Annotated in this window: 46 protein-coding genes (1 of these 46 running past the window's edge); 22 read left to right on the top strand and 24 right to left on the bottom strand. The window is 73.0% G+C overall.

Features of this window, described 5'->3' with window-relative positions; genetic code table 11:
• Positions 1–221 precede the first annotated feature (221 nt).
• Positions 222–1,520 carry a PadR family transcriptional regulator gene (locus ACZ592_RS33060; protein ID WP_471585375.1) on the bottom strand — a complete coding sequence of 433 codons (1,299 nt, stop codon included), beginning with the start codon at positions 1,518–1,520 and terminating at the stop codon, positions 222–224.
• A 1-nt stretch (position 1,521) separates the two neighbouring features.
• Positions 1,522–2,610 (bottom strand): DUF4097 family beta strand repeat-containing protein, encoded by a 1,089-nt coding sequence (locus ACZ592_RS33065; RefSeq protein WP_471585376.1) that lies wholly within the window; start codon positions 2,608–2,610, stop codon positions 1,522–1,524.
• 429 nt (positions 2,611–3,039) lie between these two features.
• On the opposite strand from ACZ592_RS33065, the gene ACZ592_RS33070 reads away from it, so the two are divergent.
• Positions 3,040–3,897, top strand: a complete 858-nt coding sequence (locus ACZ592_RS33070; protein ID WP_471585523.1) for a hypothetical protein — start codon at positions 3,040–3,042, stop codon at positions 3,895–3,897.
• Positions 3,898–4,547: 650 nt separating this feature from the next.
• Here ACZ592_RS33070 and ACZ592_RS33075 read toward each other — a convergent pair.
• Positions 4,548–4,730, bottom strand: coding sequence for a DUF6104 family protein (locus ACZ592_RS33075; RefSeq protein ID WP_003961784.1), 183 nt, complete (start codon positions 4,728–4,730; stop codon positions 4,548–4,550).
• 194 nt (positions 4,731–4,924) lie between these two features.
• On the opposite strand from ACZ592_RS33075, the gene ACZ592_RS33080 reads away from it, so the two are divergent.
• The 7 genes from ACZ592_RS33080 (at position 4,925) to fxsT (ending at position 16,857) form a co-directional block, all read left to right on the top strand.
• Positions 4,925–5,404: a CU044_2847 family protein gene (locus ACZ592_RS33080; protein ID WP_471585377.1), complete on the top strand. Its 480-nt coding sequence runs from the start codon at positions 4,925–4,927 to the stop codon at positions 5,402–5,404.
• Entirely contained in the window at positions 5,397–7,535 is a 2,139-nt protein-coding gene (locus ACZ592_RS33085) for a VMAP-C domain-containing protein (protein WP_471585378.1), read from the top strand. Before ACZ592_RS33080 ends, ACZ592_RS33085 begins: the two co-directional genes overlap by 8 nt.
• Before the next feature lie 181 nt (positions 7,536–7,716).
• Positions 7,717–8,718, top strand: coding sequence for an AAA family ATPase (locus ACZ592_RS33090; RefSeq protein ID WP_471585379.1), 1,002 nt, complete (start codon positions 7,717–7,719; stop codon positions 8,716–8,718).
• A 4-nt stretch (positions 8,719–8,722) separates the two neighbouring features.
• Positions 8,723–12,481 (top strand): SAV_2336 N-terminal domain-related protein, encoded by a 3,759-nt coding sequence (locus ACZ592_RS33095; protein ID WP_471585380.1) that lies wholly within the window; start codon positions 8,723–8,725, stop codon positions 12,479–12,481.
• Positions 12,478–12,672 carry a hypothetical protein gene (locus tag ACZ592_RS33100; protein ID WP_471585381.1) on the top strand — a complete coding sequence of 65 codons (195 nt, stop codon included), beginning with the start codon at positions 12,478–12,480 and terminating at the stop codon, positions 12,670–12,672. Before ACZ592_RS33095 ends, ACZ592_RS33100 begins: the two co-directional genes overlap by 4 nt.
• On the top strand, positions 12,669–13,901 hold the full coding sequence (locus ACZ592_RS33105) for an FxsB family cyclophane-forming radical SAM/SPASM peptide maturase (RefSeq protein ID WP_471585382.1): 1,233 nt from the start codon (positions 12,669–12,671) through the stop codon (positions 13,899–13,901). Before ACZ592_RS33100 ends, ACZ592_RS33105 begins: the two co-directional genes overlap by 4 nt.
• Before the next feature lie 82 nt (positions 13,902–13,983).
• Positions 13,984–16,857, top strand: coding sequence for an FxSxx-COOH system tetratricopeptide repeat protein (fxsT, locus tag ACZ592_RS33110; RefSeq protein ID WP_471585383.1), 2,874 nt, complete (start codon positions 13,984–13,986; stop codon positions 16,855–16,857).
• Between the two features lie 79 nt (positions 16,858–16,936).
• On the opposite strand, the gene ACZ592_RS33115 is transcribed toward fxsT, so the two are convergent.
• The 4 genes from ACZ592_RS33115 to ACZ592_RS33130 form a co-directional block, all read right to left on the bottom strand.
• The gene (locus tag ACZ592_RS33115) at positions 16,937–20,740 is read right to left on the bottom strand and encodes a multifunctional oxoglutarate decarboxylase/oxoglutarate dehydrogenase thiamine pyrophosphate-binding subunit/dihydrolipoyllysine-residue succinyltransferase subunit (protein WP_471585384.1); all 3,804 of its coding nucleotides are present in this window, start codon (positions 20,738–20,740) and stop codon (positions 16,937–16,939) included.
• Between the two features lie 276 nt (positions 20,741–21,016).
• Positions 21,017–22,096: a sensor histidine kinase gene (locus tag ACZ592_RS33120; RefSeq protein ID WP_471585385.1), complete on the bottom strand. Its 1,080-nt coding sequence runs from the start codon at positions 22,094–22,096 to the stop codon at positions 21,017–21,019.
• Positions 22,097–22,121: 25 nt separating this feature from the next.
• Positions 22,122–22,862 (bottom strand): response regulator transcription factor, encoded by a 741-nt coding sequence (locus ACZ592_RS33125; protein WP_471585386.1) that lies wholly within the window; start codon positions 22,860–22,862, stop codon positions 22,122–22,124.
• Positions 22,863–22,927: 65 nt separating this feature from the next.
• The gene (locus tag ACZ592_RS33130; RefSeq protein WP_471585387.1) at positions 22,928–23,605 is read right to left on the bottom strand and encodes a spermidine synthase family protein; all 678 of its coding nucleotides are present in this window, start codon (positions 23,603–23,605) and stop codon (positions 22,928–22,930) included.
• Between the two features lie 173 nt (positions 23,606–23,778).
• Here ACZ592_RS33130 and ACZ592_RS33135 point away from each other — a divergent pair, with 173 nt between their 5' ends.
• Positions 23,779–24,741, top strand: coding sequence for a rhomboid-like protein (locus ACZ592_RS33135; protein ID WP_471585388.1), 963 nt, complete (start codon positions 23,779–23,781; stop codon positions 24,739–24,741).
• On the opposite strand, the gene ACZ592_RS33140 is transcribed toward ACZ592_RS33135, so the two are convergent.
• On the bottom strand, positions 24,738–25,430 hold the full coding sequence (locus ACZ592_RS33140) for a GNAT family N-acetyltransferase (RefSeq protein WP_471585389.1): 693 nt from the start codon (positions 25,428–25,430) through the stop codon (positions 24,738–24,740). The genes ACZ592_RS33135 and ACZ592_RS33140 overlap by 4 nt on opposite strands.
• 96 nt (positions 25,431–25,526) lie before the next feature.
• Positions 25,527–26,579: a methyltransferase gene (locus ACZ592_RS33145; RefSeq protein WP_471585390.1), complete on the bottom strand. Its 1,053-nt coding sequence runs from the start codon at positions 26,577–26,579 to the stop codon at positions 25,527–25,529.
• Positions 26,580–26,807: 228 nt separating this feature from the next.
• On the opposite strand from ACZ592_RS33145, the gene lon reads away from it, so the two are divergent.
• Entirely contained in the window at positions 26,808–29,240 is a 2,433-nt protein-coding gene (gene lon / locus ACZ592_RS33150) for an endopeptidase La (protein WP_471585391.1), read from the top strand.
• Between the two features lie 71 nt (positions 29,241–29,311).
• On the opposite strand, the gene ACZ592_RS33155 is transcribed toward lon, so the two are convergent.
• Entirely contained in the window at positions 29,312–30,145 is an 834-nt protein-coding gene (locus tag ACZ592_RS33155) for a lysozyme (RefSeq protein WP_471585392.1), read from the bottom strand.
• A gap of 258 nt (positions 30,146–30,403) precedes the next feature.
• On the opposite strand from ACZ592_RS33155, the gene ACZ592_RS33160 reads away from it, so the two are divergent.
• Positions 30,404–30,892 (top strand): MarR family winged helix-turn-helix transcriptional regulator, encoded by a 489-nt coding sequence (locus ACZ592_RS33160; RefSeq protein ID WP_471585393.1) that lies wholly within the window; start codon positions 30,404–30,406, stop codon positions 30,890–30,892.
• Between the two features lie 27 nt (positions 30,893–30,919).
• On the opposite strand, the gene ACZ592_RS33165 is transcribed toward ACZ592_RS33160, so the two are convergent.
• Entirely contained in the window at positions 30,920–31,765 is an 846-nt protein-coding gene (locus tag ACZ592_RS33165) for a hypothetical protein (protein ID WP_471585394.1), read from the bottom strand.
• Positions 31,766–32,121: 356 nt separating this feature from the next.
• On the opposite strand from ACZ592_RS33165, the gene ACZ592_RS33170 reads away from it, so the two are divergent.
• The 5 genes from ACZ592_RS33170 (at position 32,122) to ACZ592_RS33190 (ending at position 37,952) form a co-directional block, all read left to right on the top strand.
• Positions 32,122–35,124 (top strand): sensor histidine kinase, encoded by a 3,003-nt coding sequence (locus ACZ592_RS33170; protein ID WP_471585395.1) that lies wholly within the window; start codon positions 32,122–32,124, stop codon positions 35,122–35,124.
• A gap of 8 nt (positions 35,125–35,132) precedes the next feature.
• Positions 35,133–35,630: a roadblock/LC7 domain-containing protein gene (locus ACZ592_RS33175; protein ID WP_471585396.1), complete on the top strand. Its 498-nt coding sequence runs from the start codon at positions 35,133–35,135 to the stop codon at positions 35,628–35,630.
• Positions 35,627–36,034, top strand: coding sequence for a DUF742 domain-containing protein (locus ACZ592_RS33180; protein ID WP_471585397.1), 408 nt, complete (start codon positions 35,627–35,629; stop codon positions 36,032–36,034). The genes ACZ592_RS33175 and ACZ592_RS33180 overlap by 4 nt, the downstream gene beginning before the upstream one ends.
• Positions 36,015–36,632, top strand: coding sequence for a GTP-binding protein (locus ACZ592_RS33185; RefSeq protein WP_471585398.1), 618 nt, complete (start codon positions 36,015–36,017; stop codon positions 36,630–36,632). The genes ACZ592_RS33180 and ACZ592_RS33185 overlap by 20 nt, the downstream gene beginning before the upstream one ends.
• Positions 36,633–36,713: 81 nt before the next feature.
• Positions 36,714–37,952 (top strand): styrene monooxygenase/indole monooxygenase family protein, encoded by a 1,239-nt coding sequence (locus tag ACZ592_RS33190; protein ID WP_471585399.1) that lies wholly within the window; start codon positions 36,714–36,716, stop codon positions 37,950–37,952.
• Here the strand turns inward: ACZ592_RS33190 and ACZ592_RS33195 are convergent.
• The 4 genes from ACZ592_RS33195 to ACZ592_RS33210 all read right to left on the bottom strand — a co-directional run bounded on the left by ACZ592_RS33195 (position 37,922) and on the right by ACZ592_RS33210 (position 41,300).
• Complete coding sequence (locus ACZ592_RS33195; protein ID WP_471585400.1) at positions 37,922–39,085, bottom strand: C40 family peptidase; 1,164 nt, start codon at positions 39,083–39,085, stop codon at positions 37,922–37,924. The genes ACZ592_RS33190 and ACZ592_RS33195 overlap by 31 nt on opposite strands.
• Positions 39,086–39,229: 144 nt before the next feature.
• Complete coding sequence (locus tag ACZ592_RS33200) at positions 39,230–39,514, bottom strand: hypothetical protein (RefSeq protein ID WP_471585401.1); 285 nt, start codon at positions 39,512–39,514, stop codon at positions 39,230–39,232.
• A gap of 37 nt (positions 39,515–39,551) precedes the next feature.
• Entirely contained in the window at positions 39,552–40,277 is a 726-nt protein-coding gene (locus ACZ592_RS33205) for a TetR/AcrR family transcriptional regulator (RefSeq protein ID WP_471585402.1), read from the bottom strand.
• Positions 40,278–40,361: 84 nt separating this feature from the next.
• Complete coding sequence (locus ACZ592_RS33210; protein ID WP_471585403.1) at positions 40,362–41,300, bottom strand: AurF N-oxygenase family protein; 939 nt, start codon at positions 41,298–41,300, stop codon at positions 40,362–40,364.
• A gap of 125 nt (positions 41,301–41,425) precedes the next feature.
• Here ACZ592_RS33210 and ACZ592_RS33215 point away from each other — a divergent pair, with 125 nt between their 5' ends.
• Positions 41,426–42,532, top strand: a complete 1,107-nt coding sequence (locus ACZ592_RS33215; protein WP_471585404.1) for a ferritin-like domain-containing protein — start codon at positions 41,426–41,428, stop codon at positions 42,530–42,532.
• Between the two features lie 60 nt (positions 42,533–42,592).
• Here the strand turns inward: ACZ592_RS33215 and ACZ592_RS33220 are convergent, their stop codons facing one another.
• The 7 genes from ACZ592_RS33220 to ACZ592_RS33250 form a co-directional block, all read right to left on the bottom strand.
• Positions 42,593–44,050, bottom strand: a complete 1,458-nt coding sequence (locus tag ACZ592_RS33220) for a peptidoglycan D,D-transpeptidase FtsI family protein (RefSeq protein ID WP_471585405.1) — start codon at positions 44,048–44,050, stop codon at positions 42,593–42,595.
• Entirely contained in the window at positions 44,047–45,411 is a 1,365-nt protein-coding gene (locus ACZ592_RS33225) for an FtsW/RodA/SpoVE family cell cycle protein (protein WP_471585406.1), read from the bottom strand. The genes ACZ592_RS33220 and ACZ592_RS33225 overlap by 4 nt, the downstream gene beginning before the upstream one ends.
• Before the next feature lie 74 nt (positions 45,412–45,485).
• Positions 45,486–45,836, bottom strand: a complete 351-nt coding sequence (locus tag ACZ592_RS33230; protein WP_471585407.1) for an SH3 domain-containing protein — start codon at positions 45,834–45,836, stop codon at positions 45,486–45,488.
• Positions 45,837–45,927: 91 nt separating this feature from the next.
• The gene (locus tag ACZ592_RS33235) at positions 45,928–47,253 is read right to left on the bottom strand and encodes an ATP-binding protein (RefSeq protein ID WP_471585408.1); all 1,326 of its coding nucleotides are present in this window, start codon (positions 47,251–47,253) and stop codon (positions 45,928–45,930) included.
• A complete protein-coding gene (locus ACZ592_RS33240) occupies positions 47,250–48,041 on the bottom strand; it encodes a hypothetical protein (RefSeq protein WP_471585409.1) in 792 nt (263 codons plus the stop codon). The genes ACZ592_RS33235 and ACZ592_RS33240 overlap by 4 nt, the downstream gene beginning before the upstream one ends.
• A gap of 51 nt (positions 48,042–48,092) precedes the next feature.
• Positions 48,093–48,722: a class F sortase gene (locus ACZ592_RS33245; RefSeq protein ID WP_471585524.1), complete on the bottom strand. Its 630-nt coding sequence runs from the start codon at positions 48,720–48,722 to the stop codon at positions 48,093–48,095.
• 154 nt (positions 48,723–48,876) lie between these two features.
• A complete protein-coding gene (locus tag ACZ592_RS33250; protein WP_471585410.1) occupies positions 48,877–49,521 on the bottom strand; it encodes a hypothetical protein in 645 nt (214 codons plus the stop codon).
• A 280-nt stretch (positions 49,522–49,801) separates the two neighbouring features.
• Between ACZ592_RS33250 and ACZ592_RS33255 the strand changes: the two genes are divergently transcribed.
• A complete protein-coding gene (locus ACZ592_RS33255; protein WP_471585411.1) occupies positions 49,802–50,611 on the top strand; it encodes a nuclease-related domain-containing protein in 810 nt (269 codons plus the stop codon).
• Positions 50,612–50,659: 48 nt separating this feature from the next.
• Here the strand turns inward: ACZ592_RS33255 and ACZ592_RS33260 are convergent, their stop codons facing one another.
• Positions 50,660–51,088, bottom strand: coding sequence for a nuclear transport factor 2 family protein (locus tag ACZ592_RS33260; RefSeq protein ID WP_471585412.1), 429 nt, complete (start codon positions 51,086–51,088; stop codon positions 50,660–50,662).
• A 126-nt stretch (positions 51,089–51,214) separates the two neighbouring features.
• Positions 51,215–52,105 carry a non-homologous end-joining DNA ligase gene (ligD, locus tag ACZ592_RS33265; protein WP_471585413.1) on the bottom strand — a complete coding sequence of 297 codons (891 nt, stop codon included), beginning with the start codon at positions 52,103–52,105 and terminating at the stop codon, positions 51,215–51,217.
• Positions 52,106–52,275: 170 nt separating this feature from the next.
• On the opposite strand from ligD, the gene ku reads away from it, so the two are divergent.
• The 4 genes from ku to ACZ592_RS33285 all read left to right on the top strand — a co-directional run.
• A complete protein-coding gene (gene ku, locus ACZ592_RS33270) occupies positions 52,276–53,436 on the top strand; it encodes a non-homologous end joining protein Ku (RefSeq protein ID WP_471585414.1) in 1,161 nt (386 codons plus the stop codon).
• A 292-nt stretch (positions 53,437–53,728) separates the two neighbouring features.
• Positions 53,729–53,935, top strand: coding sequence for an MbtH family protein (locus ACZ592_RS33275; RefSeq protein ID WP_471585415.1), 207 nt, complete (start codon positions 53,729–53,731; stop codon positions 53,933–53,935).
• Between the two features lie 109 nt (positions 53,936–54,044).
• On the top strand, positions 54,045–55,457 hold the full coding sequence (locus ACZ592_RS33280) for an MFS transporter (RefSeq protein ID WP_471585525.1): 1,413 nt from the start codon (positions 54,045–54,047) through the stop codon (positions 55,455–55,457).
• On the top strand, positions 55,450–57,671 hold the 5' portion of the coding sequence (locus tag ACZ592_RS33285; RefSeq protein WP_471585416.1) for an amino acid adenylation domain-containing protein. It continues 1,687 nt past the right edge of the window; 2,222 of the gene's 3,909 nt are visible here — the first part of the coding sequence; the start codon lies at positions 55,450–55,452; the stop codon falls past the right edge of the window. Before ACZ592_RS33280 ends, ACZ592_RS33285 begins: the two co-directional genes overlap by 8 nt.

Below are 57,671 nucleotides of genomic sequence, written 5' to 3' on the forward strand. Positions count from 1 at the left end.
TTCTTGTGGTTTTGTTTTTTTCTGTTTGTGCATTGTTTGTTTTGTTTTTTCTTTTTTTTTTTTTTTTCTTCCCCCCCCCCCCCCCCCCCCCCCCCCCCCCCCCCCCCCCCACGCCGCGTCGGTGTCGGGCCGGTGGCGCCGGGTCGGTGAAGCGCGGGTCGGTGTCGTTCGGGTTCCGTTCGGGTCGGTTCCGTTCGTGGTCGGTGTCGTTCGGATCGCGGTCAGGGGGCGGAGGTGCGCAGGGATGCCCCGATGTGTGCCGCCGCCTGGGACAAGTGGAGTCGGGCCACGCGGAGTTGCTCCTCCGTGACGCCGTGGTCACGGGCCGCGTCGCGGATGTCGTCCCGGAAGCGGTCCAGGAGCCGGTCGAGATCCCGGCCGGGGTCACCGGTGGAGTCCTCGCGGGCCCAGTCGGCGACGTAGTCCACGCGCAGGTCCTCGTGAGCGGGACTGAACTGCGGCCCGGCTCCTGCCGGATCCGCGGGGCCGGTGCCCGGTGCCGGTGCCTCCGTGCCTCGCGCCTCGGCGCCCGATGTCTGAGGGCCGGGCCCGCTCTTGGGCGCGGACTCGGTCCCGGCCGCGGTCCCGTTCGCCGGCTTGCTCCGGTCCCCGGTTCCGGGGGCCGGGGCCGGGGCAGGGACATCGGCGGGGGTGTCAGGCTTGGTCCCGGTCCCGGTCCCGGTCCCGGTCCCTGTCCCGCTCCCGTTCGCGGCGCCGGTCCCGTTGCCGAAGTTCTTCGCGAAGTCCTTGCCGAAGTCCATGCCGAACTCGCCGAACTCCTTGGCCAGTTCCGTCAGTCCTTCGCGAACGCCCGTCGGCCAGTCGCCCCGCGCGAAGTGGTCCTGGACCTGCTCCTGCACGCGCCGGGCGATACGCTGGACCTCCTCCTGGGCCTCCCGGGTCTGGGCGCGCGCCTTGTCCTGGGCGTCCTTGGCCTGACGGCGGGCCCGCTGGGCCTCGTCGCGTGCCCGGCGGCTCTCGTCCTTCGCGCGGCGCGCCTGCTCCTTCCACTCCTGCCTGGCCCGCTTGAACTCCTCCTTGGCCTGGCGCCAGCTCTCCTTGTCGCTCCAGGTGCCGTCGAAGAAGTCGGCAGGGTCGGGGAAGGGCTTGCCGGTGTCCGGGCCGCCCGAGGCGCGCGCCTCCTTGGCGGCGGCCCGCATCTCGCGACGCAGGTCCCCCGCGGCCCCCTGGACGCCGTCGCGGATCTCGGCGGCGAGCTCGGCGACCGACTCGCGGATCTCCAGCTCCAGGTCGGCCAGCTCGCCGCTGCGGTCGGCCAGCTCGGCGCGGCCGGCGTCCGTGATCGCGTAGACCTTCCTGCCGCCCTCGGTGGTGTGGGTGACCAGACCCTCGGCCTCCAGCTTCGCCAGGCGCGGGTAGACCGTGCCTGCCGATGGCGCGTACAGGCCCTGGAAGCGCTCCTCGAGGAGGCGGATCACCTCGTAGCCGTGGCGGGGGGCCTCGTCGAGCAGCTTGAGCAGGTACAGGCGCAGGCGGCCGTGGGCGAACACCGGGGGCATGTCAGAGCACCTTCTTGTCGGTCGGGCCGGTGCGCGGGCCGTCGGTCGGCGCGGCGTCGGCGGGGGCGGTGTCCGCCTCCGGGGCCGTTGCTTCGATGGTCTCAGCCTTGTCGGCCGGGGCGATGTCCAGGGGGACGTCGCGGTCCTCGCGGTCCTCGCGGTCCTCGCGGTCCTCGCGGTCCCCGTGGTCCTCTCGGTTCTCTGCGTTCTCTGCGTTCTCTCGGTTCTCGTGGTCCAGGGGGACGTGGTCGTCCAGCGGGGTCCCGCCGGGCGGCTCCTCCTCCATCTGTGGCCTGCGCAGGAGCGCGATGGAGCCGGACACCGTCGTCGCCCTGAGCCGGCCGCGCCCGGTGCCGAGCCGGCCCGTGATCCGCTTGGCGCCCCACTGGCCGCCCACCCGTAGGTCGTCGAAGGCGTTCGACACCGAACCGCTCGCCGTGTCCACCTCGACCTCGGCGTCCGCCGGGTGCGGCAGCCGGATCGCTATCTCGCCCGAGACGCTCGTCAGCTTCACCTCCGTCATGCCGCCCGCCGGGGCGAGGTCCACGATCATCGAGCCGCTCACCGAGTCGGCCCGCACGGAGGGGCCCGCCGCCTCGACGACGGTCAGGCTGCCCGAGACGGAGTTGAACCGGAGGTCGCCGGTGACGCCCTGCGCCTCCACACTCCCGGAGACCGTGTCCGCGCGGACCGGGCCCGCGAGGCCCAGCAGCGTCGTGTCGCCGGTGACGCCCTTCACCTCGGCGCCGCCCTCGATGCCGGAGACCACGGCGCCTGCGCCGACGACGCCCACCTCGACGCGGGTCGTGGCGGGCACGGCCAGGGAGACCAACGCGCTGCGCCGCCAGCCCTTGCGGTCGAGCCACTTGAGGAAGCCCTTCCAGGGCAGGTCGTCGTAGGCGACGGTGAGGGTGCCGCCCTCCTGCGTCACCCGCAGGGGTGGGCCCTCTATCTCGGAGACCTCCAGACGGGCGGAACCCTCGTCGGTGCCCACCACGTTCACCGTGCCGTTGACGACGCGGACGTGGAGCGCTGTCACCGGGGCGTCGAAGGTGAACTTCCGGGGCTCGGTGACGGACCACTCTGACATGGGCTGGCCTCCTTGGAGGGCGGGCGGGTGGACGCGACGCGCCATATCGCGTCTCTGTCATTCACGATATATCGCGGATCCCGTAAGTCAAGACACCCGAGGAGTGAACCCCGCTGTACCGGCCGGCCCGGACAGTGCCCGAGGCTCGTCAAGCGATGGCCCTACGAAACCGGTACGGAAAGACCAGCTCGCCTCCGGGCTGCTGTGGCGTCTGGCGCTTTATGCGCCGATTGCGGCGATCTGTCCTAGCGTGGGGCCATGTCGTCCGATGCCTCTTCGCCCGATGCGTCCGGCCCCGCCCCCGATGTCTCCGGGCCCGCCCCCGACGCTCCTGACGCCTACGCCCCTGGCGCTCCGGTGCCCGAGACCTCCGTGCCCGAGTCCTCCCTGCCCGAGACCTCCGTGCCCGACGCCGCTGTGACCGCCTCCGTGCCCGACACCTCTGCGCCCGGCGCTTCCGAGCCCGACGCCCCCCGGTCCGCCGCGACCCCCGGCGCCCTGCTGCTCTGCCGGGCCGAGCCCGACGTCGTCGAGGTCGCGGCCCAGCTGCTGCGCGAGCGGATGCTGCTCGTGGAGGCGGGCCGCGGCTGGAGCGTGCTGGTGCCCGAGGGCAAGCCGTGGCTGCACGGCGAGGAGCCCGTGGACCGGGTCCTGACCGGGTGGGCCACGGCGCTCGCGGTCGGCTCCGGGTGGCCCGTGCTCGCCCTGTGGTGGGACACCGACCGGTCCGGCTACACCCTCGCGGCGGGCTTCCGGCGGACCGTCGGGTACGTGTGGCTGGCGAACGGTACGCCGGTCGGGGAGGACGAGGCGATGCGGACGTTCGCCGCGCGGCTGGGCCTCGACCCCGTACTGGACATGCAGTCCCTGGAGGCCCTCGCCCGGCCCGACACGGCGGCCGACGCGCGCGCCAGAATGCTCGGACTCCTGGCCGTCCTCACCCGGACGGGGCTGACCCTGCCGACGGGCCTCGGCCCCGGCGAACCCGCCGACCGCCTGCGCGAGGTGGCACGGGTCCAGCAGGGCGTGCGGCAGGTCGAGTGGTCCGGGTGGCGGGACGCGGTGCGGGCGGAGTTCGGCGCGGTCGAGAAGGGCCCGCTCGGCCCCTGGGTGCGCGGCCCCAGGGCACGGATGCTGGCCGCCGCCCAGGTCGCGGCAGGACTGCCGCTCGCGGTGTGGGCGGCGCGGCGCCGCAGCGGAGGCTGGGCCGCGGCGGCGGCACTGCTGCTGGCGCAGGGTGCGGCGGGGCTCGTGTACGACCGGTTGCGGGCGCGGGGCCGGGGCTAAGGCTCTGTCCGTCCGGAGTGTCGGTTCGGGTGCCGCTCGGGCCGGCGCGACCGTCGCCCGCCCCCAGGGTGTGGATGCTGGTTGCCGCCGGTTCGGGGCGCGTGCCGTTGTTGGCGCAGGGTGCGGAGGGTTTCGCGTACGACCGGTTGCGGGCGCGGGACCCGGGACTCGGGCACTGGCCACCCGGAGTGCCGGTTAGGCATGCCGCGCCGGCAGGCATGACCCTCGGCCGCCCCCAGGGTGCGGATGCTGATCGCCGCCGGGTCTGGGTGGCCGCGCTGCCGCCGGCGCAGGGTGCGGCAGGGCTCGTGTACGACCGACCGGTGGCGGGGGCGGGGCTAGGGGGCTGGCCGTCCGGAGTGTCGGTTCGGGGTGCCGCACGGGCACGGACGGCCCTCGCCCGCCCCAGAGCGCGGATGCCGGCAGCCGCCCAGGTCAGCGTGGCGTGCTGCTGCCGGCGCAGGGCGCGGGGGCCTCACATACGGCTGGATGCTGCGGCGCGGGACCCGGACCCCTCCGACGGATCTCCGCGGCGTCGCATCGCCCGGATCCGGATGCCCGAAGCCGAGGGCCGAGGCCCGGGTCCGGTCCGGGGCCGAGCCCGGGTCCGGTCCGGGTCCTCAGAGGGGACCGGCGCCCCCCAGGGGCGCCTACTCGTCCTCGTCCTCGTCGTCCAGCCGCGCCAGCCACGTCGCCAGGCGCTCGACCGGGACCTCGAAGTCGGGGTTCAGGTCCACGAAGGTGCGGAGCTGCTCGGCGAGCCACTCGAAGGTGACCTCTTCCTCGCCGCGCCGCTTCTCCAGCTCCTCGATGCCACGGTCGGTGAAGTACAACTCATGCTCCTGTTGCGGACGGCCCTCTGTGGGAGGACGGCGGATTCCGATTCATCGTAGGCGGTACGGAGGCGGCGCCGACCTGGCCGGTTTCGTGCGCCGTCCGGGGGTCGCCTGCAACCATGCGGGCCATTAACCTCGTCGCAGATCAAGTAGCGAGGGCGAAGGGTGAGTTGAGCGGAGAGCGGGGGACAGTGGCAGGACATGTCCAGCAGATCGAGCTGCCCGGCGGGAAGATCGTGCACGCGCGCATCGGCGCGACCGGTGCCCACGGCGAGGACGACGAGGACGTCGGCGTGCTCGACAGCGCCGTCGCCCGGGTCGAGGAGCTCGGCGACCTCATCCGTTCGGTGGGCGCCTCCGTGCTGGACGCCGCGGCCGCCGCGAAACCCGACGAGGCCAGCGTCACCTTCGGTGTGGAGCTCAGCGCCAAGCCCGGCAAGGTGATCGCCGTGCTCGCCGAGGGCGAGGCCAAGGCCTCCGTGCAGGTCACGCTCACCTGGCAGCTGGAGCGCCGCGAGAACACCCCGCCGGACGCCCGGGCGCACGCCGCTCCCGGCGCGGCCGCAGGCACCGCTCCCGGCGCGGCCGCAGGCACCGCTCCCGGCGCGGCCGCGGACACCGCCCCCGCCGCCCGCCCCGACGGACAGCCCGCCGTGACCCCCCATGTCTGAACCCGCCCCCCGCCTCGACGCCCTCGCCCAGGCCGCCACCGTGCACCTCCTGGCGGCGGACGACGACGGCGCGCACGGTACGACCGCCGGGACCGCCGGGACCGCCGGGAGCGCCGGGAGCGACGCACGCGGCGCACGCGGCGCCGGGAACGCCGGAGAGGCAGCCATGTGGGGCAGCGGCTTCTTCGTCGCGCCCGGCTGGGTGCTGACCTGCGCCCACGTCCTGCGGCCCCATCTCGCCAAGGACCGCGGCCGGCCCTTCGCCGTGCGCGGCACCGACCTCAACGACGGCATCCCCGTCGCGGCCCGCCTGGCGCACTGGCTGATCGGCGACCACGAGCGGCCCGTGGTGCCGCCCGAGGAGGACCTCGCCCTGGTCCGGCTCGACGACGACACCGTGGAGCACGAGTGCGTGTGGCTCGCCGACGGTGCCGTACGCCCGTTCGGTGACGTCGTCGCGTACGGCTACCGGCCCGACGAGAACGACGGGAGCGCGGGCGCCAAGCCCTGGAGCGCCGACGCCGAGATCAACGTTCGCGACGACGGCGTCGGGCTGCGCTTCAAGCCCGACATCGCCTTCCCCAAGGGTGTCTCGGGCGGCCCGCTGCTCGATCCGCGCACCGGCGCCGTCGTCGGACTGATCAAATCGCGCCGCAGGGAGCGCGACGGCGGCATGGCCGTCGCGACGCTCGCGCTGCGCCGGTTCGGCGACGCCTACCGCACGGTGACGGCCGCCCACGACCGCTGGCACGGCACGGCCCCGCGCGTCATCACCGGCGACAACTGGATCGACGAACAGCAGCAGCTGCTCGGTACCGACCGTCGCCCGGGCCCCGACCAGTGGACCCCCAGGGACCGCCGCGCCGCCCTGAACCTGCTCGCCCGCCTGCCCGACCCGGGCGCCGCGCCGTCCGTCGCCAAGATCGTGCGCAAGGTGCGCGGCCGCAGGCCGCCCGGCGCCGCGCCCGCGCTGCTCACCTGGCGTGACGGCCACGGCCTGCTGTACGACAGCGCGCTGCCCGAGGACACCCTGACGTTCCTGCACTACCTGCGGCTCGTCGCCGCGTACGTCCGCAGCCGCGGCGGCGACGCGGAGCCGCTGGAGGCCTGGGTCGCCCAGCGGCTCCACGAGGACGACCGCATCCATCTGCACGCCCTGGTGACCGAGGCCCGCCTGCCCGACGGGCTGCTGCCCGCGCCCGGCGGCCCGGACCGCGTGGCCGTGCCCTACCCGGGCCCCGGCGAAGGACCCACCGTCACCGTCCTGCTCGACCCGGTGATCAGCGTGGCGCCCGCCCGTTTCCACTGGCAGATCTGGGTCAACCACGGCGACCGTCCCGAGGAGGGCGAAGGGTACGAGGAGACGTACGAGGACTCCTACGAAGGGGAGTTCGGGCGCGGTGACCCGGAGCTCGCCGCCGAGGACTACTCCGGCGAGGGCTACCTGCCGCGGGAGCTCGTCCAGGCACTGCGCGCCCCCCTCAGCAGGACCCTGCACCGCCTGGACGGCGAGGGACCTCCCGTGCCCCTCGAATTCGCCCTGCCCGCCGAGCACTTCGACACCCAGGTGCACCGCTGGCAGTTCGACGACATCGCGAAGCTGTACGCCACCGAGCGGCTCGGCACCCAGCGCCGCGTGGTCCTGCGCGACCTCGCCCGCCGGGCGGATCCGGACAACCCCGACTGGCACGACCGCTGGCGTTCGGTCACCGCCGCCCGCGAGCTGGCGCCCGCACGCGTCCCCGAACGGGACAGCAGGCCGCAGGCCCGGCACTTCCAGAAACTGCCGCAGACCGCCATCCCCGTGATGTGCCGCCCCGCAGGACGCGGCGTGGGACGCGACGCCATGAAGCTCGCCCTCGGCAGCGGTCACGGCGTCGTGCTCTGGCACATCGAGGGGCACGCGACCCGCGGCTGCCAGGACACCTGCGAGGACCTGCACACGGGAGTGGAGCAACTGCTCGCCCGGCTCGGCTCGGTCGCCGAACTCCCCGACCGGATCCGGCACATCCGCCAGGACATCAGCCGGGGCAGGGACGACCGGCACTGGGCGGAACCGCTCGCCCTCCTGTACGACGACCCGCGGCGGCCGCTGCCGCCCGAGGACACGACCCCGGCGGACTCGCCGTGAGGGCGGCCACGCCGTGTACCGGCACGGGCAGGCGCACCGCCCCGACCACCTGTCCGGAAAAGGCCGTTGAGCGGGCCCTGCGTGGGTACATTCCCAGGGGCCCGTTGTGGGCGCACACCGCCCTCGTCGGCCAGGACGTGGTCAGCGACCCAAGCCACCGACCGTCGACGAGGAGCACGCAGTGAGCGGATGGTTCATCTACGAGGGCGTCGGTGGTCCGGATCCGGACAAGGTCCGTCGGCTGCCCGCCCCGCCGCCGTGGCGTGCCTTCGATGCCCCCACGGTGCCGTACGACGTGCCGGACATCGACTCCGCGACGCGCCGCAGGCTCGGCGACGCCGACGTCCCGTTCTCCGTGCAGGGCGCCGAGACCCTCGAACTCATCAACGCCGCCCTCTACTTGCGGCGCCCCCTGCTCGTGACCGGCGAACCGGGATCCGGCAAGAGCACCCTCGCGCACTCCCTCGCGTACGAACTGGGGCTCGGCCGTGTCCTGCAGTGGGCCGTCGTCAGCCGCAGCGAGCTCAAGGACGGGCTCTACACGTACGACGCGATCGGCCGGCTCCAGGACAACCAGCTCGGCCGCGACCACGCCGAGGACATCGGCCGCTACCTGCGGCTCGGCCCGCTCGGCACCGCGCTCATCGCGTCCGACCGGCCGCGCGTGCTGCTCATCGACGAGCTGGACAAGAGCGACATCGACCTGCCGAACGACCTCCTGAACGTCCTGGAGGAGGGCGAGTTCGGCATCCCCGAACTGGAGCGGATCGCCGACCGGCCGGGGCAGGAGACCGTGCAGGTCCTGACCGACGACGGCCGCCGCGTGCCGGTCACCCGCGGCCGGGTGCGCTGTCGGGCCTTCCCCGTCGTCGTCCTGACCAGCAACCGCGAGCGCGAGTTCCCCGGCCCGCTGCTGCGCCGCTGCGTGCCCCTCGACCTCGAACCGCCCCGCGACCAGCGGCTCGCCGCGATGGTCCTCGCGCACTTCGGGACAGGGGCGTACGACACGAACATCGACCTCGTCGACCAGTTCACGGACGCCGAGGCGGACGGCGCGCTGCGCCCCACCGACCAGCTCCTGAACGCCATCTTCCTCGCCCAGCACGCCGCGCGGCAGCAGCCGGAGCGGCGCGAGGAGATCGCCGGGCTGCTCATGCGGCCCCTGGACCGAGGGCCGCGGTGACGCCGTGACCTCCGCCCCGCACCGCGCCGACGCCGTGAGCGACGCGCTCGCGACGCTCGTCGCGCGGCTGCGGGACGCCGAACTCACCCCCACCGCCCAGGAACTCGCGGACTCCCTGTGGCTCGCGGCCCGGCTCGCCGAGCGCGAGGGGAACACCGGGGAACGGCCCGTCGAGGCGGAGCCGGCGCGGCCGGCGCGGCCCGGCGCCGCCCCCGAGGCCACGCCGCACCGGTCGCCCGCCGCGCCCGCCCCCGCACCCCGCGTGCCGCCCCGTCCCGCGCCCCGCGCCCGCCTCGTCGTCCCCGTCCGCGACGGCGGTGGCCCCGAACGGCCCGGCGGCGTCCCCGTGCAGGTGCCCGCCGCCGCGGTGCTGCCCGACCCGCTCGCCCTTCAGCGCGCGCTGCGGCCCCTTCAGCGCTACCGGCCGCCCGTCCGTCCCGTGCCGCGCGACCTCGACGAACCGGCCACGGCGGAGCGGGCCGCCGACACCGGCCTCGTCGTCCCGGTGATGCGGCACGCGCGGCGGCGCGAGGCCCGGCTGCTGCTCGTGATGGACCTGTCGACCTCGACGGTCGTGTGGGAGCAGGCACTCGGCGAGTTGCGCCACGTCTGCGAGCGGTCCGGCGCCTTCCGCGAGGTGCAGGTGCAGTTCCTGCACGAGGGCGACGAAGGGCGGCCCGGGTACGCGGCGACGTCCCGCCCCGGCGCCGCGCTCCAGGACCCCGGGCGCCTGAGCGACCCCACGGGAAGCAGGCTGACCCTCGTGCTCAGCGACTGCGCGGGCCCGATGTGGCGCAGCGGACGGATGCAGCGGCTCCTGTACCGGTGGGGTTCGCTCGCGCCGGTCGCCGTGGTGCAGCCCCTGCCGCAGCGGATGTGGCGGCGCACGCACCTGCCCGCGCGCCGCGGCCACCTGCACCGGTGGGAAGGGCCGGCGGGGCGCCTGGAGTTCGCCCCCGCCGGCGGCGGGACGAAGTCCGGGCGGCGGAGCATCCCCGTGCCGGTGCTCGGGCTGCGGCGGTCCGCCGTCGAGGGCTGGGCCCGGCTCGTCTCGGGCGCGACCGGCCAGTCCCTGGAGGCCGCGGCGGGCCTCGCCCAGGCCGAGCACCGGCCGTCGTCGGCGCCCGTGCGGGCCCGGCAGGAGGTCGGCGGGGCGGAGCGGGTGCGGGCGTTCCGGCGCACCGCGTCCCCCGCGGCCTGGCAGCTCGCCGTGTTCCTCTCGGCGGTGCCGACGATCCTGCCGGTGATGCAGCTCGTGCAGCGCGCGATGCTCGCGGGCAGCGGACCGGAGGTACTGGCGGAGGTGCTGCTCGGCGGGCTCCTCAAGCGCAGCGAGCGGGACGACGACCCGGAGGTGCTCGCGTACCAGTTCCTGGACGGTGTCGAGGCGGAGCTCATCGGGCACCTCGCGCAGGACGACGCGCGGCTGTTGCAGAAGCACTGTTCGGACTATCTGGAGCGGCGGTTCGGGCGCAGCGTGCACAACTTCCCCGCCACGGCGGTCGCGCTGCTCGGCGACACGGGAGAGCCCCCGCGCTCCCCGGGCACCGGCGGCGACGCGGACCACCCCGGCCTGCGGGCCTTCGCCGAGGTGTCGGGGGAGGTGCTGCGGCGTTTCCTGCCCAGGTCCAGGACCGAGGACGGGCAGGACCCCGAGGGCGCGGACACGGCCGCGCTGCGGGCGGAGGCGAGGGCCGCACGCGAGCGGTACGCGCAGGGGCGGCAGGCGCGGGAACTGGACCGCGCGGTGGACCTGCTGGAGGCCGCCGTCGCGGGCGCGCGGGGCGGCCCGGTGCGCGACAGCCTGCTGGCCGAGCTCGGCGAGACGCTGTTCCTGCGGTGGACGGCGCGGCGCAGCGTCGCGGACCTGCGCGAGGGCCTGCGGGCCGCGGCCACCGTCACGGACCGGCCCCCGCAGACCCGCCTGCTGCTCGGCGCGGTGCTCATGGAGATCGCCGAGGAGGTGGAGCGCTCCGGCACGGCCGCGGCCGCGCTGCCCGACGAGGTGCGCGCACGGGCGGCCCGCCTCGGCGGCGACGCGCCGCGCGGCCCCCGCGGCACGCGCGGGGCGCTCTGGGCCGAGTACCTGCTCCTGAACGACGCGGCGGCCGAACTGCTCCCGGTCCCCGCCCACGTGGGCGACGACTCCGCCCACCCCGGCTGGCCCGCGCAGCGCGCCCTGGCGGAGGTGCTCGGCCGCCTCGCCGTGGTCGTGGCACGCCTGGTGGAGGCGGGCGTACGGATCCGGGGCGGGGGAGCCGCGGGCGGCCAAGGCACGGGACCGGACACCGCACCGGGCTCCGGCTCGGCCGAGACCTCCGCCCCCGAGGCGTCCACCGATACACCCCGCACCTCCCGGCGCGGCACGTCGGGCGGCCAGGGCGGCGGCGTGTTCGGCGGGCGCGTGGTCGAGGGCGGCGCCGGGCGTGGCGGCCTCGCGGACACCTTCGGGGGCACGTCCGGCGGCGTCCCACGCGTCGACTTCAGCGCCGGTGTCTTCCTCCCCCCGGCGGGTGCCGCGGCGAGCGTCCCCGCCGCCGCGGCGCGCTCCGCACCCCGGAGCGACCGCCTCGACCTCGGCGACGCCGCCTTCCGCGGCAGCACGCTCGGCCTGCCGCGGCACGGCTTCGAAGGGCCGCTCCCGCAGGACGTGTACGTCGACTTCATGCGCCGCGCCGTCGACACCACGGGCGTCCTGACCCTCGGCCCCGACCCGGCGGACGGCTTCCTGCTGCGCGGGCGGCTGCGCAAACGCCTCGCGCGGCACTGCACGGGCCGGGGCGAGATCGCGCGGGACGGCGGCGACCGGGGCGCGCCGGACGGCAGCGCCATCGCCGCCGACGCCTGCGACGACCTCCAGGAGGCCCTCGCGCGGGGCACGTTCGCCGCCGACGAACGCAGCCTGGCCTGGCTCGACCTCGCGGAGGCGCTGCAGCTCGCCTGGTGCCACGACGCCGACGAGGGCGGCCGGCGGCTGATCCGCAACGCCCTGGAGGAGGCCCTCGAAGCGGCCGACGGCGACCACGGCCTGACGCTCGCCTGCCATGTGCGGGGCGCGGACATGTACTGGGCGCGCCATGTGGCTACCGGCCTGCCCGAGTACCGCCAACTCGCCGTCGAAGGCTGGGAGAAGGCCCTCCCGATGACCTCGCGCGACGACCCGAGCCAGGTCGTCCTGATGGCCAGGCTCGGCACCGCGCTCGCCCAGCGGGGCGTCGAGACGCACTCCGCGGCGGACACCGACGCCGCCGTGCGCCACCTGCGCGAGGCCGTCGACGCGACACCGTCCCTGGACCCGGGCAGGGACGAGCGCCGGATGCACCTGGCCAACGCGTACATCGCCCGCTTCCAGGTGCAGGAGGTCCTCGCCGACCTGCACGAGGCCGAATGGCTCCTCGGCGCCGTCGCCCGAAGCGTCACCGAGCCGGTGCTCGCCGCGTACTGCTGGCTGCGGCGCGGCGAGGTGGCCGCGCAGATCTTCGCCCGCACCGACGCCCTCGTACAGCTCCACTGGGCGGCCGAGTACTACCGCAGGGCGGCCGAGGCGGCCGTGGCCGCCGACGAGCCCTCCCTCGCCGCGGAGGCCTACCAGTCGCACGCCGAGACCCTTGAGGAACTCGAAGACCCGGAGCGGGCGTTGACGGAGTACCACAACGCGCGGCGGCTGCTCCCCGAGTACGGACCCGACGCCGCCGTCTACGTCCGCGCCGACGAGATCCGCGCCGCCATCACCCGGCTAGAGAACCTGCTGGGAGGGGCGTGAGCGCCCCCGCCGCCGAGAGCGGCATACCCCTGCCCGACCGGCGCCCGCTGCCCGAACTGCCGCCGCTCGCCGCCCTCGCGCCCCACGCGGCCCGCGCGGGCCACCCCGTCTACGCCGCCCTGCTCGCCGACCTCGCGGGGCGCGCCGCCGCCGGGGGCCCGGTCGTCGCCCGCTACGAGGACGCCCCGTGAACGGCCCCGAGGGACCGCACCCCACCTGGCCGCACGCCACCCTGGACCCGGCCGCCCACCACCCCGTCCCCTTCCGCCAGTTCGTCCTGAAGGTCCACGGCCGCTGCAACCTGGACTGTACGTACTGCTACATCTACCGCTCCCCGGACACCAGCTGGCGCGACCGCCCGGCCCGCGCGGGAGCCGACGTGCGGCGGCGCGCCGCGGAGCGCATCGCCGAGCACGTCGTCCGGCACCGCATCCCCCGCATCCGCGTCGAACTGCACGGCGGGGAGCCGCTGCTGAGCGGCCCGGACGCCGTCGTCGCGTACGCCCGCGAGGTACGGGACGCCGTCCCCGCCGCCTGCGAGGTGACCGCCACCGTCCAGACCAACGGCACCCTCCTCACCCGGCACGCCCTGGACCGTCTGACCGCCGCAGGCATCCGCGTCGGCCTCAGCCTCGACGGCGGGCGGGCCGACCTCAACGCCCGCCGCACCGACCACGCGGGACGCCCCGCCTGGCCCGCCGCACGGGCGGCCGCACGGCTCCTCGCCGCGCACCCCGACGCGTACGCGGGAATCCTCTGCACCATCGACCTCGCCGCCGACCCGCTGGACGTGTACGAGTCGCTGCTCGGCCTCGCCCCGCCCGGCGTCGACTTCCTGCTGCCGCACGCCCACTGGGGCGCCCCGCCGCCCGGCGTCGCCCCCGAGGAGCGGCCCGGCAGGCACCGGCCGCGGCCGACCCCCTACGGCGACTGGCTCGCCGCCCTCTTCGACGTCTGGTGGGACGCGGGACGGATGCGCACCCGCGTCCGCCTCTTCCGGGAGATCGCGGCGCTGCTGCTGGGCCTGGACAGCACCGCGGAAGCCGTCGGCCTGTCACCGCTCGCCGCCGTCGTCGTCGACACGGACGGCGCGATCGAACAGGTCGACTCGCTGAAGTCGGCCTACCCCGGCGCCCCCGCCACCGGCCTCGACGTCTTCAGGAACGGCTTCGACGAGGCCCTGCGCCACCCCGGCATCGCCGCCCGCCAACTCGGCCTGGAAGCCCGCTCCGAGGAATGCCGGGGCTGCCCCGTCGTCCGGGTCTGCGGCGGCGGCAACTACGTCCACCGCTACGCTCCCGGCAGCGGATTCCTGCACCCCAGCGTCTACTGCCCCGACCTGGAACGCCTCGTCCGGCACATGGCGGACCGCCTCGCGGCCGTCACCTCGCTCTCCACCGCACCAACTCGACTCATCTGACCCAGCTTTGACGCACAATTGGATTCCCTGTGCACGCGCGTGACAGTTCCGCCGTCGCCCCACCGCTGAAGGAGGCCACGCCATGACCGGACAGCCGGGCGGTGAGCGTCCGCACGTCACCGTGATCTTCGCGGGCCAGAGCGAGTCCTGGGCCAAGTGGATCGAGCACCAGATCCGCGCGGCGGGCCGCGGCACCACCCTGGTCCGCTGGAACCCGCTGCAGCGCCCGCCCACCGCCGACGCCCTCACCGACCTCCTCGACGCCCCCGGCCGCATCCTCCTGCTCATCGACGACTGGTACGAGAAGCTCGGCGCCGAACGCTTCGCGGCGTGGGCCGCGGCGCTGCGCGCGGTCCTGCCCGCCCACCGCGACCGCATCGCCGCCGTCAGCATCACCGCCAAGGCGCTGCCCGACGCCGTCATCGCGCTGGCCCCCGTTGAACTGCGCGGGCTGCGCCCCGAGGCCGCCCGCAGCCGCGTCCTGGAATGCGCGGGCATCGCCGCCCCGATGACCCTCGTCGCCCTCGCGCGCGGCCCCCGCTTCCCCGACGACCTGCCCGAGGTGTGGAACGCGCAGCGCCGCAACCGCCGCTTCACCGGCCGCACCCACCTGCTGGAGAGCGTCCACGACACCTTCGCCGCGGCCGGCGGCGAGGGGTGCGCGGTCGCCCTGCACGGGCCCGGCGGCATCGGCAAGACCCAGCTCGCCCTGGAGTACGTCCACCGGTTCGCGGGGGACTACGACATCGTGTGGTGGGTCACCGCCGCGGCCCGCGTCACCGCCCGCGAGCAGTTCGCCGCCCTCGCGCCCCGCCTCGGCATCGAGGTGACGGGACAGCTCGACACGGTCATCGACGCGGTGCGCCGCGAACTGACCCGCACGGCACGCCCCTGGCTGCTCGTCCTGGACGGCGCGGAGTCACCCGAGAAGGTCGGCGACCTCGTCCCCGACGGGCGCGGCCACGTCCTGATCACCACCCTCAGCGCCGACTGGGCCGCCCACACCGAGGCGGCCGTCCTCGTCCCGCCCTTCGAGCGCGGCGAGAGCGTCGCCTTCGTCGGCCGCAGGGCCGCCCGGCTCACCGAGGGCGAAGCGGCGCGCCTGGCCGAGGCCGTCGAGGACATGCCGCTGCTCCTCGACCAGATGGCGGCCTGGCTCGACGTCACCCCCACCGCCGACGTGCCCGGCTACATCAAGGACATCCGCGGCGGCAGGCCCGACCGCTTCGGCGTCGTGGAGTCCCGCGACTACCCCGAGTCCTTCCAGATCGCCTGGGCCAAGACCCTCAACACCCTGCGCGAGGGCGCCGCGACGGCCTGGCAGCTCCTCAACCTCCTCGCCTGCTTCTCCCCGGACGTCGTGCCGGTCCGCCTGCTGCAGACCGCCCGCCGCGGCGACCTGCCGCGCCCGCTGGCCGACCTGGTGTCCGAGCCGAGCAGCTGGAACACCGCGCTGCGCAGGCTCTCCGAGATCACCTCCATGCGCGTCGAGTACGAGCCGGGACGCATGGACATCCAGCGCGTCAGCACCCTGCGCATGCACCGCCTCTTCCACCGCTACGTCGTCGGCATCCAGTCCCCGCACGACCGCAGGCGCTACTCCGAGGCCGCCCGCAAGGTCCTGGTCACCGCCGACCCGCGCGACCCGGGATCACCCGCCAACTGGGCGCGCTACGGAGAGCTGATCCCGCACCTGGAGCCGTCGGGCGCCCTCGCCGCCACCGACGACGACGTGCGCGAACTCGTCCTGAACTGCATCGAGTACCTGCGCATGCGCGGCGAGGAGAGGGACGGCCACTGGCTCAGCACGGAGGCCGTCCGGCACTGGCGCGAGGAGTCCGGGCCCACCGACCGCGCCGTGCTCGTCGCCGTCCACCAGCAGGCCAACATGCTCCGCAGCCTGGGCCGCACCACCGAGGCGGAGTCGGTGGGCCGCGACATCCTGGACCGGCTCACCGCCGCGGACGGCGCCCGGCCCATCGAGGTGATCCGCGCCAAGGACGGCCTCGGCGGCACCCTCATGGCGATGGGCCGCTACGACGAGGCACGCGTACTCTTCGAGGCGGCCGCGGACCAGGCATCGGCGGAGCTGGGCGGCGAGAGCGTGCCCCGCACCCTCAGCCTGCGCAGCAACCTCGCGGTCGCCGTCGGCCTCCAGGGCCACTACGCCGAGGCGCTCGCCCTGCACCGCAGGATCCTGGAGGACCGCGTGCAGCTCCTGGGCGGCAAGAACCCGCTGACGCTGCACTCCGCGCTGCGCACCGCCTGGATGCTCCGCCTGCTCGGCAACTACGCCGAGGCCCAGGAGATCCAGGGCCACAACTCCCGGCTGCACGCCCAGGTCCTTGACCGCAGCCACAGCCAGACGCTGTACGCGGAGCACAACCTCGCCCTGTGCGCCCGCCGGACCGGCGACCTCCAGTTCGCCCAGGTCCTGATGCGCCAGGTCTACGAGAAGGTGCTGCGCAGGCGCGGCGAGCGGCACCCCGACGCGCTCATGGTCTGCTGCGACTACGCGATGCTCCTGCGCCACCTGGGCCGGGCGGGAGAGGCCCGCGAACTGGCCGAGCGCACCGCCGCGGTGTACGCGGAACAGCTCGGCGACTCCCATCCGTACGCCATAGGGGCCCGGGGCAACGTGGCCGCGCTGCTGCGGGACGCCGGGGACCTGGGCACGGCGCTCGCCCTGTCCGGGCGGACCAGCCGGCAGATGGAGCGCGCGGTGGGACCCGAGCACCCCTGGGCGCTGGGCTGCGCCCTGAACGGCGCCACCACCCTCGCGCTGGGCGGTGACACGGACGGCGCGCTGGCCCTCGGCAGACCGGCGGCGGAGCGGGCCGCCCGCACGCTCGGCGCCTCCCACGCCCTGACCCGCGACCTCGGCTCGGTCCTCGCCCTCGGCACCGGCACGCAGGGGCGCACCCCGCACTGGGACTTCGAGCCCCAGCCGATCTGACGGAGAACGCCGGTGGGCCCGGCCCCGAGTCTGAACTCGGGGCCGGGCCCACCGCACGTCGCGCCGCAGAAGCAGCCGCTTACGCCTCGAAGACCTCGCTGAGCAGGTGCTCCTGCTCAGCCTGGTGACGCTTGGCCGAACCGACCGCCGGGGACGAGCTGTGCGGCCGCGAGATGCGGCGCAGGCGCTCGCCGTGCGGGATGTCCGCGCCGACCGCCAGGTCCAGGTGGTCGATGAGGTTGAGGGCGATGAAGGGCCACGCGCCCTGGTTCGCCGGCTCCTCCTGCGCCCACAGGTACTTCTCTGCGTTCGGGTACTTGGCGATCTCGGCCTGGAGCTCGGCACCCGGCAGCGGGTACAGGCGCTCGATGCGCAGGATCGCCGTGTCCGTGGCGCCGCGCTTCTGACGCTCGGCCTCCAGGTCGTAGTACAGCTTGCCGGAGCAGAAGACGACCTTGCGGACCGCCGACGCCTCGACCGAGTCGTCGCCGATGACCGGGCGGAAGCCGCCCGTCGTGAACTCCTCCGTCTTCGAGGCCGCCGCCTTGAGGCGCAGCATCGACTTCGGGGTGAAGACCACCAGCGGCTTGTGGTGCGGGTTGTGCACCTGCCACCGCAGGAGGTGGAAGTAGTTCGACGGGAGGGTCGGCATCGCGACCGTCATGTTGTTCTGCGCGCACAGCTGCAGGAAGCGCTCGATGCGGGCGGACGAGTGGTCCGGGCCCTGGCCCTCGTAGCCGTGCGGCAGGAGCAGGGTGACACCGGAGTGCTGGTTCCACTTCTGCTCGGCGGCGGAGATGTACTCGTCCACCACCGTCTGCGCGCCGTTGACGAAGTCGCCGAACTGCGCCTCCCACATCACCAGCGACTCGGAGCGGGCCAGCGAGTAGCCGTACTCGAAGCCCATCACCGCGTACTCGGAGAGCAGCGAGTCGTAGACGTTGTAGCGCGCCTGGTCCTCGGAGAGGTACATGAGCGGCGTGAAGTCCTCGCCGGTGGCACGGTCGATGAGGACCGCGTGGCGCTGGCCGAACGTGCCGCGGCGGGAGTCCTGGCCCGACAGGCGGACCGGGGTGCCCTCAAGGAGCAGCGAGCCGATGGCGAGGGTCTCGCCCATGCCCCAGTCGATCGTGCCCTCTTCGACCATCGTCGCGCGGCGCTGCAGCTGCGGCAGCAGGCGCGGGTGGACGGTGACCCGGTCGGGGATGTTGACCTGGGACTCGGCGATCCGCTTGACGACCTCCTGGGAGATCGCGGTCTCGACGTGCACCGGGAACTCGGCCTGCGGCGAGGGCACCTCGGCCTGCGCCGGCTGCGAGACGGCCTCGCGGACCTCGGTGAAGACCTTCTCCAGCTGGCCCTGGAAGTCCTGCAGCGCCTGCTCGGCCTCTTCCAGGGTGATGTCGCCGCGACCGATGAGGGACTCGGTGTAGAGCTTGCGCACCGAGCGCTTCTTGTCGATCAGGTCGTACATCAGCGGCTGCGTGAACGCCGGGTTGTCCGACTCGTTGTGACCGCGGCGGCGGTAGCAGATGAGGTCGATGACGACGTCCTTGTTGAACGCCTGCCGGAACTCGAAGGCAAGGCGGGCAACGCGGACGACGGCCTCGGGGTCGTCGCCGTTCACGTGGAAGATCGGCGCCTCGATCATGCGGGCCACGTCGGTGGCGTACATGGAGGAGCGCGAGGACTCCGGGGCGGCGGTGAAGCCGACCTGGTTGTTGATGACGATGTGGACCGTGCCGCCCGTGCGGTAGCCGCGCAGCTGCGACATGTTGAGCGTCTCGGCGACCACACCCTGGCCCGCGAAGGCCGCGTCACCGTGCAGGGCGACGGGCAGGACCGTGAAGTCCGTGCCGCCCTTGTTGATGATGTCCTGCTTGGCGCGGACGATGCCCTCGATGATCGGGTCGACCGTCTCCAGGTGGGACGGGTTCGCGGCCAGCGAGACCTTGATCTGCTCGCCGTCCAGGCCCGTGAAGGTGCCCTCGGCGCCCAGGTGGTACTTCACGTCGCCGGAGCCGTGCATGGACTTGGGGTCCATGTTGCCCTCGAACTCGCGGAAGATCTGGGCGTACGACTTGCCCACGATGTTCGCCAGGACGTTCAGGCGGCCGCGGTGGGCCATGCCGATGACGACCTCGTCCAGGCGCGACTCGGCGGCGCTGTCGAGCACGGCGTCGAGCAGCGGGATGACGGACTCGCCGCCCTCCAGGGAGAAGCGCTTCTGGCCGACGTACTTCGTCTGCAGGAACGTCTCGAAGGCCTCGGCGGAGTTCAGCCGGCGCAGGATGCGCAGCTGCTCCTCGCGCTCGGGCTTGGTGGCGTGGGTGCGCTCGATGCGGTCCTGCAGCCACTTGCGCTGCTTGGGGTCCTGGATGTGCATGAACTCGACGCCGGTGGTGCGGCAGTACGAGTCGCGCAGCACGCCGAGGACGTCGCGCAGCTTCATCATCGACTTGCCGGCGAAGCCGCCGACCGCGAACTCCCGCTCCAGGTCCCACAGGGTGAGGCCGTGCTCGGTGATGTCCAGGTCGGGGTGCTTGCGCTGCTTGTACTCCAGCGGGTCCGTGTCGGCCATGACGTGGCCGCGCACCCGGTAGGAGTGGATCAGCTCGAAGACGCGGGCGGCCTTCGTGACGTCGTCGTCGTGCGAGGCGTCGATGTCCTTGAGCCAGCGGACCGGCTCGTAGGGGATGCGCAGCGCCTTGAAGATCTCGTCGTAGAACTCGTTCTCGCCGAGCAGCAGGTTCGCGACGATCCGCAGGAACTCGCCGGAGGCGGCGCCCTGGATGACCCGGTGGTCGTAGGTCGACGTGAGCGTCATGACCTTCGAGATGCCGAGCTTGTTCAGGGTGTCCTGGGAGGTGCCCTGGAACTCCGCGGGGTAGTCCATGGAGCCGACGCCCATGATGACCGACTGGCCGGGCATCAGGCGCGGGACCGAGTGGACGGTGCCGAGGCCGCCGGGGTTGGTCAGGGAGACCGTGACCCCGGTGAAGTCGTCCATGCCGAGCTTGCCGTCGCGTGCGCGGCGGACGATGTCCTCGTAGGCCTGCCAGAACTCGAAGAAGTTCAGGGTCTCGGCCTTCTTGATGCCCGCGACGACCAGCTGGCGGTCGCCGTTGGGCTTCACCAGGTCGATGGCGAGGCCGAAGTTGATGTGCTCCGGCTTGACCAGGGTCGGCTTGCCGTCCTTCTCCACGAAGGAGTGGTTCATCGACGGCATGGCCTTGATGGCCTGCACCATCGCGTACCCGATGAGGTGCGTGAAGGAGATCTTCCCGCCGCGGGCGCGCTTGAGGTGGTTGTTGATGACGATGCGGTTGTCGAAGAGCAGCTTCACCGGGACCGCGCGGACCGACGTGGCCGTCGGGACCTCGATCGAGGCGTTCATGTTCTTCGCGACGGCGGCGGAGGGGCCGCGCAGCGTCACGTACTCGGGGCCTGCCGGGGCCTCGGTCGCCGGCTCCGCCTTCGCGGCGGGCTTGGCGGCCGCGGGCTTGGCCGCGGGCTTCGCGGCCGGGGCCGGGGCCGGAGCGGCCTCGGCGGGCTTCGCGGGAGCGGCCGGAGCCTGGGCCGCGGGCTTCGCCGGGGAGGCGGCGGGCGCGGCGGGTGCGGCGGGAGTGCTGGTGGACGCGGCCCCCGCGGCCGTGTCACCCGCCGGCTTCGCCGGGGCGGCGGGTACGGAAGCCCCGACTCCTGGCTTGTAGTCGGCGAAGAAGTCCCACCAGGCTCGGTCGACCGAATTCGGGTCCTGGAGGTACTGCTGATAGATCTCGTCGACGAGCCACTCATTGGGACCGAAGGCAGCAGCAGGGTCCTTGCCCTGCCCGTCTTGGTCGGTCGAGACGCTCGAGCTACTGGGGGACTGTGACGACACGGCGGTAACCGCCCTCTTCCGCTTCACAAGGTGATGGACAGCGGAAATAAAGGCTACGCCTCCCAGGCCGTGAGGTGCAGACCGGGCCCGGCATCCGTCGCGTAAGTCACACTGGATCAGTGGTTTCGGGGCGGTAAATGGCGGGAAACAAGCGAGGTTCTGCAACGCCAGATGGCCGCGCGGGTACGTCGGGGCGACGTCTACGCGCGGCGGCGGCTCCCGAGTGCCCCGAACAGGCACCCGTGAATCGCTTCCGCTTCGAACCCTACGTCAAGTTCACGCTTCGGGCAGGCCCGGAAGAGTGACCTGGATCCGGCAGCCGCGAGGGGATTCGGCCACCCCGATGTGACCGCCGTGCAGATCGACCGCCCAGCGCGCGATGGCCAGGCCGAGGCCCGTGCCGCCGTCGTTGCCCGAGCCCTTGCCGGGCGAGCCCGCGTGGCTGCCGCGGTTGAAGCGCTCGAAGACGCGGTGCCACTCCGACTCCGGGATGCCGGGGCCCTCGTCGAGGACCTCCAGGTCCAGGGACTCGGGGTAGGGGCCGCGCCGGGCCCGCACCGTCACGCGCCCGTGCGGCGGGCTGTGCTTGACCGCGTTGTCGATGAGGTTCGCCACGACCTGGTGGAGCCGCTCCGCGTCCGCGTGGGCCGTCAGCTCCGGGGGCGAGACGTCCAGGTGCAGATGGACGTCCGTACGCGTGTGGCTGCCGGAGCCCGACGCGATGCCCGCGCGCGCGGAGGCCACCATGTTGGCTTCCTTGAGGACGCCCGACAGATAGGGCCACACCTCGAAGCGGCGGGCCTTGAGCGGGACGACGCCGTTGTCCAGGCGGGAGAGGTCGAGCAGGGTCTCGACGAGCCTGCCGAGGCGCTCGGTCTGCTTCAGGGCGGTGCGCATCGTCTCGGGGTCGGCGGCCGACACGCCGTCGACGACGTTCTCCAGGACGGCGCGCAGGGCCGCGATGGGGGTGCGCAGCTCGTGCGAGACGTTGGCGACGAGCTCCTTGCGCTGGGTGTCCTGGGCCTCCAGGTCGTCGGCCATCGCGTTGATCGTGGACGCCACGTCGCCCAGCTCGTCGCGCCGGTCGGCGCCGCGCACCCGGCGCGTGTAGTCGCCGTGCGAGACGGCGCGGGCCACCGCGTTCATCTCGTCGAGCGGCGCGGTGAGGCCGTGCGCCACGAACTGGGTGATGAGGAGCGTCGCGATCACCGAGAACACGGTGATGAAGCGCAGCTCGGTCTCGGTCTCCATGGCCACCAGGAGCAGACCGGTGGTGATGAACACCGAGACGACCACGAGGGCGCCGAGCTTGGTCTTGATGGAGAACGGCCGCAGTTCTCCGAAGGGCCCGCTCATCGCGCGTCCGGCCGCACGAGGAGCCTCACGGGGTGGGGGTCTCCAGCGCGTACCCCACGCCGTGCACCGTGCGGATCCGCTCGGCCCCGATCTTCCGGCGCAGCGCCTTGATGTGGCTGTCGACGGTGCGGGTGCCGGACGCGTCGGCCCAGTCCCACACCTCGGCGAGCAACTGCTCCCGGGAGAGGACCGCCCGCGGGGTGTTGGCCAGGCAGACCAGGAGGTCGAACTCCGTGGGCGTCAGGTGGACGTCCTCGCTGCGCACCCGCACACGCCGCTGGGCGTGGTCGATCTCCAGCTCGCCCAGGCGCAGGATGCCGCTGCGGGGCGTGGTCGCGGCGAGCGCGGCCCGCTCGACGCGACGCAGCAGGACGTGCACGCGGGCCGCGAGCTCCCGCATGGAGAACGGCTTGGTCATGTAGTCGTCCGCGCCGACCCCGAGCCCGACCAGCATGTCCGTCTCGTCGTCACGCGCGGTGAGCATGAGGACCGGCACGGGCCGCTGGGCCTGTACCCGGCGGCACACCTCAAGGCCGTCGAAGCCCGGCAGCATGATGTCGAGAATCAGCAGGTCGGGCTGCCAGGCCTGGGCGGTGTCGACCGCGGACGGGCCGTCGCCCGCCGTTTGCACAACAAAACCCTCGGCCCGCAGCCGGGCGGCGATGGCGTCGACGATCGTCGGGTCGTCCTCGACCACCAGCACCCGGCGCTGAGCGCCCTGCGTCGCCGCCGCGGCGCCGTTCTGGGAGGTGTGTGTCTGCTCCATCGCCCGCCCCTGACACTGATCGCTTGTGTTCGGTCAGCAGAGTACGGGTCGCGAAGGCACCTCGGCTACGCAGCCCTTACGCCGAGATGGACCACGTCCGGGACGCCTCGGGCAACGGGGATCTCTTCCGCCCGTACCTGTTGGAACCCGGCATTCCGTAGAGCGTCGTCGAAAGCGGGCGAGGGCTTGGCGGACCACACGGCGAGCACTCCGCCGGGGTTCAGACGGGCTTTGCACGCGGCCAGACCCGCAGGCGAGTAAAGGGAGTTGTTGCCCTCCGTCACCGTCCAGTCGGGGCCGTTGTCGATGTCCAGACAGAGCGCGTCGTACGTCTCCGGGGCTTGCGAGAGATACGCGACGAGGTCCGTGTGAAGAATCTGCGCACGTGCGTCGGCGAGCGCGGATCCGGACAGCTCGGCGAGCGGGCCGCCGCGGTGCCAGTCGATGATCGCCTCCTCGCGCTCGACCACCGCGATGCGCCCCCAGCGGGGGTCGGCGGCGGCGTGCGCGAGGGAGAAGCCGACGCCGAGACCGCCGATGAGCAGGGCGGGATCCGGCCGGTCGTCGAGGGCGTCGCGGGCCGCGTCGACGAGCAGGCGCTCGGAGCGGCCGTCGGAGGTGTCCATCAGGAAACAGCCGTTGGCGATGATCTGCAGCAACTCACCGTGGCGCCGCAGGACGACCTCGCCGCATGGACCCTCGCGCCGGTCGAGGACGACGGGGGCGGTGGTGTGGGTGTGCATGGCGCCAGCCTAGGAGAGGTAGGAGGGGCGGGTCCCGGGGTAGGGAAGAGTTCTCCACGCAACGCAGCGGCGGCCCGAGAGGTTGCTGTGACCTGCGTCTCACGTGGCGCCGGTCATAGACAACGCCAGAAATAAGGGCAAAGGGTGGGCCGGGACGGAAGGAGCGCCTCACCGTGAATCGCAGTGGGCTGACGGCACCCGCCTCCGGCCGGCCGGAGGCGGACGAACGTGTCCTGAACGGCATCCCGGCCCAGTCCCCTTCGGGGGAGTCCCTGGGGGAGACCCGCGCACCGGCCGACGACGGCCCGTCAAGCGCGGCCGTCGCAGCGGAGGCTGACGCCGAATCCGGCACCGGAACCGAATCCGGAACCGAATCCGAATCCGGATCAGGAACCGAAGTCGGCACCGAATCCGGGACCGGAACCGCGAGGCGCCTGCGTCCCTGGCGCATCCTGCCCACGCCCACCGGCACGCCCTTCACCTTCGGGTACGCCCTCGTGCTCGCCGCCACCTCGCTCTTCACGCAGTACGCAGACCCGGACCTCGTCTCCTCGGTCCTGCGCGGATCCAGCACCGACGTGGCGCACCTCGCGCAGAGCCCCGTGCTCGTCCTGGTCGCCAGCGCCCTGTGGGTCGCGGGCGGCATCACCTCCCCGTACGCGATCGGGTTCCTGCTGGTCCTCACCGCACTGGAGCGCCGCATCGGCGGCGTGCGCACCGCCGGGGTCTTCCTGCTCGGCCACATCGTCGCCACCCTCGCCACGGAGGTCCCGGTCGGGCTCTCGGTGCTCGCGGGTCATCTGCCCGACAGTTCGCTGCACCGTCTCGACTACGGGATCAGCTTCGGGGTGGCCGCCAGCGTCGGCGCACTCGCGGGCCTCCTCACGCCGTGGCTGCGGTGGGCCGTCCTCGCAGGCTTCGGCTGGATGCTGCTCGACGACCTGATCGCGTTCACCGACCCCATGACGAACTGGGGCCACCTGCTCGCGCTGGTGATCGGTGTCTCCACCTGGCCCCTGCTCGGGCGTCCCCGCGCATCCCTCCGCTCGCGTGAGCCTCTGCGGTCTCCCACGGGGGCGCGTGAGCCTCTGCGGTCCCCCACGGCCGCGCGACGCGTCGGGCAGCGCCGGCCCTAGCCTCGGCGCTCGCCCTCCCGCACCGCGCTCGTCAGCGGCGCCTCCACGCGCCAGCCCACCGACTCGTACAGGGCACGGCCCTGTGCCGTCGCGCCCAGGACGCCGGTGTGGGCGCCGTGGTCCAGGGCCGCGTGCGCGAGCGCCCGCATCACCGTCGAGCCGAGGCCCTTGCGGCGGTGGGACGGGCTCGTCTCCACCTGGTCGGCGACCGCCGAGGCGCCGACGGGGGCGATCTGACCGCGGGCGGCGAAGTCGCCGGCCTCGGTGGTCACGAGCGCGCGGACCACACCGCCGCGCTCCCACGTGCGCAGGCGGTAGCCGTCCGGGACGGCGGGGGCCTCGGTGCGGCGCAGGGTGGTGGACATCAGATACGCCGGGTCGTCGACGCGCCAGCCGGGGCCGAGCCAGCGGGCGACCGTTCCCGGCTCCTCGAAGATCTTCAGCCAGACGCCGGGCGCCGTCGTCGCGCCCGCGACCTTGCGGACGGCCGCCTCGTCCGCCGTCGTGAAGACGTGCCGGGCCACCTGCTGGGGCTGTCCGACGTCGACCGTGCAGCCCCAGGGCTCGGCCACCGGCTCCGCCGCTCCCCGTGAGACGACCCAGCCCGCGACCCACGCCCGTACGACGTGGCTCGTGGCCTCGCCGGGACGTGTCCGTTCCGGTTCCCGCTGCTCCTGACGGCTCGACATGCTTCCTCCCCGACGCGTGCCCGGCACGTCGCGGCATGCCTCGCCGCGACCCGTACCGTAATAGCTGATCACGTTCAGGGGGTATTACGTCAACCCTTACCGGGGAAGCTCCCTGTGCACCGCCTCCGCCTCCACGATCGAGGGGAAGGCGTCGGTCGTCAGGATGCGCGTCAGGCGCAGCCCCGCGCCCACGAGGAGCCCGGCGAACTCGTCCTCCGTCCGTTCCCGGCCGTCGATGATCGCCGCCATCGCCACGTCGAGGGTCTTGCCGATGTGCGGTTCGTTGCCCGCGGGCAGGACGCAGTCGACGATCAGGAGGCGGGCGTCCGGGGCCATCACCGCGCGGCAGTTGCGCAGGATCCGCAGGCAGGCGTCGTCCGGCCAGTCGTGCAGGACGTGCTTGAGCACGTAGATGTCGCCGCCCTCGGGGACCTCCGTGAAGAAGTCCCCGGACTCCGCACGCCATCTGCCGCGCACCTCGTCGTCGCCCGCCAGGAGGTGGGTGCTCACCGCGGGCGCCTGGTCGAAGAGGACACCCGTCAGTCCGGGACGCCCGCGCAGGACCGCGCGCAGCAGCCCGCCGCGCCCGCCGCCGACGTCGACGACGGTGCCCTTCTCGGGAAAGGGGTACGTCCCCGCGATCACCGCGTCCACCGGGCCCGACATCGACGCCATGCCGCTGTCGAACAGCTCCCGCAGCGCGGGGTCCTCGGCCAGGTGCGCGAAGAACGGCTTCCCGAAGGCGCGCTCGAAGGACGGGCCCGCGGCGCGCACCGTCTCTTCCAGGCCCGCGGAGACGCGCTGGAACGTCGGGTCGGTGAGCATCAGGACCGCCCCGTGCAGCGAGTCCGGCGCATCGGTGCGCAGCGTGTTCCCGAGCGGCGTGAGGTGGAAGGCGCCCGCCCCGTCCTCGCGGAACAGGCCGCGCGTGGCGAGCCAGCGCAGGACGCGGCGGAGCTGTCCCGCGTCCGTGCCGGTGAGTTCGGCGAGCTGCCCGGCGGTGCGCGGTCCCGCCGTCAGGTGGTCGGCCACCCGGCAGCGCGCCACCGTGCGCAGCGCCGCCGACAAGAGGTGTCCCAGTGAGAGCTCCACGAGCTGTCCGGCCGCGTCCCGCACGCCGTCGGTGTCACCGTTCCCGGATGTGTCCACGATGGATGCCCTCCAGAGAGTCGGAGTGCCCACGGTCCCAAGGGGGCGGCCAGGAGGGAACGCCGACTCCGCGTCACGTGGCCGGAAACCGGCGCCGGGCCGACCGTGACCGGCCCCGGAGTACCGCTGTTTCCGGCGATCGCTCACAGCGAACAGGCCCCGGGGAACAACGCGGAGCTCACAAGCATTGAGCCGGTATAGCTCAACTTGAATGCCGAAGGGGAGATCATGTCTGCTGAGTCCGCCGCGAACGCGCCGCTCACCCTGCCCGTGCTGCCGCTCGACGACGAGGTCGTCCTGCCCGGCATGGTCGTGCCGTTCGACCTGTCCGACGCCGACGTGCGCGCCGCGGTGGAGGCCGCACAGGCCGCCGCGCGGTCCAGTGGCGACAGCAAGCCGAAGGTGCTTCTTGTTCCGCGCATCGACGGGACGTACGCCGCGACCGGCGTCCTCGGCACCGTCGAGCAGGTCGGGCGCCTCTCGGACGGCGACCCCGGCGCGCTCATCCGCGGCCGGAGCCGGGTGCGCATCGGCGCCGGCACGACCGGTCCGGGCGCCGCGCTGTGGGTCGAGGGCCTCAAGCTCGAGGACTCCGTGCCCGAGCCGCTGCCGGGCGCCGTCACCGAGCTCGTCAAGGAGTACAAGGCGCTGGCCACCAGCTGGCTGAAGAAGCGCGGCGCCTGGCAGGTCGTCGACCGCGTCACGCAGATCGACGACGTCTCCGCGCTCGCCGACAACAGCGGGTACTCGCCGTTCCTCACCACCCAGCAGAAGATCGAACTCCTGGAGACCGAGGACGCGGTCGCCCGCCTCAAGCTCGCCACCGAGCAGCTGCGCGAGCACCTCGCCGAGCAGGACGTCGCCGAGTCCATCGCCAAGGACGTCCAGGAGGGCGTGGACAAGCAGCAGCGCGAGTTCCTGCTCCGCCGCCAGCTGGACGCCGTGCGCAAGGAACTGCGCGAGATCAACGGCGACAGCAAGGACGCGGCCGAGGAGTCCGACGACTACCGGGCCCGCGTCGAGGCCGCCGACCTCCCCGAGAAGGTCCGCGAGGCCGCCCTCAAGGAGGTCGACAAGCTGGAGCGCTCCAGCGACCAGTCGCCCGAGGGCTCCTGGATCCGCACCTGGCTGGACACCGTCCTGGAACTGCCCTGGAACGAGATCACCGAGGACGAGTACGACATCAAGGGTGCCCAGCAGATCCTGGACGCCGAGCACTCCGGCCTCCAGGACGTGAAGGAGCGCATCACCGAGTACCTCGCGGTGCGCAAGCGCCGCTCCGACCGGGGCCTCGGGGTCGTCGGCGGCCGCCGCGGCGGTGCCGTGCTCGCCCTGGTCGGCCCGCCCGGCGTCGGCAAGACCTCGCTGGGCGAGTCCGTGGCGCACGCCATGGGCCGCAAGTTCGTGCGGGTCGCGCTCGGCGGCGTGCGCGACGAGGCGGAGATCCGCGGACACCGTCGTACGTACGTGGGTGCGTTGCCCGGACGCATCGTGCGGGCCATCAAGGAGGCCGGGTCCATGAACCCGGTCGTGCTCCTCGACGAGATCGACAAGGTCGGCTCGGACTTCCGCGGCGACCCCGCCGCCGCTCTCCTGGAAGTCCTCGACCCCGCGCAGAACCACACCTTCCGCGACCACTACCTGGAGGTCGAGCTCGACCTGAGCGACGTCGTCTTCCTCGCGACGGCGAACGTCCTCGAAGCCATCCCGGAGGCCCTGCTCGACCGCATGGAGCTCGTCCGCCTGGACGGCTACACCGAGGACGAGAAGGTCGTCATCGCCCGCGACCACCTGCTGCCGCGCCAGCTGGAGCGGGCCGGACTCGGCCAGGACGAGGTGACGCTCGACGAGAGCGCGCTGCGCAAGCTCGCCGGCGAGTACACCCGCGAGGCGGGCGTGCGCAACCTGGAGCGGTCCGTCGCACGGCTGCTCCGCAAGGTCGCCGCCCAGCACGAACTGGGTGACAGGGAGCTGCCGTTCACCGTCACCGACGAGGACCTGCGGGGCCTGATCGGGCGGCCGCACCACGTGCCCGAGTCCGCTCAGGACCCGGCCGAGCGCCGAACGGCGGTGCCGGGCGTGGCCACCGGGCTCGCGGTCACCGGCGCGGGCGGCGACGTGCTCTTCGTGGAGGCCTCGCTCGCCGACCCGGAGACCGGCGCCTCCGGGCTCACGCTCACCGGTCAGCTCGGCGACGTCATGAAGGAGTCGGCGCAGATCGCGCTGAGCTTCCTGCGCTCGCGCGGCGCCGAACTGGAACTGCCCGTCGGCGACCTGAAGGACCGCGGCGTGCACATCCACTTCCCGGCGGGCGCGGTGCCCAAGGACGGGCCGAGCGCGGGTGTCACGCTCACGACCGCCCTCGCCTCGCTGCTCAGCGGGCGGCTCGTCCGCACGGACGTGGCGATGACCGGTGAGATCTCGCTGACCGGCCGGGTCCTGCCGATCGGCGGAGTCAAGCAGAAGCTGCTGGCCGCGCACCGCGCCGGGATCACCACGGTGATCATCCCGAAGCGGAACGAGGCCGACCTCGACGACGTCCCGGCCGAGGTCCTGGAGAAGCTCGACGTGCACGCGGTCACCGATGTGCGCCAGGTGCTCGAACTCGCCCTCACCGAGGCCGAGGTGAGCCCCGGGGTGCAGATCACGGCGGCGGCGTAACGGCAAGGGAAAGGGCGGCCACCCCGCACCGCGGGGTGGCCGCCCTTCGCGTACCGGCCGGGGAGCGGTGCTCAGCCGTTGGCGAGCGCCACGACCCGGTCGAGGGCGCCGTTGAACTTGTCGTGGTCGCCGACCGTCGGCCCGGACGAGGTGTACTGCCACATCGTCTGGAAGCCCCAGCCCGCGGGGAGTTCGCCGGGACCGGTGTTGTAGCGGGCGATCCACAGCGGGTTGCTCGCGCCGAAGCCGCTGTAGTTGCCGGTGCAGTCCTTCCACCAGCTGGTCGCCGTGTAGATGACGGCGTCGCGCCCGGTGCGCGCCTTGTAGGTGTTCAGGAAGTCACGGATCCAGCTGACCATCGCCGACTGGGACTTGCCGAAGCAGGCCGCCCCGTACGGGTTCCACTCGATGTCCAGCGCGCCCGGCAGCGTCCTGCCGTCGCGCGACCAGCCCCCGCCGCTGCTCGCGAAGTAGTTGGCCTGGGCGGCGCCGGTGGAGGTGTCGGGCGTCGCGAAGTGGTACGCGCCGCGGATCATCCCCACGTTGTACGAGCCGTTGTACTGCTGGGTGAAGTAGGGGTTCTTGTACGAGGTGCTCTCGGTGGCCTTGACGTAGGCCCACTTCACTCCGCTGTTCCAGAGCGTCTGCCAGGCGACGTTGCCCTGGTGGCCGCTGACGTCGACGCCCTCGGTCTGCGTGGCGTCGCTGCCGCCGGGCAGCGGGCCCTGGCCGTCGTGTTCGATGACGCCCTGGCCGAGCCGGGCGGTGCCGCGGTCGGGGACGTCGTCCGCCCGGGCCGCCGTGGGGAGCGTCAGGAGGAGGGAGAGTGCGGACAGTGCTGCGAGGAGAACCCCCGCCGGCGACAAGCGCGAGCGGCGGGCCGGTCCGGGTCTGTGCACGGGCATGGGCGTGCCTCCGAAGGCCTCGGTGGTGCTCGGTGGGGACCTGTCGACATGCAATGGTGTGAACATGTCAGGTGAAACGCTACGCACGTAGACCGCGGTTGGGGAAGAGGGTCAGAGTTCTGCCGTTGGTCCACTCCTGTGGCGGAACCATCGGAAGGGAACCCCCTCGACCTTGCGAAATACTGGTCAGGCCGCTGCCGCCGAGGCCGCGGTGCGAGGTCCTTCCGGCGATAACTTTCAGAATCGGGAAAGCGGGACATGGGTGCTGCAGAAGAGGGCGTGGAGCGCGGCGCGCGGGACGACGTGGAACAGGGGGCGGACCCGGAGTTCCTCTCCCTCGAACGGGAGTTGTCGCTCCTGCTGCGCCGGGCACGGGCCTCGTCCGGCGAGATGGCGCGGCAGGTCCACCCCGACCTGGAGCCCGCCGCGTACGGGCTGCTCGTCTGCCTGGACGACTCGGGACCGCAGCGGGCCACCGAGCTCGCGGCCTTCATCGGGGTCGGCAAGGCCACGATGAGCCGCCAGCTGCGGGCACTTGAGGAGCTCGGCCTGGTCTCCCGAGAGCCGGACCCGGCCGACGGGCGCGCCTGGCTCATCCGGCTCACACCCGACGGCCGCACCCGCTTCCGCACGGTGCGCGCCGCCCGCCGCGCCCAGTACGTGCACCGGCTCTCCGCCTGGGACCGCGCGGAGGTCGCCGAACTCGCCCGGCTGCTCGGGCGGCTGAACGCGAGCGCGGACACCTGAGCCCACGGCGCGGAACGGCGTGACGCGTCACAGCTCCGCGTACACGACCGCCGCGTCGTCGTGCCGCTTGCCGCGCGGGAAGGCGAGGCGGTCCGGGTCCGCGCGCTCCAACTCCCGCACCCGGTCCACCAGGTGCTGCGGCCCCTGCTTGCGCAGCAGCGTCAGGCAGTCCGCCCAGTCGCCCTCGCGGAACGTCTCGACCCACCGGCCCGCCCCGTCGGTGAGCGCCGCCACCGCCGTGACCTCGGACCGCGGCGCCTCGCCGACGACCGCGCGCCCGGCGGCCGAGGGGTCGGCGGCGGCCGTGAAGAAGCCGTCCTCGGCGTTGCGCAGCGCCTCGACGGCCGCCCCGTAGGCGCGGCCCGCCACGTCCCGCTCGGCCGAGCCGCGCGGCAGGGCCCGCACCTGGTCGCGCAGGGCCCGCACGGACGGCGGCAGTTCGGCGAGGCGGCGGTCCAGGACGGCGTTCACCCCGCCGTCGCGGTCCGCCACGAGGAGCGCCGAGTCGGACAGGACCAGATGCTCGACGCGCTCCGCGTCCCACCGCACGAGCACCACCGTGGCCTGAGGTGTGCGTGGGTGAGAAAGGTCACAGGTTGAACGATGGGCGTCGGCGGTACGTGAAATGGCCGCCGCCAGGATCTCAGGGAGCGTCATATCCCGGCGTGAAACGGACAGTTCCCCCAGCGTGCCGCCGAGCCGCGCCGTGAACCAGGGGACGGAATGCGGACACCCGACCGTGCCCTCGGGCGGCGTCACGCCGTCCAGGAGGACGAGCGATCCACCCTGTCCGTACGCGGGCAGCGCGACCGACGCGTAGTCCTCGTTGGGGCGTGCGGGGTCGCCGGGTTCCGTGGCCAGTTCGATACGCATCCGGCCAGTCTGCACGAGCCCTTCACGGGACCCGCCAGAAGCCGCAAAGGGGCGGTGGACCGCTCCTCACCGGCGGGAGGCACGCCGGAATTCTGCCGGAATGATCACCTCCGGCGGGGTGTGGCGGCGCATCCTGCCAAAGCCCGTCGGAGACGTCCAACCGGCGCACCGAGAGGGCCGCGCGGCTGCCGCGCCGGGACTTGCCCGCCAACTCCCGCCGATGTTCACTCCTTCGGGTGGCCAGGCAGGCGATGCGCGACCGCCACTCACCGGCACTGGAAGGGTCAGGAGCCGAACCGGGGGAGCGCTCGCGTCGACAGATCGTCACCCGGGCCCAAGGGCAGACGAAAACTAGAATGCGAGCACCGGTGCAGAAGATGCGGCCTGGGCGCAAAGGCAAGCAGAAGGCCCCGGAAGGGGTCACGCCGGGCGCGACCACTCCGACCGAGCGTGCGCCGGAGCGCACGGCCACGGACCCCTCCGCGGGCACGAGCACCCCGGACGCGGGTGCCGGAGCGCCCGGTACGGGCAGTGGAGCCCCGGACGCGCGTGGCGGGTCGGCCGACTCCGCCCCCTCCGACACCACCACCTCCGGCCCGACCGCAGGGCGGCCCGCCGCCCAGACACCCCCCGCGCAGCCCGCCGCGTCCCCCTCCGTGCCGCAGCCCCCGGTCAACAAGGCGCCCACCGCGCGCGTACGCAATCGGCTGATCGTCGCCGTGGCCGTCGTGGCCGCCGCCGTCGCGGGCGCGGGCGCTCCCGCGATCGTCGCCGCCTCCGGGCGCCTCAACGACACCCAGAGCCTGGTGACCCTCGCCGAGCAGACCCAGCAGGCGGTCTCGCTCGGCCACTCCCTCGCCGACGAGCGCGACGAGGTCACCACGTTCATCGCCTCCGGGCGCCCGCAGGGCAAGGGGCTCTCGCAGAGCCGCAGCGCGCGGGTGGACCGGCAGGTCGACGAGTTGCGCGACGCCGAGACGCCCGCCGTCCTGCGCGACGACCTCGCCGACATCGCCGCCGTGCGCAGAGCGGCGCTCACCGGCAAGAGCACCGCTCTCGAAGCCCATGAGGCGTACACCAAGGTCATCACCGAGCTGCACGGCCTGACCCGCGACCTCGCCGAGCAGCTGCCCCCCGAGGCGAACCGGGGCGCCCTCGCCCTCGCCGACCTCGACCACGCCGTCGAACAGGCCGCCGCCGCCCGCGGCCTCCTCCTCGCCGCGCTCGCCCTGCCCCGCTCCACCGGCACCTCCGCCATCGACCCGGTCACCGGCCTGCCGGGCACCGTCGACGAGGAGTCCCCCGCGGACACCGAGCGGCGCGACGAGCTCAGCTCCGCCGCCCAGCAGGCCCGCGTCCGCGAACTGGCCGCGCTCGCCGACTTCCGCGACACCGCGGGCGACTCCGCCCGCGCCACGTACGAGTCGACCGTCACGGGCGCCGAGGTCGGCGCCGCCGAGAAGTACCTGGACCGCCTCACCGACCGGCCGACCCTCTCCACCGCCGAGCGCGGCTACGACCGCAAGAAGGTCGACGCCGCGCTCTCCGCCCGTATCGAGACGATGCGCGGCACCGAGTCCGCACTCGGCGTCGAGCGGACCAAGCTCCTCGCCCAGCTGCGCGACGACGACGTCACGGCCCTGGAGATCCGGGTCGCGCTCGTCGGCGTCTGCCTGCTCGTCGCGGTCGGCGTCGCCATGGGCGCGGCCCGCTCGCTGACCCGCCCGCTCGCCGTCCTGCGCCTCGGCTCGGCCCGCCTGGCCACCGAGCCCGCCCCGCAGGAGCCGATCCGCTTCACGGGCCGCGACGACGAGTTCGCCCAGGTCGTCCGCTCCGTCAACGCCCTGCACGGCCACGCGGCCGCCCTCACCGACCGCCTCGCCACCCTCGAATCGGACCGCAAGCACCTCATCGGGCAGCGCACGTCCATGGCCGACGAGCGCGCCGCGCTGCGCGAGGAACTCGCCGAGGCCTCCGCGCACCTGGAGCGGGTGCGCCAGTCCATCCACGGCACCTTCGTCAACCTCGCCCTGCGCACCCTGGGCCTCGTGGAGCGCCAGCTCGCCGTCATCGAGAACCTGGAGGACCGCGAGCAGGACCCCGACCGGCTCGCCACCCTCTTCAAGCTCGACCACCTCGCCACCGTCATGCGCCGGCACAGCGAGAACCTCCTGGTCCTCGCCGGCGCCGAGCACGGCCACCAGCATCCCGGCGCCGTTCCGCTCGTCGACGTCGTGCGCGCGGCCGTCTCCGAGATCGAGCGGTACGAACGCGTCCGCATCGCCACGCTGCCGTCGCACGCCCACGTGGCGGGCTTCGCCGCGGACGACATCAGCCACCTCACCGCCGAACTCCTGGAGAACGCCACCTCGTTCTCGCCGCCGGATGCCTCCGTCGAGGTGTCGGGCTGGCTCCTGGAGAACGGCGAGGTCATGCTCTCCGTCCAGGACGAGGGCATCGGCGTCGCCCAGGACCGCATGCGGGAGCTCAACGCCCGCCTCGCGGACTTCGACCCCGACGACGCGTACGACCAGGAGAGCGGGGACGGCCTCGGCCTCGGGCTCTACGTCGTCGCGCGGCTCGCGGCCCGGCACGGGGCGCGGGTACGGCTGCGGGAGCAGAAGCAGGGCGGGGTCGCGGCGGTCGTGGTGCTGCCCAAGGCGATCCTGGCGGCCGCGCCCTCACCGGCGGAGGCCTCCACCGCCACGGTCGGCCCGCCCCGGAGCGGGGACTCGCTGGTGCACCTGCCCGGCTCCGCGGCCGAGGCCAACTCCAATGTGCTGCCGGCGCGCCTGACCAGTGCGTCCGGTGAGGATCCGCTGATCGCGGCGGCCGAACGGACCGTGGAGTCGGCGTTGCCGGTTCCCGCGCCCGCGCCTGCGCCCGCATCCGGGCCCGAGCCCGAGTGGGAGCCCGAAACCGAGCCCGAGCCCGAGCCGGCGCCTTCGGCGGAGACGACCATGGAGCTCGTGCCGCCCCCGCCCCCCGAGGCGGAGCGGGAGCCCGAGCCCGAGCCCGACCCGGACCCCGAGCCGGACCCCGAACCCGACCCGGACCCCGCCCCCGCGCCCAAGTGGGAGCGCGTCACCGACAAGGGGCTGCCCAAGCGCACCCCGAAGATCAGCACGCCCGCGCCCGCCGCGCCCAAGCCGCGCACCGGCTCCGTGGACGCGGAAGCGCTGCGGCGCCGCCTCGGCGGCTTCCACCAGGGCGCGATCAGCGGCCGACGGGACGTGGAGGCCGAGATCGCCGGGGACGAGCCCGCAAAGCCGACGCCGGACGAACCGTCGGGACGTGACGAAAAGAACGTACGAGCCGCAGACGTAATGGGGGACCCAGTCGAGGAGGCAAGCAGTTGACTGCGCCCATGCGCACGCCCAGTTCTTCCGCCGAACCCGCCGCTTACGGCCTGAGCAGCGAAGCCCGCAATCTGCACTGGCTCCTGACGAACCTCGTGGAGGAGGTGCCAGGGCTGCTCTCGGTCGCGGTCGTCTCCTCCGACGGACTGCTGCTGCTCTCCTCCGACCCCGGGCGCAACGCCGAGCGCCCCGCGGACAAACCCTCGGGCCCCAGGGGATCCAGCGCCGACCTCGCCACCATCGTCTCCGGGCTCGGCTCCCTCACCATCGGCGCCGCCAAGCTGATGGACGGCGGCGGGGTCAAGCAGACCGTGGTCGCGATGGAGGAGGGCAGCCTCTTCGTCATGTCGGTCAGCGACGGCTCGCTGCTCGGCGTGCACGCGACGCCGGACTGCGACATGAGCGTGGTCGCGTACCACATGGCGCTCTTCGTCGGCCGTGCCGGGCACGTCCTCACCCCCGAACTCCGCAGCGAGCTGCGCCAGTCGATGGAGAGCCCCCGATGAGCGGCAGCCGCACGTCACCGAAGCTGCCGCAGCGCGGCGGCGACCGGAAGCCCGCCCGGGTGCGCCCCTACTCGCTGACCGGCGGCCGGACCAGGTTCGGGCACGTCCTGCTCGTCGAGACGTTCGTCGCCGCGCTCGATGCGCCCGAGGAGCGCCTCGAACTGCCCAAGGGCTCGCTGGCGCGGGTCATGCCGGAGATGCGGGCGATCGTCGAGATCTGCCGGCGCATGCGCACGGTGGCGGAGATCGCGGCCCTCCTCAAGATGCCGCTCGGTGTGGTCCGCGTGCTGCTCAGCGACCTCGCCGACCAGGGAAAGATCCGCGTGTACGGAACGGGCCACGGCCCGGGACAGCCCGACCGCGCACTGCTGGAAAGGGTGCTGAGTGGACTCCGCCGTCTCTGAACTCCTCGCGGACGAGGATCAGTTGCAGGCCTGGCAGACGGACAGGTCACGAGCCCCGATCGCCACGAAGATCGTGGTGGCGGGCGGCTTCGGTGTCGGCAAGACGACGCTGGTGACCGCCGTCTCCGAGATCACGCCCCTCCAGACGGAGGCGCTGATGACCCAGGCGAGCGCCGACACCGACGACCTGAGCGCGACCCCGCAGAAGACGACCACGACGGTCGCCATGGACTTCGGCCGCATCACGCTCGACGACGACCTGGTGCTCTACCTCTTCGGCACGCCCGGCCAGCAGCGGTTCTGGTTCATGTGGGACGACCTGGTGCGCGGCGCGATCGGCGCGGTCGTGCTGGCCGACACCCGCCGCCTGACCGACTGCTTCCCGGCGCTCGACTACTTCGAGAGCTGCGGCCTGCCGTACGTCGTGGCGGTCAACCACTTCGACGGCAGCGAGGAGTTCGCGGCGGCCGACGTCCGCGAGGCCCTCACCGTGCCGCCGCACATCCCCGTGCTGATCATGGACGCGCGGCAGCGGATCTCGGTGGTCGAGTCGCTGCTCGCCCTGGTCGGCCACGCGCTGGACGTCACCCCCGAATAGCGCCACCCCGAGCAGCCGGAGCCGCCCCCCACGGCTTCGGTGGCTTCAGTCCTTGAGAACGTACGTAGGAGAAGTGCCCCCATGCGCAAGATACTTGTCGTCGGAGCCGGCCAGTCCGGGCTCCAGATCGCCCTCGGACTCCAGACGCAGGGGTACGAGGTCACCCTGATGTCCAACCGCACGGCGGACGAGATCCGGTCGGGCCGGGTCATGTCCACGCAGTGCATGTTCCACACGGCGCTCCAGCACGAGCGCGACATCCAGGCCAACTTCTGGGAGTCGCAGGCCCCCAGGATCGAGGGCGTCGGCGTCTCGGTGGCCGGGCCGGACTCGTCCCGCGTCATCGACTGGGCCGGCAAGCTCGACGGGTACGCGCAGTCCGTCGACCAGCGCGTGAAGATGGCGGGCTGGATGGAGACGTTCGCGCAGCGCGGCGGCCAGCTGGTCATCCACGGTGCGGCGGTCGGCGACCTCGACTACTTCTCGCGCACCTACGACCTGGTCCTGGTCTCCGCGGGCAAGGGCGAGCTCGTCTCGATGTTCGAGCGCGACGCGTCCCGCTCCCCGTACGCGGAGCCGCAGCGCGCCCTCGCGGTGGCGTACGTCCACGGCCTCGGCCCGCGCCCCGAGCACCCCGAGTTCGACGCGGTGCGCTGCAACCTCGTGCCCGGTGTCGGCGAGCTCTTCGTCATGCCGACGCTCACCACCTCGGGCCGTGCGGACATCCTCTTCTGGGAGGGCGTCCCCGGCGGCCCGCTCGACGTCTTCCAGGGCGTCAAGGACCCCTCGGAGCACCTGGCGCTGACGCTGGAGCTCCTGGAGAAGTTCCTGCCCTGGGAGTACGCGCGCGCCACGAAGGTCGAACTGACCGACGCGGGCGGCACGCTGGCCGGCCGGTACGCCCCCACCGTGCGCAAGCCCATCGGGCGGCTGCCCGGCGGCGGTCTGGTGCTCGGCGTCGCCGACGTCGTCGTCGCCAACGACCCGATCACCGGACAGGGCTCCAACTCGGCGTCCAAGTGCGCCGCCTCGTACATCTCCTCCATCGTCGAGCACGGCGACAAGCCCTTCGACGAGGCCTGGATGCAGTCGGCGTTCGACCGCTACTGGGACACCGCGCAGTGGGTCACCAAGTGGACCAACGCGATGCTGGGCGCCCCGCCGGAGCACGTCCTGAACATCCTGGGCGCGGCGGGACAGCTCCAGCCCGTCGCCGACCGGTTCGCCAACGGCTTCGACGACCCGGCCGACTTCGAGAACTTCTTCTACGACCCGGAGAAGGCCGCCGCCTACCTGGAGTCCCTCGCGCCCGGCGCCTGAGCGCCCCGGTGGCCGAGGTCGCTGCCCGTGGACGCGCCCGCGGGCAGCTTCGGCGGGGTGTAGCCGGGCATGGCCCGGCCCCCCGGGTCGGGCCGCACGGCGCCGAGGACCGGGTTCGCCGCGATCGGGGAGACCTTGACGCGGGCGCCGGGCCGCGGCGCCTGGACGACCTTGCCGTCCCCCAGGTAGATCGCCACGTGCGTGGCCTTGGGGAAGTAGACGACGAGGTCGCCGGGGCGCAGCTTGGACAGCGGGATGCGGCGCAGCTCCGCCCACTGCTCCTGGCTGGTCCGCGGGATCTTCCGGCCCGCCCGCGCCCAGGCCTGCGAGGTCAGCCCCGAGCAGTCGAACGAGTCCGGTCCTTCGGCGCCCCACTTGTAGGGCCGCCCGATCTGCCGGACCGCGTAGTCCAGGGCGGTGTTGCCCTGCCGCGAGGGCGGCCGGGTGGCGGGGCTGCCGCCGAGCGCGCCGGACGCCATGAACCGCCGCTGCGACTGCGCGGTGCCGGACTCCTCCGCCCGGCGCAGCGCGATCAGCTGGTCCACGGTGAGCGAGGAGAGCAACTCCTCGATCTCTTTGAGCCCGGCGTCGGCCGTGTCCCGCTGCTTCCGCTGCCGCGCGGCGAGCGCGACGTCGGTGGCCAGGGCCTTGCGCGCCTCGCCCGCGAGCTCGGACGCCTTCTTCTCGCCGCCGGCCAGCCGCTCCACGGTGGCGGCCCGGCCCGCGGCCACCCGCCCGATGACGTGGCCCTGGTCGAGGGCGCGCTGCGGGTCGCGGGCCAGCAGCAGGCGCATGTACGGGGAGAGCTCACTGGTGCCCTGGTACTGCTGCCGGGCGAAGCGCCCCGCGGCACCCCGGCCCTCGCGCACCGAGGCGCGCGCCTTCGCCAGCTTCCGGTCCAGGCCGGCGGCTGTGGCACGGTGCTTCCTGAGCTTCTCCGCGGTCGCCTTGTACGTCTCCGCGGCCTCCTCGGCCGCCTGGTAGCGCCGCTGGAGGTCGGACAGGAGCTCGGAGACGGGGCGCTGCCCGGGGCCCGGTGCGGGCTCGGGCGCCGCGTGCGCCCCGGGCGCGGACGTGACCAGAGCGCCGACGACGGCACCGGTACAGACCCACCGCAGCAACCTTCCTGACACTTCATCACCTCCGGTGCGCGACGGTCCCTCCGTCACGCACCGCGAGCATCGTCCGGGCCCGCGGCGCCCGCCTGCGGGCGGTGTGCGGTTGGCGCAATGGGGTCACTCGTCCAGGGTGCGACGGCGCGCCACCCTGGACGTCGGCTACGCGGCGGGTCCCGCGCCCGAGGGCTTGGACCACGGCCACTTCAGGCCGCCGCCACGGTCGCCGCCGGCGTCGAACTCGTAGCGCCACTTCGGGGTGAGCGAGAGCCGTCGGCCACTCTCGGCGGCCACCCGCCGGTACACCAGGACGGTCGGCGGGCCGCCCGCGTCGTCCGGGACGGGCACGCGGTACACCTTCGGCGGGTGTCCGGTCGGCCCGAGCAGCACCGGGAGCACCCGGCCGTCCAGGGGGCCACCCACGAAGGGGGTCTCTTCGCTCTTCACGCCCCCAGTGTCACACCGCGGTGTCACACGGCGGGCGTCAGAGCAGGTGGGCCGCGTCGGCCACCACGGGCAGCACGTGGCGCGCGAGGTCGCCGACGGGGCCTTCCGGTGTCTCCAGGGTCAGCGCCCACCGCACGACCTGCGCGGTCTGCGGGTCGCGCCCCGCGGTCGCCACGAGCACCGCCATGAACTGCTCCACGAGCATGTCGCGCAGCTCGTCGAGCGGCGGCTGCTTGTCCTCGTCGAGCCAGATCAGCGAGGCCGCCTCGACCGCGGTGATCCACATCCGTACGGTCATCCGCAGCCGCGGTCCCGGCTTCGGCACGTCCAGGTGGCTGAGGATGTGCTCGGCGGCGGCCCTGCGCACGCCGTCCACTATGGCGGTCGTCCGCGAGGTCTCCACCACGCTGCCGCCCTGCAGCAGCGCGCTGAAGCCCGTGTCGTGCTGGTCGACGAAGGCGAGGTACCGGTCGAGGGCGCGGGAGAGCCGCCGCGTGAGCGGCCCGTCCGGCGGCTCGGCGAAGCACTGCTCCAGGTCGTCGGCGGCGGAGCGCAGCGCGGCCTCGTACAGCTGCTGCTTCCCGCCGGGGAAGTAGCGGTAGACGAGCGGTCGCGAGACCCCGGCCGCCTCCGCCACGTCGTCGAGGTTGACCTCCTCGGGCGCGCGGTGCGCGAAGAGGGTCAGCGCGGAGTCGAGCAACTGCCGCCGCCGCGCTTCGACGCTCAGGCGGCGGTAGGCGGGGGTCGTGGCGGGCGAGGTCATGCCTCGCAGCGTAACTCGGGACGCGGCCGGTGAGGGGCGCGAGGAACTGCGCGATCAGCCACAGCCCGGCCCGCGGCCGGACAACTAGGCCAGCAGCCCCGAGGACCGCCAGAGCCGTCGGCCTGCGCCGCGCAGCACACCGATGTCGTCCAGGAAGTCGGTCAACCGCTTCGCGCCCGTCTGCATGACCTCGCGGCGGTGGCCGCTCGCCTTCACCTGGGCGACGGCCTCGCGGCGGTCCAGGCCGACGTTCGTGTAGACCTCGGGGTTCACGAAGGCGAGGGAGAAGACGCGGGCGGCCTCGCCGCAGCTGAGGCGGGTGAGCTCGCGCTCCCAGCGGGGCGCGGTCACCATCTGGCGCCGCAACTCCTCGCGGGCGTACCGCACGTGGCGGGCCTCCTCGACGACGTGGATGCGGGTGACGCCGCGCACCAGCGTCTGGACGCGCTCGTCGGGGAAGGTGAGGCGCTGCATCCAGTCGAGGATCTCCTCGCCGAGCAGCGTGCAGGCGAACGAGCCGGGGGTGGTGGAGACCGTCTTCAGGATGCGGGCGAGGTTGTGGTTGAGGCGCGTGACCGGGTACGTCGGCGCGCCGCCCTTCTCGATCATCCGCGCGAACATCATCGAGTGCCGGCACTCGTCGGCTATCTCGGTCAGCGCGTACCGCACGTGGGAGCTGGTCACCGACTTGTCGTAGATGTGCCGCACCAGCAGCTGCATCAGGATGATCTCGAACCAGATGCCGAGCGAGGCGAGGGACGCGGCCTCGTGCCGGGCGAGGTCCTGGCGCTGCTCCTCGGACATCCGCCTCCACAGCGGGGTGTCGTAGAGGGAGACGAGCTCCGGCGGCCAGAACCACTTGCCCGCCTCGACCGGGGCGTCCCAGTCGAGTTCCTTGTCGGGGTCGAAGGAGTGCTTGGCTGAGGACTCCAGGAGCCGGGCGGCGACCTGCTCGCGGTCCTTGAGGAGTCCGAGCGCGTCCCGCAGGCCCTCGAGCGAAACGTCTTCCGTCACGGTCGTCATGACTGTTCCTGCCTTGTCGCGGGTTACCGGCGGTCAGGTCTTATGAGACTGCTTGTCAGCAAGGCCGTCAATCCCTTGCGCACGACTTGTTGACCCCTTGTCCAGTAGCGTGTGAGCCTGCCGTCATGGCGACGCACGAGCTTTACACCAGTCCGCCGGCTGGGCTCAACTGGCAAGTTCCGTCGGCCAGTTCGGCCCGCTTCAGCTGGGAGTACGACGAAGGGCGCGACCGCCTCCTTGCTCTCTACCAGAAGGGCAAGGACAAGCAGTGGGACGGCGCGAGGCGCATCGACTGGGACCTGGAGGTCGACCCGCTCGACCCCCTGGGCACCCCCGACGAGTCGATGTCGCTCTACGGCACGCCGCACTGGGCGAAGATGACCGAGAAGGACAAGGGGGAGCTGCGCAAGCACTACACCTCCTGGCAGTTCAGCCAGTTCCTCCACGGCGAGCAGGGCGCGATGGTCTGCGCGGCCCGCATCGTCGAGTCGGTCCCCGACCTGGACGCGAAGTTCTACTCCGCGACGCAGACCATGGACGAGGCGCGGCACGCGGAGATCTACGGCCGCTTCCTGCACGAGAAGATCGGGATGCTGTACCCGATCAACGACAACCTCCAGTCGCTCCTCGGCGACACCCTGCGCGACGCGCGCTGGGACATGCCCTACCTCGGCATGCAGGTCCTCATCGAGGGCCTCGCGCTCGCCGCGTTCGGCATGATCCGCGACACCACGGACAAGCCGCTGCCCAAGCAGATCCTCGCCTACGTCATGCAGGACGAGGCCCGGCACGTGGCCTTCGGCAGGATGGCGCTGCGCGACTACTACAAGCAGCTCACGGACGCGGAACTGCGCGAACGCGAGGAGTTCGTCATCGAGGGCTGCTACCTGATGCGCGACCGGCTGCGCGGCGTCGAGGTCCTGGAGAACTTCGGCATCCCCAAGGCGCAGGCCGAGGAGTACAGCGAGCAGTCCGAATTCCTCGCGCTCTTCCGGCAGTTGCTGTTCTCCCGGATCGTGCCGTGCGTCAAGGACATCGGCCTGTGGGGCAAGCGCCTGCAGCAGGCGTACGTCGACATGGGCGTCTTCGAGATGGGCAACGCCAATCTCGACCAGCTCATGGCCGAGGACGAGGAGGTCGCCGAGAGGCTGGACGCGGAGCGTTTCGCGGCCGAGGAGCACGCGCGCGTGGCGGAGGTCTCGGACGCGATCGCGTCCGGCGAGTCGGTCTGACCCGCCGGACCGGTCCGACCTTCCGAACCGGTCCGATCCTCCCAACCGGTCCGACCGTGCTCAGGACGCCAGCGCCGCCTCCATCACCGCCTTGGCGATCGGGGCCGCGCTGCCGCCGCCGCTGATGTCGCCCCGGTCGGCCGACGCGTCCTCGACGACCACCGCGACCGCCACCTCCGGCTCGCCCGCGTCGGCGGCCTGCGCCCAGGAGACGAACCAGGCGTACGGCGTGCCGGAGTTGTCGATGCCGTGCTGGGCGGTGCCGGTCTTGCCGCCGACCGTCACGTCGGGGATCGCCGCGTTCGTGCCGGTGCCCTCCTCGACGACCTGCGTCATCATCTCGCGCAGCTGCATCGCCGTCGCCGGGTTCATCGCCTGGTGCAGGGACTTCGAACCGGTGGTGTCGATGACGTCGCCGTCGTCGGTGGTCGTACGCTCCACCAGGTGCGGCGACTTGACCGAGCCGCCGTTCGCCACGGCCGCCGAGACCATCGCCATCTGCAGCGGCGTCGCCCGGGTGTCGTACTGGCCGATGGCGGAGAGCGCGAGCTGCGCCCGGTCCATCGAGGTGTCGAAGTTGCTGGCCGCGACGGATGAGGGGATCTTCAGCCCGCTGTCGTTGAAGCCGAAGTTCTGCGCCGTGCCGAGCATCGGGCCGAGGCCCGTGTCGGCGCCGAGCTTGGCGAAGACGGTGTTGCACGACCACTGGAAGGCGTAGCGCAGCGACGCGTTCGTGCAGCCGTCCACCTTGTTGGTCAGCTGGGTGCTGGTGCCGGGCAGCGTGTACGGGTTCGGGGACCTGGTCGGCGCGTCCAGGTCCGTCACCGTGCCCGCGTCGAGCGCCGCCGCGGCCGTCACCACCTTGAACGTCGAACCGGGCGGATAGGTCTGACGGATCGCCCGGTTCAGCATCGGCTTGCTCGGGCCGCCGTTCAGCTCCGCCCAGGAGTCGGCGACCGAGCGGCGCGTCCCCGAGAGCCGCTCGGGATCGTACGAGGGGGCGCTGACCAGTGCGAGGATCTTCCCGGTGGACGGCTCGACCGCGGCGACCGCGCCCCGCTTGCCGCCGAGGCCCGCGTACGCGGCCCGCTGCACCGCCGCCTTGATGGTCGTCTCGACCCGGCCGCCGGGGTTCTGCGCCCGCGTGATGTCGTTCCACAGGGGGAGCGGGGCGAGCATCGGGTCGGTGCCGGAGAGGAGGTCGTCCTCGGCGCTCTCCAGGAAGGTCGTGCCGTACACCTGCGAGGCGAAGCCGGTCACCGGGGCGTACAACGGCCCGTTCGTGTACGTCCGTTCGTAGCGGAGCTGCTCGCCGGTGTCCTTGGACCCCGTGACGGGCCGCCCGTCGACCAGGATGTCGCCGCGCGGCTGGCCGAAGCGGATGATGGCGCCCCTGCGGTTGGCGGAGTTGTCGTCGAAGCGGCCCGCCTGCACGACCTGGACGCGGGTGGCGTTGACGAGCAGGGCGACGAGCAGCAGCGCGCAGAAGGCGGCGGCGTGGCGGATGTACCTGGTCACGGGGCCTCCCTGCCGACGGGCTGGCTGCGGGCCGAGTCGCTGACCCGGATCAGCAGCGCCACGATGATCCAGTTGGTGACGACCGACGAACCGCCCTGCGCGAGGAACGGCATCGCCATGCCGGTGAGCGGGATGAGTCCGGTGACGCCGCCCGCGATGACGAAGACCTGCAGCGCGACGATCGAGGAGAGCCCGATGGCGAGCAGCCGCCCGAAGGCGTCGCGCAGCGCGAGCCCGGCGCGGAAGCCGCGCTCGACCAGCAGGGCGTAGAGCAGGAAGATCGCGCAGAGGCCCGTGAGGCCCAGCTCCTCGCCGGCCGTCGCGAGGATGAAGTCGGACTTCGCGGCGAATCCGATGAGGATGGAGTGGCCGAGCCCGAGCCCGGTGCCGAGCATGCCGCCGGCCGCGAACGCGAAGAGCGACTGGGCGAGTTGATTGGGGCCCTGTCCCGCGTCGATGGAGGCGAAGGGGTGCAGCCAGTCCTCCACGCGGCCGTGCACGTGCGGTTCGAGCGAGCCGACCGCGAACGCGCCGAGCGCGGCCAGCAGCAGGCCGACCGCGATCCAGCCGGTGCGGCCCGTGGCGACGTACAGCAGGATCACGAAGAGCCCGAAGAAGAGCAGCGAGGTCCCGAGGTCGCGCTCCAGGACGAGGACTCCGACGCTCAGCAGCCAGATCGCGACGATGGGGCCGAGCACCCGGCCGGTGGGCAGTTGGAGGCGCTTGAACCGCCAGACGGTGCGTCCGGTGAAGGCGAGGGCGTTGCGGTTGGCCGCCAGGTAGCTGGCGAAGAAGACGGCGAGCAGGATCTTGGCGAACTCGCCGGGCTGGATGGAGAAGCCGCCGATCCTGATCCAGATCCGGGCGCCGTTCACGGCGGGGAAGAAGATCGGCACGACCATCAGGACCAGCGCGGCGACGACGGAGAGGTACGCGTAGCGCTGCAGGACGCGGTGGTCGCGCAGGAAGAGGACGGCGGCGATGAACAGGCCCACGCCGATCGTCGACCAGACCAGCTGGGTGGGCGCGGCCTCGTCGTGCGGGGTCTCCAGGTCGAGCCGGTAGATGAGCACCAGGCCCAGGCCGTTGAGGAGCACCGCGATGGGCAGCAGCAGCGGGTCGGCGTACGGGGCGCGGAAGCGGACGGCGAGGTGCGCGAGGAGCGCGAGCACACCGAGCCCGGCGCCGTAACCGGCGGCGCCGGGCGGGACGGTGCCGTTCTTGGCGAGGCCGACGTCGCAGTATCCGTACACGCAGAGCAGGACGGCGACGACGAGGAGGGCCAGTTCGGTGCCGCGGCGCCGGGGGAGACGGACAGCGGGGACCGCGGGGGGTGCGGCGCCCGTCCTTGTTCCGGCCATGCCGGGAACGTAGCAAGCAATCGGCCCGAAATCAGGCTATGTCGACTATGTCGGCCAGATGGTCCTGGCGGGCGTCAGCACCAGCGCGGCGCGGGCCCGATGTTGGCGATGTAGTACGCGGCGCCCCAGGCCCAGGTCCCGTCGGTGAGCAGGTACCAGATGTTGTTGTGGCCCACGCGGTCGCCGGTGGTCTTGCAGTAGATCGTGACGACCTTGCCGTAGGGCTCGCTGCGGATCACGCGGCTGCCGCGGGTGGGGGCGTCGCGGAGCAGGAGCCCGGACTTGGCGGTGACGCGGCCCTTGTAGACGGGCGGGTGGTTGTTGGCGTCGTCCAGGGCGACGGCAGGACCGGCGGCGGTGAGCGCGGTGAGGGCGCCGCCGGCGGCGAGTATGCCGAGTCGGATGGCGGTGGTCCGCAGGGACATGGGGCCTCCTCTAGCGAAGGGAACGGGCGGCCCCGACAGGAGCCGGAAGCCGCAATTCACACTAAAAGCGACGCCCTGCACCCGCACAAGCTCACGCGGAGCCGCGCGACGCGCCCGGTTCGTCCCCGTCGGCGCGGTCGGCCGACTCCTCGAACGGCAGCCGCAGCGTCGCCACCGCGCCGCCGTCCGGCGCGTTCGAGAACGTCAGCCGCGCGCCCAGCACCGCCGCCTGGCCGAGCGCGATCGTCAGACCGAGCCCGTGCCCCTTGGTCGTGCCCTCCGTACGGAACCGCTGCGGCCCGTGCTCCACGAGGTAGTCGGGGTAGCCGTCGCCGTGGTCCCGCACAACGACGGCAGGACCGTCGACGGTCACCAGGACCGGCGGCCGCCCGTGCTTGTAGGCGTTGGCGACGAGATTGCCGAGCACCCGCTCCAGGCGCCGCCGGTCCGTCTCCACGCACACGTCGCGCACGACGACGAGCTCCGTGCCCTCACCCGAAGAGCGCACCACCCGCTCCGCCAGTGGAGCGAGCCGATGGGCGTCCAGGTCCACCCGCTCGCTCTTCGCGTCGAGCCGGGAGATCTCCAGGAGGTCCTCGGTCAGGGTGCGCAGCGCGGCCACCCGGTCGCGCACCAGCTCGGTCGGCCGGCCCGGCGGCAGCAGCTCGGCCGCCGCGTGCAGCCCGGTCAGCGGGGTGCGCAGCTCGTGCGCCACGTCCGCGGTGAACCGCTGCTCGCTCAGGAGCTTGCCCTGCAGCGTCGACGCCATGGTGTCCAGGGCCCCGGCGACCGCGGCCACCTCGTCCTGGTGGCGGGTGAGCCCCTCGGCGTTCGGTGCCGCGTGCGGGTCCTTGACGCGCGCGTCCAGGTCGCCCGCGCTGATCCGCCGCGCCACCTGCGCCGTCTGGTGCAGCCGCCGGGTCACCCGCGTCACGGCGAACGCGCCGACCAGCAGCGTCGCGCCGATCGCGAGCACCGAGGAGCCGAGGATCGCCCGGTCGAGTCCGTCGATGGTGCGGGCGCCCTGCGCGTAGTCGACCTGGACGGCGATGGCGCGGTCCCCGTCGGCGGGCCCGGCGGCCCACATCGTCGGCCGGGACTCGTGGGCGGCGACCATCGTGCCGCGCTGCCCGCTCACCGCGAGCTCGCGCAGCCGCCCGGGCAGGCCCGCCGGGTCGACGCCCGCGCCCGGCCCGAGCCGGTCGCCCGCCTCGTACCGTCCGGTGACCTCCTTGAGGTGGGAGAGGGCGCGTTCGCGGGCCTGGCCCACGGTCTGGTTGGTCACCGAGACGTGCACGAGCGCGCCGAGCAGCGCGGCGAGCGCGCAGCACATGACGGTGATGAAGACGGCGGCCTTCCAGGTGAGGCTGGCCGTCCAGGCGGGCAGCCGCGGCCCGCGCGACGGACGGCGGCTCATCGGCCGCCGCCCGCGGAGGGGGAGACGCTCTCGGACGGCGTGGCGCTCCGCGACGGCGTGGCGGTGCCGGAGGGCCGCGCGGGCGACGGCCGGGGCGAGGTGGGCCGGGGCGCGTTCGGCGAGCGGACGATCTCGTCGCGGGTGGGCAGCATCGCCTTCTGGTGCGCGTCCCAGGACCAGACCGTGTGGTACTCGTACCCCGCGAGGCTGGAGATGGCGCGGATGATCAGGTCGCGCCCGGCCAGCTCCACGCCGAGCACGGCGTCGCTCATCTCCATGATCTGGGTGAGCTGCCGGTCCTCCTCGGCGTAGACGCGGATGTCGAGGTTGTCGTCGGGCGTGGAGACGCCGACGATCAGGTCGTCCCTGCCGTCGCCGGTCAGATCGCGGTAGTACGCCTTGAGGACCGGGCAGCGGCCCTGCTCGCCCGAGTTGTCCTCGGCGCAGTCCCCCAGCCGTTCGACGGTCTTCTTGTACGCGGAGTCGGAGCGCTCGTACGTGCCGGGGTTCTCGGTGAAGTCCGCGCGCACGACGTCGGCCGGGTCCACCTTGCGCAGGTCGCCCCCGGGCACTTTCACGCCCTCGACCTTGACGCTCTCTATGGCGCCGTAGTCCTCGGCGGGCGCCGAGGGGGACGGCAGGTCGGGCCAGAGGTGCGTGGGGCCCTCGGCGGTCGGCGTCGCGCCGGCGCCCCGCAGCCCGCCGGGATCACCGCAACCGCTCACGCCGAGGACGCCGAGCACCGCGAGCACGGCGAAGGCGGCGGGCGCGAGCCGGCTGCGGTTCACTGCACTCCTGCCTGCCGCGGGGCGCGGCCTGTCGTCACACCAGGCCTGCTGTTACGACACCAGGTCGGCGTAGAGAATGATGTTGTCGGAGCGATGACCGTCCACGATGGGCCCGCCGCAGGTCAGCAGGCGCAACTCGGGTCGGTCGGTCGTCCCGTACACCTTATTGGTGGGGAAGTCCTTCTTGTCGACCTGCTGGATCTCCCGCACCGTGAAGGTCGCCGTGCTGCCGTCCGCGCGCGGCACCTCGATGGTGTCACCCACCCCGACCTTCGCCACGTTCTTCATCAGCGCGGGGCCGTTCGCCGTGTCGTAGTGCGCGACGACCACGGCCGCGCCCTTCTCGCCGGGCGTGACCCCGCCGGTCCACCAGCCGGGCTCGTCCGCCTTGTCCGCGGGCGGCACCTCCAACTCCTGGTCCGCCCCCACCTTCAGGCCGAGCATCGACTTCGCGTCGACGCCCGCGGCGGGGATCCGCAGGCCGGTCGGCTTGGACGGCTTCAGCGGCGCGCCCGCCTGCTTGGCCTGGGCCGTGGCCGCGTTGTGCACCTTGACGTCGGGGGCCGGGTCGCCCTTGCCGCCCTGGCCGCAGGCGATCAGGCCGATGCCGAGGGCCACCGTCAGGGCCGCGGCGGCCGCGATGCGGGCGGTGCGGCGGCGCTGCCGGTCGGGGGCCCGCACCTCGTCGGGGGTGCCGGGCTCGAAGCCGGTGGGAGTGGTCACGGGGAACTCCTGTGGGGGAGAGGGGGACGGCAGGCGTGTGGCCGCCGGACGGAGGGGGCCGTCCGGCGGCCGGGAGAGGGGGACGGGGGGTGCGGGGTCAGGGGGGCCGGGGTCAGGCGTCGGTGCGGCCGCGGCGCATCATCGCGAAGCCGAGGCCCGCGGCGCCGGCCGCGGCCATGCCGCCGCCCGCCACCAGGAACGCGGGGTCGCCGGCGTCCCGCACGTTCTCGGCACCGGCCTTGACGCCGCCCCTGGGGGTGACGGTCTTGTCGCCGTGGGGGCGCGGCTGCGGGGTCACCTTCTGGTCCCGCCCGCCGTGGTTCTCGGCGCCCTGGTCGTTCGTGTCGCCCTTGCCGTTCGGGTACGCGATGCCGATGTGCCCGTTGGAGGGGTACAGCTCGTACTTCACGCCGCCCCGGGTGACGGTGGGGTGGGTGGCGGAGAGGGTCGCGATCTCCTTGCCCTTGAGGGACACCGTCGCCACGAACGAGCCGCCGCGGTTCTGGACCTTCGCCTTCGCGCCGTTGCCGAGGGTGACCTCGAAGACGTCGCTCTTGGACCCGGGCTGCCGCGTCGGCTCGTCGGTCGGCTTCTGGGCGGGTGTCCCGTCCGGCGTCGAAGGCTCTCCCTGGGACGCCGTGCGCTCCGGAGCCGGTGAGTCGGCGAACGCGCCCGCGGCCGGTATGAGCAGCACCCCGCCGACGAGGGTGGAGACGGCGGCGGTACGGAGGAGGGTGTGGCGGCGGTTGGTGCTCACGGGACGTTCCTTACCTTCGGTCGGCTGGTCGCTCCGGCTGATCGCTCCGGCGGGATCGGGGGTGGACAGCTACGAAGTTAGATGTCCGCTATTGCGGCGGTTCGTCGTCTATGTAACAGCGGGCCATAGCTGTGCGGGCAGTGCCGTTACGGAACCGGGGGGACGCCGCTCCCGGACCGGTCGGATCCGGCGCAAAGACGACCCAACTTCCGCCCGCCGGGGCCGGCTTCTTGCCGCGGGAGCGTGCGGGCTGTTCCCATGGTCGAGGGGGTGGTGGCGCATGACAGGACTGCGCGTCGTACCGGCCTGGCGGCACGGTCAGGAGCGGTTGTACGTCTGTCTCGCGGACGGCAGGAACGTCGCCTGGTACGACCGCGACTCCTCCCGCGTCAACCTGCTCAGCGAGGACCGCGAGGAGGACGTCCTGGACGTTCTCGGCCCCTTCCTGACCGGTCAGGTGACGGTGGGCCCGCCGCCGGTCCCGACCCCGGCCGAGCTCGCCCGCCTCGCCCTCCACCCCGACGACGACCTCGCCCCCAACCGCCCCGGCGAGGCCCTGGTGATCTCGCTCGACCGCGACCCGGTGCCCGCCCGCAGGCTGCGCGCCGACGCCCGGCACCGCGCGTTCGCCGCCGAGCAGGCGGTCGGCACGACCCTCGACGCGCTCGAGGGCGCGGGCTGGCGGGTACTGCACTCCGTCCCGCTGCCGGGCGGCGCCCGCATCCACCATCTGCTGATCGGTCCCGGTGGCCTGTTCTGCGTGGCGACCGTCCCCGTCCGCAGGCAACGGGTGCGCATCGCCGACCCGATGGTCACCGTCGGCCGCGCCGGCCCCGTCCCGCTGCTGCGCACGGTCCGCTCCGACGCGGGCCGCGCCTCCTTCGCGCTGACGGCCGAGGTCCGTCCCGTCCTGGTGCTGGCCGGCACCGGCGCCGCCGATCTGGACGTGGCGGCGCCGCCCCGTGACGTACGGGTGCTGCGCGAGGCGGACCTGCCGGGCCTCGCCCGCCTCGGCGGGGTGCTGAAACCGGCCGATGTGGAGGCCTTGCACGCGCTGGCCAGGGACCGCCACACCTGGACGCGCGTCTGAGCCCGCCACCCCGGGCGGGGCGGCGGGCCCGGGCCGGGGCTCACCCGGTCAGAGGTTGTCCCCCCAGCCGCCCTGGATCATGGTCTGGAAGGCCCAGGATCCGCCGCGCCTGATCAGGATGTCGGCGTAGCGCAGTTGTTGCGTCCCGCCGTTCGCCGTCATCACCGAGTCGGTGAAGACGACGGCCATCGCGGGGGAGAGGAAGACGGGTGTGCGCGTGGACTCGAAGGTGATGTCCTCGCTCCCTTCCCCCATCACGTGCGTCATCGTCCGCACGAACTGCTCCCGGTCCCACTGCGTCGCCCGCCCGTCGCCCGCGGAGTCGTCGCTGACCAGGTTGAGCGGGAAGACGGCCAGGTCGGCCATGCGCTCGATGTCGCGCTCGGCGCTGTGGCCGTCGTACGCGGCGAACCAGGCGTCCAGGCTCGCGCGGTCCTCGGCGGTCGGGACGTATCCGGTCTCGGGAAGAAGGGTCACGCGGTCTCCTCTGCGGGTGGTCTCATCAAGTTTGACTACTGATGGAGAAGGTATGCCACGAACCCTTGCTAGTCAAACTTGATTAGATGTGATCCGGGTTACGAGGTCCGGGGTGCGGGGTCCGGGTCACGTGCTCGCGGGCAGCGGGCGTGCGCGGTCCGGGTCGAAGAGGGGCGCGAGCAGATCGCCGTGGCGCCGCAGCCGGGCCGCGATGTCGTTGGCGGTGAAGGCGAGCAGCCCCGGCTCGTCGCACTCCTCGACCTCGGTCCAGGTCACCGGCGTGGAGACGGTCGGCTCGGGGCGGGCCCGCAGGGTGTAGGGCGTGGCGGTGGTCTTCGCGGCGGCGTTCTGGCTGAAGTCGACGAAGACCTTCCCCGGGCGCAGGCTCCGCGTCATGCGGTGCACCACGAGGTCGGGCAGCTCGCGCCCGGCCGCCACGGCCAGCTCCTTGGCGTACGCGGTGACCTGCTCGGAGGGGGTCGGCTCCAGCGGTACGAGCAGATGCAGCCCCTTGCTGCCGGATGTCTTGGCGTACACGGAGAAGCCGTCGGCCCGCAGTCGCTCCCGCAGCGCGAGCGCGGCCCGGCAGCAGTCCACGACGGTGGCCGGCGGGCCGGGGTCCAGGTCGAGCACCAGGCGGTCGGCCCGCCCCGGGGCGGCGGCCCGCCACTGGGGCGTGTGGAACTCGGTGACGAGGTTGGCCGCCCACATCAGCGACGGCAGGTCCTGGACGAGGAGCTGGCGCACGTCCCCCTCGGAGCGGGGCACCTCGGCGGTGTGCACCCAGTCGGGTGTTCCGGGCGGCACGTTCTTGGTGAAGAACTGCTGGCCCTCCGGCCCGTCCGGGTAGCGCAGGAAGGAGACGGGCCGGTCGCGGAGGTGTGGGAGGAGGGCGTCGGCCGTGGTGGCGTAGTAGTGCAGCACCTCGCCCTTGGTGAAGCCGCTCGCGGGATAGAGGACCTTCTCCAGGTTGCTGAGCGTGAGCCGTCGCCCCTCCACGTCTGTGATCGGCGTCATACGATGAGAGTCCCATGAAACGCCCATAGCGCCACAAGATCCGCGAGCTATCCGAATTCCCCCCCCAGCCTCGACCCTCCCGATCTCTTTCCTCCCGCCCCCGTCCTCCCACCCCCCGTCCTCCCGCCCCCGTCCTCCCGCTCCCAGCCCCCCCCCGTGAGGTGTCGGACGTGCGATCCATCTGGAACGGCGCGATCTCCTTCGGCCTGGTCAGCATCCCGATCAAGGTCGTGAACGCCACCGAGAACCACGCGGTCTCCTTCCGCCAGATCCACACCGAGGACGGCGGCCGCATCCGCTACCGCAAGGTGTGCGAGCTGGAGGACGAGGAGGTGCCCACGGCGGAGATCGGCAAGGGGTACGAGGACGCCGACGGCTCGATCGTCCCGATCACCGACGAGGACCTGGCCGCGCTGCCCGTCCCCACCGCCAAGACGATCGAGATCGTCGCCTTCGTGCCCGCGGACCAGGTGGACCCGCTCCAGATGGACACCGCGTACTACCTGGAGGCGAACGGCGTCCCCGCCGCCAAGCCGTACACGCTGCTGCGCGAGGCGTTGCGGCGGAGCGAGAAGGTGGCCGTCGCGAAGTTCGCGCTCCGGGGCCGGGAGCGGCTCGGCATGCTGCGCGCGGTCGACGACGTGATCGCCATGCACGGGCTGCTCTGGCCGGACGAGATCCGCTCGTCCGACGGGGTGGCCCCGGACGCGAAGGTCACGGTGCGCGACGCCGAACTCGACCTGGCGGACGCACTGATGGACACGCTCGGCGAGGTCGACATCGCCACGCTCCACGACGACTACCGCGCGGCGGTCGAGGAGCTCATCGCCGCGAAGGCGGACGGGAAGGCCCCGGCGGAGCCGGCACCGGCCGATGAGGAGGGCGGCAAGGTCATCGACCTGATGGCCGCGCTGGAGAACAGCGTCCGCGCGGCGCGGGGCGAGGAAGCGCCGGGCGGCGGGGGCGGGAACGGGCGTGGGCGCGCGGGCAAGGACGCCGAAGTCACCCCGATCTCGCGCAAGTCGGCCCGCACGACGCCCAAACAGGTGGGTGGCAAGAAATCGACGTCGTCCGCGACGAAGAAGAAGGCCGCCCCCGCAGGGAAGAGGGCGACGAAGTCGTCGGCGGACGCGAAGTCGACGGCCGCCAAGGCCTCTTCGGCGAAGTCGGGTACCGGGGCGGCGGGGCGGGCGCCGGGTGCTTCGGCCGGCAAGTCGACCGGCGGTGCCGCGGCGAAGGCGACCGGGCGCAAGACGGCGGCCAAGAAGGCCGCTACGCAGAAGAAGACCGCGGCGAAGAAGACGACGGCGAAGCGCCGCAGCTCCGCCTGACCGGTGTTTACGAAGGGTCCGCATCGGGTCCGTATCGCGTCCGTATCGGGCCGAGGCGTTGACTCGGACCGGCAAATTGCAAAGTGCAGGAGCCGGGCCGGGCGGGCCGATGGAGAGCGCTCTCGGCGGGCCGCCCGAAAAGACCACCATCGGAATTCGGTCAAATCACACCCTCTGCACCCTTACCGACATGTGATCCATGTCACAAATCCTTGATGGAATTAGATCCTCCGCGCAATGATTCCTGCGGACACAATGGGATTCTTTAGGATTTCCGGAGGGTTTAAGGTAAATGGCCAGTAATCCATTCGAAGATGATGGTGCGGAATATCTGGTGCTCGTGAACGACGAGAATCAGCACACGCTCTGGCCCGCCGGCCTCGATGTCCCGCCCGGCTGGACCGTCGTGCAAGAGGCGAGTTCACGGGCCGATTCCCTGGCCTACGTAGAGCGGAACTGGACGGATCTGCGTCCCGCGAGCCTGATATCCGGCTCCTGACGTGACCGATCGTAAAAGGGAAGAGGGAAAATCGGGGGCACGGGGGACGGCGGGTGTGAAGAGCGGCGGTAATCGACCGCCGGGGCGCTTCGCCGATGCGGGACCGTTGATGCTCGTCTGGTCGGGACAGGCCGTCTCACTGGTCGGAAGCGCCGTTCTCAGATTCGCTTTCATAATCGAGGTGTGGTCCACCGGCGAGCAGGCGTCGGCCGTCACCGCCCTGTCTCTCTGCGCCGTGCTGCCGCAGGCGCTGTTCAGCCCATTTGCTGGCGCGATTATTGACCGCATCCGTAAACGGTCCGCGCTGCAGATCGCCGACGTCGGCGGAATCCTCGCCGTCGGCCTGCTCACCCTCGTGCACTTCTTCGGCGGCGGCCTGGAGCCCTGGCAGGTCTACCCCGCCACCGTGCTGCTCGGCATCTCCGCCGCCTTCCAGCTGCCCGCCCTCACCGCCGCGGTGCCGCTCCTGGTACGCAAGGACCAACTCGGCCGCGCCAACGGTCTGTTGGCGGGCGCCCGCAGCGCCGCGGGCATCTGCGGCCCGGCGCTCGGCGGCATCATGATCGCCCTGTCCGGCATCGGCGCGATCCTCGTCATCGACCTGGCCAGCTACGCCTTCGCGCTCATCGGCATCCGGATCGTGCGGATGAAGGGCGACAAGGTCCCCGAGGGGGCCGGCGCCCCGCGCACGAAGATCACGGCCGAGGCCGTCGAGGGCATGCGCTACCTCTTCCGGCAGGCGAGCCTGCGCGACATGACCGTGAACTTCTGCACGGTCAACCTCGTCATGGTCTTCGGCTTCGCCGTCGTGCAGCCCATGGTCCTGCTCAAGTCGGGCAACGGCGAACTCGCCGCCGTGAACAGCGCGATCGGCGTCGGCGGCGTCCTCGGCGGCCTGCTGATGGCCGCCTGGGGCGGGCCGAAGAACCGCGGCAGCGGCATGATGCTCGGCATCCTCGGCATGTGCCTGTCGGCGCAGATCGGCATGTCCTTGGTCGGCGGCGTCGTCGGCTGGTGCGCGGCCATGCTGGTCGGCGCGCTGCTCATGACCGTCGTCAACGCCTCGATGCAGTCGATCGTGCAGACCAAGGTGCCCCAGGAGTGGCAGGGCCGGGTCTTCGGCGCGGTGATGTTCCTGTCGCAGATCTCCGGGCCGCTGGCCATGGCGTGCTCGGGGCCGCTCGCCGACAACCTCTTCGAGCCGCAGGCCGCCGACGGGACCGGTGTCTTCGTGGCGCTCGGACCGCTCCTCGGCGACGAGCCGGGCAGCGGCATGGCCGGGATGCTCTTCCTCGCCGGGGCCGCGGGCGTCGTGGTCGCGCTGTGGGGCCTGGCGAGCCGCTCCATCCGGCACATCGACACGCTCCTGCCGGACATCGACGAGGTCGACGACTCCGAGGCCGGTTCTCAGGCCGGCTCCGAGGACGTTCCCGCGTCCGGGTCCGAGGCCCCGCTCGCGGCACGGGCAGGAACCGACGGCGGGGACGGGGGCGGTGAGAAGGATGACGCGCTGCGTGCGTGAGCTCTGCGTGCATGAGCTCTTCGAGGAGCAGGCGGCGCGGACACCCGGCGCGACGGCCCTCGTCCACGAGGACGAACGGCTGACCTACGCCGAACTCGACTCCCGCGCCGCCCGGTTGGCGGGCCTCCTCGCGGCGCGTGGAGTGACGCGCGGAGACACTGTCGGGATCCACCTGGAACGCACCGCCGAACTGGCCGTCGCCGTCCTCGGCGCACTGAAGGCCGGAGCCGGTTACGCGATGCTCGACCCGGCCTTCCCGGCCGAGCGGCTGCGCGGCATGGCGGCGGACGCGGGCATCACCGCGCTGCTGTCCCGGAAGCCGTCGTCCCCGGGCCGGCCGTCCCCGGGCCGGCCGTCCCCGGGCCGGCCGTCCCCGGGCCGGCCGTCCCCGGAACCGGCATCCCCGGCAACGCCCTCCCCGGAATCGCTGTCCCCGAAGGACGGCGTGCCGGAGGCGTCGCGCGCCGACGCGGTGACGGTGGTGCACGTCGAAGACGCCGCGGACGCGCGGCCGTTGGCGCGCGGTGCGGTACGGACCGAGCCCGACGACATCGCGTGCGTGATGTTCACGTCCGGGTCCACGGGACGCCCCAAGGGCATCGTCGCGCCGCACCGCGCCGTCACCGCCACGCTGACCGGCCAGGACTTCGCCTCCTTCGGGCCCGGCGCGGTGTGGCTGCAGTGCGCGCCTGTCTCCTGGGACGCGTTCGCGATGGAGCTGTGGGGGCCGCTGACCGGCGGCGGCACCTGCGTGCTGCACCCCGGCGGCCGCCCCGACCCGGTGGTGATCGCGCGGCTCGTCGCCGCGCACGGCGTCACGTCCATGTACCTGTCCGGGTCCCTCTTCAACGTCGTCGTCGACGAGTACCCGCGCGCCCTGGAAGGCCTGCGCGAACTGATCGTCGGCGGCGAGGCGCTGTCGCCCCCGCACGTGGCCCGCGCCCTGGAGCGCCGCCCGGACCTGCGGCTCGGCAACGGCTACGGCCCCGTCGAATGCATGGTCTTCCTCACCGTCCACCGCATCACCCCGGACGACGTGTGCGACGGGGCGCCGGTGCCGATCGGCCGCCCCCTGAACGGCAAGCGGCTGTACGTCCTCGACGAGCGGCTCGCGCCCGTCGCCGACGGCGTGAGCGGCGAGCTGTACGCGGCCGGGGCGGGCCTCGCGCGCGGCTACAGCGCGGCGGGGCTGACGGCGGAACGTTTCGTGGCCGACCCCTTCGGCGCGCCGGGCGAGCGCATGTACCGCACCGGCGACCTGGCGGCGCGCCGTCCCGACGGGACCTTCGAGTACCGGGGCCGCGCCGACGGCCAGGTGAAGATCCGCGGCTTCCGCGTGGAGCCGGGCGAGGTCGAGAACGTCCTGGCCCGCCACCCCGGCGTCGACCGCGCCGCCGTGCTCGCCACTCCCGCGGGACCGGACGGGGAGCGCCGGCTCGTCGCGTACGTCGTGCCGGGCCCCGGTCGCGAACAGGCGCCGACCGAGGCCGAGTTGCGCGACCATGCGGCGGGGCTCCTGGCGGACTTCCTGGTGCCGTCCGTGTTCGTGCCGCTGGCCGCGCTGCCGCTGACCGCCAGCGGGAAGCTGGACCGGGCGGCCCTGCCCGCGCCGGACGCGCCGACCCTGCCGGGGGCCGTTGCCGTGTCGTCGGGTGCCGCGCTCGGCGACACGGAGGAGAGCCGGACCGTGCGGGCACTGCGCGAGCTGTTCGCGGACGTCCTGGGAGTCGGTGGGGCCGCTGGAGACGCTGGAGTCGCGGGGGCCGATGGAATCGCCGGGGGCGGCGGGGTCGGCGCGCACGACGACTTCTTCGCCCTGGGCGGCCACTCTCTGCTGGCCGCGCGGGTCCTCGGCCGGGTGCACCGGACGCTCGGCGCGGAGCTCGACCTGCGGACGCTCTTCGCGGCGTCCACACCGGCGCGCCTCGCCCCCTACGTGGACCGTGCCGCCGCGGCGGTGGCCGCCGGGCCCGGGGCGGAGGTCAGGCCATCCCGCCCCCTCGGCTCCGCGCCGCTCCCCGTCTCGGACGCCCAGCACCGCCTGTGGTTCCTGGACCGGCTCGGCGCCGGCGTCGCGTACAACCTGCCCGTGCTGGTGCGGTTGCGCGGCCCGGTGGACGCGGCTGCGCTGGGCGACGCCCTGGGGGACGTCGTCGTACGCCACGAGGTGCTCCGCACGGTCTTCGACGAGGTCGACGGCGCACCGGTGCGCCG

It is taken from the genome of Streptomyces sp. NPDC040622 (assembly GCF_055593965.1).

Coding starts and splice junctions, on each gene's coding strand:
- ACZ592_RS33060 (WP_471585375.1), bottom strand. CDS start 1,520: ATGCCCCCGGTGTTCGCCCACGGCCGCCTGCGCCTGTACCTGCTCAAG.
- ACZ592_RS33065 (WP_471585376.1), bottom strand. CDS start 2,610: ATGTCAGAGTGGTCCGTCACCGAGCCCCGGAAGTTCACCTTCGACGCC.
- ACZ592_RS33085 (WP_471585378.1), top strand. CDS start 5,397: ATGTCTGAACCCGCCCCCCGCCTCGACGCCCTCGCCCAGGCCGCCACC.
- fxsT (WP_471585383.1), top strand. CDS start 13,984: ATGACCGGACAGCCGGGCGGTGAGCGTCCGCACGTCACCGTGATCTTC.
- ACZ592_RS33120 (WP_471585385.1), bottom strand. CDS start 22,096: ATGAGCGGGCCCTTCGGAGAACTGCGGCCGTTCTCCATCAAGACCAAG.
- ACZ592_RS33125 (WP_471585386.1), bottom strand. CDS start 22,862: ATGGAGCAGACACACACCTCCCAGAACGGCGCCGCGGCGGCGACGCAG.
- ACZ592_RS33130 (WP_471585387.1), bottom strand. CDS start 23,605: ATGCACACCCACACCACCGCCCCCGTCGTCCTCGACCGGCGCGAGGGT.
- ACZ592_RS33140 (WP_471585389.1), bottom strand. CDS start 25,430: ATGTCGAGCCGTCAGGAGCAGCGGGAACCGGAACGGACACGTCCCGGC.
- lon (WP_471585391.1), top strand. CDS start 26,808: ATGTCTGCTGAGTCCGCCGCGAACGCGCCGCTCACCCTGCCCGTGCTG.
- ACZ592_RS33155 (WP_471585392.1), bottom strand. CDS start 30,145: ATGCCCGTGCACAGACCCGGACCGGCCCGCCGCTCGCGCTTGTCGCCG.
- ACZ592_RS33160 (WP_471585393.1), top strand. CDS start 30,404: ATGGGTGCTGCAGAAGAGGGCGTGGAGCGCGGCGCGCGGGACGACGTG.
- ACZ592_RS33165 (WP_471585394.1), bottom strand. CDS start 31,765: ATGCGTATCGAACTGGCCACGGAACCCGGCGACCCCGCACGCCCCAAC.
- ACZ592_RS33170 (WP_471585395.1), top strand. CDS start 32,122: ATGCGAGCACCGGTGCAGAAGATGCGGCCTGGGCGCAAAGGCAAGCAG.
- ACZ592_RS33175 (WP_471585396.1), top strand. CDS start 35,133: ATGCGCACGCCCAGTTCTTCCGCCGAACCCGCCGCTTACGGCCTGAGC.
- ACZ592_RS33180 (WP_471585397.1), top strand. CDS start 35,627: ATGAGCGGCAGCCGCACGTCACCGAAGCTGCCGCAGCGCGGCGGCGAC.
- ACZ592_RS33190 (WP_471585399.1), top strand. CDS start 36,714: ATGCGCAAGATACTTGTCGTCGGAGCCGGCCAGTCCGGGCTCCAGATC.
- ACZ592_RS33205 (WP_471585402.1), bottom strand. CDS start 40,277: ATGACCTCGCCCGCCACGACCCCCGCCTACCGCCGCCTGAGCGTCGAA.
- ACZ592_RS33210 (WP_471585403.1), bottom strand. CDS start 41,300: ATGACGACCGTGACGGAAGACGTTTCGCTCGAGGGCCTGCGGGACGCG.
- ACZ592_RS33215 (WP_471585404.1), top strand. CDS start 41,426: ATGGCGACGCACGAGCTTTACACCAGTCCGCCGGCTGGGCTCAACTGG.
- ACZ592_RS33225 (WP_471585406.1), bottom strand. CDS start 45,411: ATGGCCGGAACAAGGACGGGCGCCGCACCCCCCGCGGTCCCCGCTGTC.
- ACZ592_RS33230 (WP_471585407.1), bottom strand. CDS start 45,836: ATGTCCCTGCGGACCACCGCCATCCGACTCGGCATACTCGCCGCCGGC.
- ACZ592_RS33235 (WP_471585408.1), bottom strand. CDS start 47,253: ATGAGCCGCCGTCCGTCGCGCGGGCCGCGGCTGCCCGCCTGGACGGCC.
- ACZ592_RS33255 (WP_471585411.1), top strand. CDS start 49,802: ATGACAGGACTGCGCGTCGTACCGGCCTGGCGGCACGGTCAGGAGCGG.
- ligD (WP_471585413.1), bottom strand. CDS start 52,105: ATGACGCCGATCACAGACGTGGAGGGGCGACGGCTCACGCTCAGCAAC.
- ACZ592_RS33275 (WP_471585415.1), top strand. CDS start 53,729: ATGGCCAGTAATCCATTCGAAGATGATGGTGCGGAATATCTGGTGCTC.
- ACZ592_RS33280 (WP_471585525.1), top strand. CDS start 54,045: ATGCTCGTCTGGTCGGGACAGGCCGTCTCACTGGTCGGAAGCGCCGTT.